This is a genomic window from Nocardia sp. NPDC052112, assembly GCF_040680135.1.
Taxonomy (GTDB): domain Bacteria; phylum Actinomycetota; class Actinomycetes; order Mycobacteriales; family Mycobacteriaceae; genus Nocardia.
This window is the reverse complement of the sequence record NZ_JBFAWD010000017.1, coordinates 57,672-114,613: the sequence shown is the minus strand read 5'-3', so window position 1 is coordinate 114,613 and position 56,942 is coordinate 57,672. Positions and strand designations below refer to the sequence as shown.

At 66.4% G+C, this 56,942-nt stretch carries 57 protein-coding genes and 4 pseudogenes (2 of these 61 cut by a window edge); 41 read left to right on the top strand and 20 right to left on the bottom strand.

The window, feature by feature from the left end; translation table 11 throughout:
- From AB0L58_RS29115 to AB0L58_RS29095, 5 genes are all read right to left on the bottom strand, one after another.
- A protein-coding gene (locus AB0L58_RS29115) for a cation-transporting P-type ATPase (protein ID WP_364391321.1) crosses the window boundary here: on the bottom strand, positions 1–983 show its 5' portion. It extends 1,585 nt beyond the left edge of the window; only the first 983 of its 2,568 coding nucleotides appear in the window; the start codon lies at positions 981–983; its stop codon lies beyond the left edge, outside the window.
- 83 nt (positions 984–1,066) lie between these two features.
- Positions 1,067–1,216 carry a hypothetical protein gene (locus AB0L58_RS29110; protein WP_364391319.1) on the bottom strand — a complete coding sequence of 50 codons (150 nt, stop codon included), beginning with the start codon at positions 1,214–1,216 and terminating at the stop codon, positions 1,067–1,069.
- Positions 1,217–1,218: 2 nt separating this feature from the next.
- Positions 1,219–1,503, bottom strand: a complete 285-nt coding sequence (locus AB0L58_RS29105) for a hypothetical protein (protein ID WP_364391317.1) — start codon at positions 1,501–1,503, stop codon at positions 1,219–1,221.
- Between the two features lie 146 nt (positions 1,504–1,649).
- Positions 1,650–1,925, bottom strand: coding sequence for a hypothetical protein (locus AB0L58_RS29100; RefSeq protein WP_364391521.1), 276 nt, complete (start codon positions 1,923–1,925; stop codon positions 1,650–1,652).
- Positions 1,926–2,071: 146 nt separating this feature from the next.
- Positions 2,072–2,554, bottom strand: coding sequence for a DoxX family protein (locus AB0L58_RS29095; protein WP_364391315.1), 483 nt, complete (start codon positions 2,552–2,554; stop codon positions 2,072–2,074).
- A 27-nt stretch (positions 2,555–2,581) separates the two neighbouring features.
- Between AB0L58_RS29095 and AB0L58_RS29090 the strand changes: the two are divergent.
- The 6 genes and pseudogenes from AB0L58_RS29090 to AB0L58_RS29065 form a co-directional block, all read left to right on the top strand.
- Positions 2,582–2,836, top strand: a pseudogene (locus AB0L58_RS29090) (hypothetical protein); the annotation flags it as partial.
- A gap of 23 nt (positions 2,837–2,859) precedes the next feature.
- Positions 2,860–3,096, top strand: a complete 237-nt coding sequence (locus AB0L58_RS29085; RefSeq protein ID WP_364391535.1) for a hypothetical protein — start codon at positions 2,860–2,862, stop codon at positions 3,094–3,096.
- A 100-nt stretch (positions 3,097–3,196) separates the two neighbouring features.
- Positions 3,197–5,602, top strand: a complete 2,406-nt coding sequence (locus AB0L58_RS29080) for a lysylphosphatidylglycerol synthase domain-containing protein (protein WP_364391313.1) — start codon at positions 3,197–3,199, stop codon at positions 5,600–5,602.
- A gap of 229 nt (positions 5,603–5,831) precedes the next feature.
- On the top strand, positions 5,832–6,386 hold the full coding sequence (locus AB0L58_RS29075; RefSeq protein ID WP_364391311.1) for a flavodoxin domain-containing protein: 555 nt from the start codon (positions 5,832–5,834) through the stop codon (positions 6,384–6,386).
- A 132-nt stretch (positions 6,387–6,518) separates the two neighbouring features.
- Positions 6,519–8,789, top strand: a complete 2,271-nt coding sequence (gene ppsA / locus AB0L58_RS29070; protein WP_364391309.1) for a phosphoenolpyruvate synthase — start codon at positions 6,519–6,521, stop codon at positions 8,787–8,789.
- A gap of 268 nt (positions 8,790–9,057) precedes the next feature.
- Positions 9,058–9,231 (top strand): hypothetical protein, encoded by a 174-nt coding sequence (locus tag AB0L58_RS29065; protein WP_364391306.1) that lies wholly within the window; start codon positions 9,058–9,060, stop codon positions 9,229–9,231.
- Between the two features lie 99 nt (positions 9,232–9,330).
- On the opposite strand, the gene AB0L58_RS29060 is transcribed toward AB0L58_RS29065, so the two are convergent.
- The 3 genes from AB0L58_RS29060 to sulP all read right to left on the bottom strand — a co-directional run bounded on the left by AB0L58_RS29060 (position 9,331) and on the right by sulP (position 12,613).
- The gene (locus AB0L58_RS29060; RefSeq protein WP_364391304.1) at positions 9,331–10,233 is read right to left on the bottom strand and encodes a universal stress protein; all 903 of its coding nucleotides are present in this window, start codon (positions 10,231–10,233) and stop codon (positions 9,331–9,333) included.
- 61 nt (positions 10,234–10,294) lie between these two features.
- A complete protein-coding gene (locus AB0L58_RS29055) occupies positions 10,295–10,822 on the bottom strand; it encodes a hypothetical protein (RefSeq protein ID WP_364391301.1) in 528 nt (175 codons plus the stop codon).
- Positions 10,823–10,900: 78 nt separating this feature from the next.
- Positions 10,901–12,613: a sulfate permease gene (gene sulP / locus AB0L58_RS29050; protein WP_364391299.1), complete on the bottom strand. Its 1,713-nt coding sequence runs from the start codon at positions 12,611–12,613 to the stop codon at positions 10,901–10,903.
- Positions 12,614–12,787: 174 nt separating this feature from the next.
- Here sulP and AB0L58_RS29045 point away from each other — a divergent pair, with 174 nt between their 5' ends.
- From AB0L58_RS29045 to AB0L58_RS29000, 10 genes are all read left to right on the top strand, one after another.
- Positions 12,788–13,315, top strand: a complete 528-nt coding sequence (locus AB0L58_RS29045; protein WP_364391296.1) for a hypothetical protein — start codon at positions 12,788–12,790, stop codon at positions 13,313–13,315.
- Positions 13,316–13,620: 305 nt separating this feature from the next.
- The gene (locus AB0L58_RS29040; protein WP_364391294.1) at positions 13,621–14,334 is read left to right on the top strand and encodes a CBS domain-containing protein; all 714 of its coding nucleotides are present in this window, start codon (positions 13,621–13,623) and stop codon (positions 14,332–14,334) included.
- A gap of 165 nt (positions 14,335–14,499) precedes the next feature.
- The gene (locus AB0L58_RS29035; protein ID WP_364391291.1) at positions 14,500–15,417 is read left to right on the top strand and encodes a universal stress protein; all 918 of its coding nucleotides are present in this window, start codon (positions 14,500–14,502) and stop codon (positions 15,415–15,417) included.
- Positions 15,418–15,450: 33 nt separating this feature from the next.
- Positions 15,451–16,422, top strand: coding sequence for a nitroreductase family protein (locus AB0L58_RS29030; RefSeq protein WP_364391289.1), 972 nt, complete (start codon positions 15,451–15,453; stop codon positions 16,420–16,422).
- Between the two features lie 33 nt (positions 16,423–16,455).
- Positions 16,456–17,346: an ABC transporter ATP-binding protein gene (locus AB0L58_RS29025; RefSeq protein WP_364391287.1), complete on the top strand. Its 891-nt coding sequence runs from the start codon at positions 16,456–16,458 to the stop codon at positions 17,344–17,346.
- A 6-nt stretch (positions 17,347–17,352) separates the two neighbouring features.
- A complete protein-coding gene (locus AB0L58_RS29020) occupies positions 17,353–18,147 on the top strand; it encodes an ABC transporter permease subunit (RefSeq protein ID WP_364391285.1) in 795 nt (264 codons plus the stop codon).
- A 243-nt stretch (positions 18,148–18,390) separates the two neighbouring features.
- Positions 18,391–19,455, top strand: a complete 1,065-nt coding sequence (locus AB0L58_RS29015; protein ID WP_364391283.1) for a hypothetical protein — start codon at positions 18,391–18,393, stop codon at positions 19,453–19,455.
- A gap of 16 nt (positions 19,456–19,471) precedes the next feature.
- Positions 19,472–19,783, top strand: coding sequence for a DUF1918 domain-containing protein (locus AB0L58_RS29010; protein WP_364391281.1), 312 nt, complete (start codon positions 19,472–19,474; stop codon positions 19,781–19,783).
- Positions 19,784–19,788: 5 nt separating this feature from the next.
- Complete coding sequence (locus AB0L58_RS29005; RefSeq protein WP_364391279.1) at positions 19,789–20,388, top strand: hypothetical protein; 600 nt, start codon at positions 19,789–19,791, stop codon at positions 20,386–20,388.
- A 248-nt stretch (positions 20,389–20,636) separates the two neighbouring features.
- Complete coding sequence (locus tag AB0L58_RS29000; protein WP_364391276.1) at positions 20,637–21,491, top strand: universal stress protein; 855 nt, start codon at positions 20,637–20,639, stop codon at positions 21,489–21,491.
- Positions 21,492–21,612: 121 nt separating this feature from the next.
- Here AB0L58_RS29000 and AB0L58_RS28995 read toward each other — a convergent pair whose 3' ends face one another.
- Positions 21,613–21,879, bottom strand: a complete 267-nt coding sequence (locus AB0L58_RS28995; RefSeq protein WP_364391273.1) for a phosphopantetheine-binding protein — start codon at positions 21,877–21,879, stop codon at positions 21,613–21,615.
- 23 nt (positions 21,880–21,902) lie between these two features.
- Positions 21,903–22,463, bottom strand: coding sequence for an AMP-binding protein (locus AB0L58_RS28990; protein ID WP_364391271.1), 561 nt, complete (start codon positions 22,461–22,463; stop codon positions 21,903–21,905).
- 238 nt (positions 22,464–22,701) lie between these two features.
- Here AB0L58_RS28990 and AB0L58_RS28985 point away from each other — a divergent pair, with 238 nt between their 5' ends.
- From AB0L58_RS28985 to AB0L58_RS28965, 5 genes are all read left to right on the top strand, one after another.
- Complete coding sequence (locus AB0L58_RS28985; RefSeq protein WP_364391269.1) at positions 22,702–23,370, top strand: DUF2267 domain-containing protein; 669 nt, start codon at positions 22,702–22,704, stop codon at positions 23,368–23,370.
- A gap of 1 nt (position 23,371) precedes the next feature.
- Complete coding sequence (locus AB0L58_RS28980) at positions 23,372–24,538, top strand: site-2 protease family protein (RefSeq protein ID WP_364391265.1); 1,167 nt, start codon at positions 23,372–23,374, stop codon at positions 24,536–24,538.
- Positions 24,539–24,583: 45 nt separating this feature from the next.
- Complete coding sequence (locus AB0L58_RS28975; RefSeq protein WP_364391263.1) at positions 24,584–26,605, top strand: erythromycin esterase family protein; 2,022 nt, start codon at positions 24,584–24,586, stop codon at positions 26,603–26,605.
- A 167-nt stretch (positions 26,606–26,772) separates the two neighbouring features.
- Positions 26,773–27,225 (top strand): hypothetical protein, encoded by a 453-nt coding sequence (locus AB0L58_RS28970; RefSeq protein ID WP_364391261.1) that lies wholly within the window; start codon positions 26,773–26,775, stop codon positions 27,223–27,225.
- A 68-nt stretch (positions 27,226–27,293) separates the two neighbouring features.
- The gene (locus AB0L58_RS28965; RefSeq protein WP_364391258.1) at positions 27,294–28,298 is read left to right on the top strand and encodes a hypothetical protein; all 1,005 of its coding nucleotides are present in this window, start codon (positions 27,294–27,296) and stop codon (positions 28,296–28,298) included.
- A 131-nt stretch (positions 28,299–28,429) separates the two neighbouring features.
- Here AB0L58_RS28965 and AB0L58_RS28960 read toward each other — a convergent pair whose 3' ends face one another.
- The gene (locus AB0L58_RS28960; protein ID WP_364391256.1) at positions 28,430–29,389 is read right to left on the bottom strand and encodes an acyl-ACP desaturase; all 960 of its coding nucleotides are present in this window, start codon (positions 29,387–29,389) and stop codon (positions 28,430–28,432) included.
- A 357-nt stretch (positions 29,390–29,746) separates the two neighbouring features.
- Here AB0L58_RS28960 and AB0L58_RS28955 point away from each other — a divergent pair, with 357 nt between their 5' ends.
- Positions 29,747–30,739 (top strand): hypothetical protein, encoded by a 993-nt coding sequence (locus tag AB0L58_RS28955; RefSeq protein WP_364391254.1) that lies wholly within the window; start codon positions 29,747–29,749, stop codon positions 30,737–30,739.
- Positions 30,740–30,966: 227 nt separating this feature from the next.
- Here the strand turns inward: AB0L58_RS28955 and AB0L58_RS28950 are convergent, their stop codons facing one another.
- Complete coding sequence (locus AB0L58_RS28950; RefSeq protein WP_364391252.1) at positions 30,967–31,932, bottom strand: NAD(P)H nitroreductase; 966 nt, start codon at positions 31,930–31,932, stop codon at positions 30,967–30,969.
- Positions 31,933–32,168: 236 nt separating this feature from the next.
- Between AB0L58_RS28950 and AB0L58_RS28945 the strand changes: the two genes are divergently transcribed.
- The 6 genes and pseudogenes from AB0L58_RS28945 to AB0L58_RS28920 all read left to right on the top strand — a co-directional run bounded on the left by AB0L58_RS28945 (position 32,169) and on the right by AB0L58_RS28920 (position 37,742).
- Positions 32,169–32,933, top strand: a complete 765-nt coding sequence (locus AB0L58_RS28945; protein ID WP_364391250.1) for an SDR family oxidoreductase — start codon at positions 32,169–32,171, stop codon at positions 32,931–32,933.
- Entirely contained in the window at positions 32,930–34,447 is a 1,518-nt protein-coding gene (locus AB0L58_RS28940; RefSeq protein ID WP_364391248.1) for an AAA family ATPase, read from the top strand. The genes AB0L58_RS28945 and AB0L58_RS28940 overlap by 4 nt, the downstream gene beginning before the upstream one ends.
- Before the next feature lie 32 nt (positions 34,448–34,479).
- A complete protein-coding gene (locus AB0L58_RS28935; protein ID WP_364391246.1) occupies positions 34,480–35,133 on the top strand; it encodes a response regulator transcription factor in 654 nt (217 codons plus the stop codon).
- Positions 35,117–35,695: pseudogene (locus AB0L58_RS28930) on the top strand (ATP-binding protein); the annotation flags it as partial. The gene AB0L58_RS28935 and the pseudogene AB0L58_RS28930, both read left to right, overlap by 17 nt.
- Before the next feature lie 218 nt (positions 35,696–35,913).
- A complete protein-coding gene (locus tag AB0L58_RS28925) occupies positions 35,914–36,831 on the top strand; it encodes a universal stress protein (protein ID WP_364391244.1) in 918 nt (305 codons plus the stop codon).
- A 38-nt stretch (positions 36,832–36,869) separates the two neighbouring features.
- Entirely contained in the window at positions 36,870–37,742 is an 873-nt protein-coding gene (locus AB0L58_RS28920) for a universal stress protein (RefSeq protein ID WP_364391242.1), read from the top strand.
- A 225-nt stretch (positions 37,743–37,967) separates the two neighbouring features.
- Here the strand turns inward: AB0L58_RS28920 and AB0L58_RS28915 are convergent, their stop codons facing one another.
- The gene (locus tag AB0L58_RS28915) at positions 37,968–39,806 is read right to left on the bottom strand and encodes a long-chain fatty acid--CoA ligase (protein WP_364391239.1); all 1,839 of its coding nucleotides are present in this window, start codon (positions 39,804–39,806) and stop codon (positions 37,968–37,970) included.
- A 706-nt stretch (positions 39,807–40,512) separates the two neighbouring features.
- Here AB0L58_RS28915 and AB0L58_RS28910 point away from each other — a divergent pair.
- From AB0L58_RS28910 to AB0L58_RS28880, 7 genes are all read left to right on the top strand, one after another.
- Complete coding sequence (locus AB0L58_RS28910; protein ID WP_364391237.1) at positions 40,513–41,937, top strand: wax ester/triacylglycerol synthase domain-containing protein; 1,425 nt, start codon at positions 40,513–40,515, stop codon at positions 41,935–41,937.
- Positions 41,938–42,164: 227 nt separating this feature from the next.
- Entirely contained in the window at positions 42,165–43,286 is a 1,122-nt protein-coding gene (locus AB0L58_RS28905; protein WP_364391235.1) for a 4Fe-4S dicluster domain-containing protein, read from the top strand.
- The gene (locus tag AB0L58_RS28900) at positions 43,273–43,785 is read left to right on the top strand and encodes a cyclic nucleotide-binding domain-containing protein (RefSeq protein ID WP_364391233.1); all 513 of its coding nucleotides are present in this window, start codon (positions 43,273–43,275) and stop codon (positions 43,783–43,785) included. The genes AB0L58_RS28905 and AB0L58_RS28900 overlap by 14 nt, the downstream gene beginning before the upstream one ends.
- Before the next feature lie 62 nt (positions 43,786–43,847).
- A complete protein-coding gene (locus AB0L58_RS28895) occupies positions 43,848–44,657 on the top strand; it encodes an FAD/NAD(P)-binding protein (protein WP_364391519.1) in 810 nt (269 codons plus the stop codon).
- Entirely contained in the window at positions 44,657–45,445 is a 789-nt protein-coding gene (locus AB0L58_RS28890) for an oxidoreductase (protein WP_364391231.1), read from the top strand. The genes AB0L58_RS28895 and AB0L58_RS28890 overlap by 1 nt, the downstream gene beginning before the upstream one ends.
- On the top strand, positions 45,429–46,721 hold the full coding sequence (locus tag AB0L58_RS28885) for a Ni/Fe hydrogenase subunit alpha (RefSeq protein WP_364391228.1): 1,293 nt from the start codon (positions 45,429–45,431) through the stop codon (positions 46,719–46,721). Before AB0L58_RS28890 ends, AB0L58_RS28885 begins: the two co-directional genes overlap by 17 nt.
- Entirely contained in the window at positions 46,718–47,191 is a 474-nt protein-coding gene (locus AB0L58_RS28880) for a hydrogenase maturation protease (protein ID WP_364391226.1), read from the top strand. Before AB0L58_RS28885 ends, AB0L58_RS28880 begins: the two co-directional genes overlap by 4 nt.
- A gap of 85 nt (positions 47,192–47,276) precedes the next feature.
- Here the strand turns inward: AB0L58_RS28880 and AB0L58_RS28875 are convergent, their stop codons facing one another.
- On the bottom strand, positions 47,277–49,652 hold the full coding sequence (locus AB0L58_RS28875; protein WP_364391516.1) for a heavy metal translocating P-type ATPase: 2,376 nt from the start codon (positions 49,650–49,652) through the stop codon (positions 47,277–47,279).
- A gap of 145 nt (positions 49,653–49,797) precedes the next feature.
- On the opposite strand from AB0L58_RS28875, the pseudogene AB0L58_RS28870 reads away from it, so the two are divergent.
- The 6 genes and pseudogenes from AB0L58_RS28870 to AB0L58_RS28845 all read left to right on the top strand — a co-directional run.
- Positions 49,798–50,118 (top strand): annotated as a pseudogene (locus AB0L58_RS28870) (archease); the annotation flags it as partial.
- Between the two features lie 4 nt (positions 50,119–50,122).
- Positions 50,123–50,488, top strand: coding sequence for an RtcB family protein (locus tag AB0L58_RS28865; RefSeq protein WP_364391224.1), 366 nt, complete (start codon positions 50,123–50,125; stop codon positions 50,486–50,488).
- Entirely contained in the window at positions 50,415–50,807 is a 393-nt protein-coding gene (locus AB0L58_RS28860) for an RtcB family protein (protein ID WP_364391222.1), read from the top strand. Before AB0L58_RS28865 ends, AB0L58_RS28860 begins: the two co-directional genes overlap by 74 nt.
- Before the next feature lie 124 nt (positions 50,808–50,931).
- A complete protein-coding gene (locus tag AB0L58_RS28855; RefSeq protein WP_364391220.1) occupies positions 50,932–51,825 on the top strand; it encodes a universal stress protein in 894 nt (297 codons plus the stop codon).
- Between the two features lie 530 nt (positions 51,826–52,355).
- Complete coding sequence (locus tag AB0L58_RS28850) at positions 52,356–52,514, top strand: hypothetical protein (protein ID WP_364391217.1); 159 nt, start codon at positions 52,356–52,358, stop codon at positions 52,512–52,514.
- Between the two features lie 307 nt (positions 52,515–52,821).
- Positions 52,822–53,823, top strand: a complete 1,002-nt coding sequence (locus AB0L58_RS28845) for a hypothetical protein (RefSeq protein ID WP_364391214.1) — start codon at positions 52,822–52,824, stop codon at positions 53,821–53,823.
- Positions 53,824–53,851: 28 nt separating this feature from the next.
- On the opposite strand, the gene AB0L58_RS28840 is transcribed toward AB0L58_RS28845, so the two are convergent.
- The 6 genes and pseudogenes from AB0L58_RS28840 to AB0L58_RS28815 all read right to left on the bottom strand — a co-directional run.
- Positions 53,852–54,085 (bottom strand): hypothetical protein, encoded by a 234-nt coding sequence (locus tag AB0L58_RS28840; RefSeq protein WP_364391212.1) that lies wholly within the window; start codon positions 54,083–54,085, stop codon positions 53,852–53,854.
- Between the two features lie 416 nt (positions 54,086–54,501).
- A complete protein-coding gene (locus AB0L58_RS28835) occupies positions 54,502–54,882 on the bottom strand; it encodes a carboxymuconolactone decarboxylase family protein (RefSeq protein ID WP_364391209.1) in 381 nt (126 codons plus the stop codon).
- 601 nt (positions 54,883–55,483) lie between these two features.
- The gene (locus AB0L58_RS28830; RefSeq protein WP_364391207.1) at positions 55,484–55,945 is read right to left on the bottom strand and encodes a DUF2267 domain-containing protein; all 462 of its coding nucleotides are present in this window, start codon (positions 55,943–55,945) and stop codon (positions 55,484–55,486) included.
- Between the two features lie 9 nt (positions 55,946–55,954).
- A pseudogene (locus AB0L58_RS28825) lies at positions 55,955–56,056 on the bottom strand (universal stress protein); the annotation flags it as partial.
- Between the two features lie 215 nt (positions 56,057–56,271).
- Positions 56,272–56,703, bottom strand: a complete 432-nt coding sequence (locus AB0L58_RS28820) for an Hsp20/alpha crystallin family protein (protein WP_364391204.1) — start codon at positions 56,701–56,703, stop codon at positions 56,272–56,274.
- A gap of 63 nt (positions 56,704–56,766) precedes the next feature.
- Positions 56,767–56,942, bottom strand: the final stretch of a protein-coding gene (locus AB0L58_RS28815; RefSeq protein WP_364391202.1) for a hexose kinase. Its footprint extends 850 nt past the window's final position; 176 of the gene's 1,026 nt are visible here — the last part of the coding sequence; its start codon lies beyond the right edge, outside the window; the stop codon is at positions 56,767–56,769.

Genomic DNA, 56,942 nt, shown 5'->3' with positions numbered 1-56,942 from the left:
CTGATCGTCGCCGCGCCGCCGGGCAGCCAGACTTCCACCACCGACATCTCGTTGCGGGTCAGCGTTCCGGTCTTGTCGGTGCAGATGAATGTGGTCGAACCCAGAGTCTCCACCGCCTCGAGGTGACGCACCAGCGCGTGCCGTTCGGCCATCCGCTGCGCCCCCATGGCAAGCGACAAGGTTACGGTCGGCAACAACCCACACGGCACAACGGCGACAGTCACACCGACCGCGAACAGGAAGCCGTCCGAGGCACGGGTGCCCAGCAGCAATGCCACCGAGAAGAACGCGATGCCCACCCCGATCGCCACCGCGGCGATGATGCGCGAGACCCGATCCAACTCGCGGCGTAACGGGGTCGCGGCCGGGCGTCGAGACTGGGTGAGTTTCGCGATTCCGGCCAGCCGGGTGCGCTCACCGGTTGCCGCCACTGTTGCCCGGGCCTCGCCTTCCACAACGAAACAGCCCGCGTAGACCCGATCCTCGACCATCGGGTGTTCCGGCACGCTTTCCCCGGTGAGCGCCGAGGTGTCCACCGCTAGCGCGTGCACTCGGTCGAGGTACAGATCCGCCGAGATCCGATCGCCCTGCGCGAGCAGGACCGCGTCGTCGACAACGAGTTGATCGGCCGGCACTTGGACCACCGATCCGTCACGCACGACAGTGACCTGACGCGGCAGCAAATTGCGCAGCCGTTCGGCGGCATGCTCGGCCCGCTGCTCCTGCGCGAACGCGAATACCGCGTTGAGCAACACCACCACGAACACCGCGATGCCCAACTGCGGCATCCCGGCCACCAGCGCCAGCCCACCAGCCACCCAGAACAGCAGCGCGAAAAAGTGCGTCATCTCGGCCGCCAGGCGCCGCCAGGCCGGAGTCCCGCGCCGCACAGGCAGCGCATTGGGGCCTTCGGCGGCCAGCCGCCGAGCGGCCTCCACAGTGGTCAAACCGCTCCGCCGGGACACCAGGTCGATCGCGCTCACGGCTGCGCCCCCGCCAGCGCTCGGCTCCACCGTGCGCACAGGCGCACCGTGTTCTCGGTTCACTCGCTGACGCTCGCTCACGGCTAGATCCTGCCGCCGCGGTGCGCTTTCCGACCGTGGTGGTCGGGATGGCGCCGCGTCCACCGGACCGCGACGAGCAGGGCCATCGAACAGATCACCGCCGCCGTAGCGACCCCGAGGATCGTCAGCGCGATCACCGCACCGGTGCTCATGCCTACGCCCGACCCCAGGGCAACGAAATACCACGTGCGGCAAGGAAATCCGCGACACCGCTGTATCTCGGCTTGCCGTCGACGAAGCGCTGGTAGTCCGCGACGGTGAACGGCGAGCGATCCTGTCCTGGCCCGGCGGGGTAGGACGCCAGGAAGGGGTCGAACAGGTCGGTCCACGCGGCGGCGTGCATCGACGTGCTGTCGGTGACCACACCGTTCATATCGAAGATCACCGCGTCGTATCGGCGCGCGTCGATCACGCGTGCGGCCTGCTCGCCTGCGTCCACAGCTCAAGCCTGGGGCGATTCATCGGCCTGATCAAGAGCCGGAAGTCATGCGGAACACGGCCGAATGCTACGAACCGACCCGCCCGACCACTTGGCCGCCTACCGTCTCGCCCGGCGGATGCCCCGATCCCGGGGGAGGCCGTTCATCACCGCCGTGACCCGGGCGGCGCGGCATGAGCGTGCAGCGTCTCGAGTCGACTCACGTATTCCTTTTCATCGATCTCGCCGCGCGCGAAGCGCTCCGCGAGCAGATGCTCGGCCGTCCGCGGCGACGGACCGGTCGACGCCGGGTGATCGGCACGGGTGATCATGCGAACCACCAGGACGAACGCGGCGATCAGCAGACCCCAGAACAACACCATCCCGACGCTCATCCAGGCGTAGCCCCACCCATTGAGGTCGTGGTCGTACCAATACATCATCTCGGGCATCTCCTCGACATCGCGAACCGGGCGGATGCTGCGCACCGCTTCGGCAGGTAGCACCACTGTGCGCCCCCACGCACGGCGTCGGCAGGGCCGATCGCCCTGTGCTGCGGGTACCAATGGCCCACGGCCCCAGGTCATGCCTACCGACGGCTTCCGGTGTCCCGACCCAGCGCGGCGTCGGCCGAGTAGGCGCCCGCACCGACGATGAGCAAGAACACGCTGCCGCACAGTTGGGCCAGGTCCACGCGGGATTCGTGCAGGAAGTCCCACCACCCGGACTTACCGGTGAATAATGCGGCCGTGCCCCAGAGGATGGGAAATTTGGTGATCAGCAGTGCCCCGATCATGTCCACTATCATCGGGATCGCCGCGAGGCGCGTGAGCAGCCCGGCCAGAATCAGTGCACCGCAGCCGATTTCGAATACTCCGTCGAGTGGGGCGACGAATCCCGCCGCCGGGATATCAGCCTTGTCGAACCGGCCGGTGCCGAGCGTCTCGGGCCGTAGGAACTTCAGAATTCCTTCGAAGAGAAAGACCGCGCCGACATACAGGCGGATCAGTACCACCGAGCCGGGCGCGGTGGTCGCGGTAATTCGGACGAGCCACTTGCCGTTGGTAGACATGCGACCTGCCTTTCCGATCAGAATTCTATGAGGGTCGCAGATACCGATGTAGAGATCGGTGCGGTGTGCGCGGGCGAACGGAACCGCAACGGTGGCCTTCGGCCCTGTCCGCCAGTGACGCCACCGTCGAACGATGAGCGGAGAAGCCGGAAAACCATTACCGCAAGGCGGCCCACCGCGACAACAGCCCGAGACATCATGCGCTCTGACATGGAACCCATTGGTATGCGCGACACCACAGACACCGCCGCGCCGCACATGATTCGATACGACGTCGGCGCGCTGCCGATCTGCAACGGTGAGAGGTGTCCGATCGGCATCGTGACCGACCGCTGCATCATCGTCAAGGTTGTTTCGGTGAAGGCGCGAATCCGAAAACGACCACCGCCGGTGAAATGGCGCAGGGCGCCGAACACGATGTCGACACCGATCTGGGCGCGCACACCCCGTTTGATGTGCTCGGCGGCGCTGCGGCCGGTCTCGCGTGGGGGGTGCCGAAGATCGTGCTGAACGGCGCGCGGAGACGGCAGCTGACAACGTGACCACGGGGTCCAACGTCCTCGTTCTCCGAGCCGAACTCCCCTGGTCGACATGCGGATACTCCTGCGACAGTGCAGGTTCACCGATGAAAGACGAGAGACGATGACGGCCGAGACACTATCCGCTGCCGCCTCGCAGGCGACGAGTGCCGACAATGAATCCCGCTATCCCAGAATCGTCGAGCGGCATATGGGCGACGCGATCCGAGTCGTGCTCGGCCTTGTGGCATTGATGGTTTCGGCTCTGATCGCCCGGCACACCGAGGTTCCCAGACTGGAAGTCGACCTGTTCCGGATGATCAACGATCTGCCCTCCTGGGTCATGCCGGTGCTGTTCGTCATCATGCAGCTGGGCACGATCGGCGCGATCGGTGTCGCGACCGCCGCGGCCCTGGTGGCGCGGGAGGTCCGGCTTGCTCGCGATATCGCTGCCGCCGGGGTGCTGTCCTATGTACTCGCCGTTCAAGTGAAGTCGCTGATCGGGCGGGCGCGTCCCGACGTCCTGCTGAACGAGCTGAACCTGCGCACACATCAGAGCGGACTCGGCTTCGTGTCCGGACACACCGCGGTCGCGGCGGCGATGGCGGCAGCCGCGGCCCCGTGGCTGCCCCGGCCGTGGCGCCGGATCGCCTGGGCTGCCACCGCGGCAGTCGCGCTGTCGCAAGTTTTCGTCGGTGCGCACTTTGTCCTCGACGTATTCGGCGGCGCGGCACTGGGCTGGACGGTTGCCTCCGCGCTGCACCTGATCTGGGGCGCGCCCGTGCACCGGGCCGAGGCTCCCGCAGTGCGCAAGGCCTTGGCCGCCGCAGGACTGCACCCGGTGGCGGTCGCGCCGTTTACCCTGGATGCCCGGGGGTCTCGGCCGTTCTTCGTCACCACCGAAGGCGAGCAGTGCCCCGATCTGTTCGTCAAAGTGATCGGCTACCACGAACACAACGCCGACGTGCTGTTCAAACTGTTCCGGCACCTGGTGTTCCGCGAGGTCGAGGACGAATCCCCGTTCGCGACACCGAAACAGGGAGTAGAGCACGAGGCGTTCATCGCCCTGCTCGCGCAGGCGGCTGGCGTGCGGACCCCGTCGATCGTCTCCGTTGGCGGTATTGCAACCGGTGATGCCTGGCTCGCCGAAACTCGCATCCGCGGCCGGAATCTGGCCCGCGCGGTGCCCGAATCCATCTCCGACGAATTACTGTGCGATATCTGGTGTCAGCTCGCATTACTGCGCTCGGCTCGCATCGCCCACCGCGATCTGCGCTTGGCGAATATTCTGCTCGACGATCGGGACAGGCCGTGGATCGTCGACTTCGGTTTCGGCGAATCCGGCGCCCCCGAGCATCGGCTCGACGCCGATGTCGCCGAGTTACTCGTCTCGATGAGTTTGAAGGTCGGTGTGCGGCGGGCGGTCGATACGGCATGCCTGGTGCTCGGCACCGCCGCACTGACCTGCGCGGCGCCCCTGTTGCAGCCGCTGGCGTTGGCAGCCGCGACCCGCAGCGCCACACGGCAGCGCCATGGCCTGCTCGACGAACTGCGCTCGGCCGTCGCCGAGGTGACCGAGACGAAGCCAGCGCAACCGGAGATGCTGCTGCGATTCCGATGGCGCACGCTCGGCTGGATCGCGGCGACGGTCGTCGCGACATATGTGCTGCTGCCGCAGGTCGGTCAGCTCGGCCAGACCATCGCCACACTCGACGAGGCACAATGGCAATGGTTCGTCGGCGCGGCGGCGATGTCGGCGGCCACCTACGCGGCGGCCGCTCTAGCCGTGATGGGGGCCGGTCCGCGTCGGCTGGCATTCGGCCGCACGATGAACGTGCAGTTGGCGACCTCGTTCGCCAACCTGCTGATGCCCTACGGCATCGGCGGCACCGCCGTGAACGAGCGCTATCTCGAGCGATCCGGGCTGTCGAGGGCAACGGCCGTCGCCGCCGTCGCCTCGCTGGTGACCACCGGCGCGGTCCTGCACCTCATCGAACTGACGGGAGCCGGGATCTGGCTCGGCAACACCCGGCTGCTGCTGGCCGACGCGCTGCCCAGCGGTTGGGGACTGCTCATCGGCTTCGTTGCCGCCATGACGGCCCTCGGTGTTGCCATCGCGGTGCTGATGCGGCGCCCGGACCTGCTCGCCGACATCCGCGACGCCGCGGGCTCGATGGCCGACATCCTGCGTCACCCACACCGGGCGGCCCTGCTGTTCGGCGGCCAAGTCGGCGTCAATATCGCTTATATCGCGGCCCTCGGCTTTTCGGTCCACGCGTTCGGCGGCAGTCCATCGGCCGCGTTGGTGGCGGCTGTCTTCCTCGGAGGGTTGGCGCTCGGCGCGGCCAGCCCGACCCCGGCCGGCCTCGGCGTCGTCGAAGCCGCCCTGGTGGCTGGACTCATGGTAGGCGGTGTACCGAGCGGACCCGCCGTCGCCGGTGTCCTCGCCTATCGGCTGATGACCTTCTGGCTGCCCGCCGGCTTGGGCTTCTTCTCGTTCAAAAGCCTGCAACGGCACCACCTCCTCTGAGGAAGTACGCCCGGTGGCCATGAGCCGACGCCGCTGGTCCCGAATCGGCGTGCGCACACCGGCTGATCTGTATTCGTCGACGCGCAGACTCGGAGCCGAGCGTGCCATCCGCACCGACGCGGTGGCGTGGAGCGCCCACCGTCGGCCATGCCCAATGGGGTCATTGGTCCCCAGTCCCCGGGCATCCCGGCTCTGACCCGCGCGTGCGGTATTGCGCCACGCTGAGGGTATGGAATCGAATACGCCTCGGATCGCGGTGATCTACGCGACCGCGGAGGGATCCACTCGCGATATCGCCGAGTTCATCGCCGCCGACTTGCGCTCTCGCGGCGCCGACGTGGAACTCAGCGATGTCGAGCACGCACCCGACCTGACCCGCTTCCGCGCGATTGTCTTCGGCAGCGCGGTGCACGATATGGACTTCCTGCCCGCCGCGGCGACCTTCGTGCACACTCACCGCGAGGCGCTGCGTAACACCGATGTCTGGATGTTCAGTGTCGGCCTCGGTCCCGCACTGCGTGGGCCGATCGGGCGGCGGGTCGGTAGCACCGTGCCGAAGAAGATCGCCGCCCTCGTCGCGTCGGTTGCCCCGTGGGACTACCGCGCGTTCGCCGGGCACTACGAGCGGGCGGGGATATCGCGCAAAGCCCGCATCATGTACCGGCTGTTGGGCGGGGGCCGCTACGGCGATCTGCGCGACTGGGGTGCGATCCGCACTTGGTCGTCGATGATCGCGCAAGCGCTCGGCCTGCCGCAGCCGCAGTCGACGACGATCGCGCCCTGAGCGGAGGTATTACCCGGCCTGCCCGGCAGTCCAACGCCGGTCATGTCGGGACTTTCGACCGCAGTGGTCGATGCCTACGTCGAGAGACGCTCAGGTCAAAGACATTTCGAGAGTTCGAAGATCGGAGTCGAGATGGGCGACTATGTCGCGGGATTCGACGAGTTGCGGCTCGCCGATGCGGACCAAGCCGGAGGGAAAGGGGCGAACCTGGGTGAGCTGGTGGCGGCCGGGCTGCCGGTGCCACCGGGGTTCGTGGTGCTGCGCTCATGCTACGAACAGGTGATCGCCGACGGGCCCGATGGCGCGGAGCTGGATCGCCTGCATGCCACGGCACTCGAATCGAGCGGCGATGCGTCACCGATGACCGAATTGTGCCGCAGCATGCGCGAACTCGTTCACAAGGCCGCCATCGACGGCGCGGCCCGCGAGGCCATCCTGACCGCGTACCACGGCCTCGGCGAACAAGTTTCGGTAGCGGTCCGCTCCTCGGCGATCGGCGAGGACAGCGCCACTTCGTCGTTCGCGGGGATGAATATCACCCGCACCAATGTGCACGGCGACGAACAGCTGCTCGCCGCCGTCATCGATTGCTGGGCTTCACTGTTCACCCCGCGCGTGGTCACCTATCGCGCCCGACGCGGCATGCACGAGCGTCCGGTCATGGCCGTGGTGGTGCAGCGCATGGTGACCACCCGACAGTCCGGCGTCGCCTTCACCGCCGACCCGGCGACCGGTCGCCGCGACCGGATGGTGATCGAAGCCGCCAGCGGTCAGGGCGAGGTCGTCGTATCCGGCGCGATCGAACCCGACACCTACCTGTTCGACGCGGCAGGCCCCATCCTGCTCAAAACCCACACGGGCCGGCAGAGTTTCGAAATCGTGGCCGGACCGGACGGGGATCGGCGGGTTCCGTTGGCCGAGACCGATGTGCCGGTATTGAGCCAGGAGCAGGCCATGACGGTCGCGCGGCTCGCGCTGGCCGTCCAGCAGCACCACGGCGGCAAACCCCAAGATGTCGAGTGGGCCTTCGACGACGACCGGCTCTGGCTGGTGCAGGCTCGCCCGATCACCACGCTCCCCGAAAGTCCGCTCCAGCAACCCATCGCCGGACCGGCGCCGCTGCGCGTCCTGGTGCGTGGTCTAGCTGCCGCGCCGGGGCAGGCGGCCGGGGCCGTGCGGGTGCTGTCCTCACCTGCGGAGGGGGGATCGCTGCGGGACGGCGAGGTGCTGGTCGCGCCGATGACCAACCCGGACTGGCTCCCGACGCTGACCCGCGCCGCGGCCGTCGTCACCGACAGCGGCGGCATGACCTGTCACGCCGCGATCGTGGCGCGCGAACTCGGCGTACCCTGTGTCGTCGGCGCACGGACGGCAACGACTACGCTAGGCAACGGCACCATCGTCACCGTCGATGGTTCGGCAGGCGAAGTCCGTGTCGGACAACCGGAATCGAGCTCGGCACGCACCGCCGCGGCCGGTCCCGCTGGTCTGCCGGAGACCACTGCCACCAAGGTCTACGTCAATATCGGACTGCCCGAAGTCGCCGAGCGCGTCGCCGCGAGCGATGTCGACGGCGTCGGCCTGTTGCGCGCGGAAACCCTCCTGACCCGGGCGCTCGGCGGTCGACACCCCCGAGACCTGATCGCCCACGGCCAGGAACATCTCTTCGTCGACCATATGGCCGAATCGGTGCTGCGCATCACCACGGCATTCCAGCCCCGCCCGGTCGTCTACCGGGCAACCGATCTGCGCAGCAACGAATTCCGAGCCCTCGAAGGCGGCGGCCGCTACGAGCCGGTCGAACACAATCCGATGATCGGTTACCGCGGCTGCTACCGCTACGTCCGCGAACCCGAGATGTTCGCACTCGAACTCGCCGCCCTCGCCCGGGTCCGCGAACGAACCCCGAACCTGCACTTGATGATTCCCTTCGTGCGCACCCGCTGGGAGCTCGAAGCGTGTCTGGAACTCATCGACAACAGCCCGCTGGGGCGCCAGCGCGGCCTACATCGCTGGGTGATGGCCGAGGTGCCCTCGGTGGTGCATTGGCTGCCCGAATATGTCGGCCTCGGCATCGACGGTGTCTCCATCGGCAGCAACGACCTGACCCAACTGATGCTCGGTGTCGACCGCGACTCCGAAACGTGCGCCGAACTCTTCGACGAATCCGATCCCGCCGTACTCGACGCCATCGCCCGGATCATCGCGACCGCCCATCGCCTCGGTATCACCTCCTCGCTGTGCGGCCAGGCACCGTCGAACCACCCCGAATTCGCCGAACACCTTGTGCGCATGGGCATCACATCGGTTTCGGTCACCCCGGACGCTGTCGCTGCGGCGCGCCGGGCGGTCGCCGCAGCCGAACGCCGCCTACTACTGGATCACGCTTTGTCCGGCAAATGACCCGGCCCCGTCGAGGATGGAGTTCTTCGCCGATGCGCATCGGGTCGCTTCCGCAGATGACCTCGGTCCGATCCGCATAGGACCAACGCCCCCTGCCCGCACGATCCCCGAGCGGGCAGGGTAATCGATGGGCTGCGGCGAAACCGCCCCGCTGCGGCCCACTCTCAACCGACACCGGAGGAAATATCGTGAGCGACAGGACATCCAGCGAGCCGTACCACAGCAAGCCCGGCGAAGCCTCGCCGACCCATACAACATCCCCGGCATCGTGCTATTCATCGCCGGAGTTGTGGGCCTGGCATCCACCCTCACCGCGGCAGGCTATGGATTCACGGGCTGGACCGCCCTCGGGGCCATTGTCACCGCGCTAGGTTTCGTCACCAGCGTCACCCTGTTCCTGCTCGAGCACGAGCGCTTGCGCCGGCTCGCCCGTCGCGACTGATCAGGCAGCGAGAACGCGATTGATCGGGCGCCGAAACGCCACTGATCGGGCAGCGAAAAGCCCGGCGTCCCTTGCGACACCGGGCTTTTGACTGCCCGATCAGTGTGAGCGAACCACGATCATCGGGACCTCCACCGAATGCAGGAGGGCATTGCTGGTCGAGCCGAGCAGCATACTCATGAATCCGCCGCGGCCGTGACTACCGACGACAACCAGCTGTGCATTCCCCGATTGGTCGAGCAGTGCACGAACAGGTCTGTCCGCCACGGTGATCCGGTGTACCGCGACATCCGGATAGCGTTCGCCGAAGCCCGCGAGGCTCTCCGATAACAGGGCCTCAGCGACATCGTGCGCGGCATCCCACCCCGGCCCGGGCAGCTCGATTCCGCTGGTATCACTCCAGGCATGCAGGGCGATCAGGTCGACCTTGCGGCGGGATGCCTCCTCGAAGGCGATCTCGACAGCGGGCAGACTATTGGCGCTCCCGTCGACGCCCACCAGCACCGGCTGGGTCGCCGACACCGCGTCGATCGCCGACATCCCATGGATCACCGCGACCGGGCAGTGCGCATGATGGGTCACGGCGGTGCTGACCGAGCCGAGCAACCCACGCTGAAACGCGCCGATGCCCCGGCTGCCGACCACCAGCATCCTGGCGTGCGCGGAGCGCTCGATCAGCGTCGCCGGAACCAGTTCGAACATCACCTCGGTAGTGATGACGAGATCCGCTCCCGGCGCGGCGGTGCGCGCCACGCGAGTGGCCTCGGTAACGATGCGCTCGCCGTCGCGACGCAGCCACTCGATATCATCCTCGGTCAGCTGCGCACCCGGGCCGTAGGCGGTGGGAATCGCCATCGAGGTGAGGATATGGAGCCGTCGGTGGTGGAGCGCGGCTTCGACGGCCGCCCAGGCCGCGGCCTGATATGAGCTCGCCGAGCCATCGACCGCCACCAGGATCAGCTGATCGAGTTCTGTTGTATGCGAAGCGGATTCGCCTGTCATGTGTATTCCTTTCGATCGGGCGACCAAGGTGGCGCCACTGCCGGTCCTATCCGACGCTCCGCTACCGATGCAGCAGCCAGCCCCCGCCGCGCAACAGCAGCCATGCACTCGACCAGAAACCGGCCAGTACCACCACACTCGCGCCGAGACCAGCCAAGGCAGCCGAGCCAGGGCGCGGCGGTGCGGAGGTCGGTGCGCCGTCGGGGCCGAGCCACACCGGCACCTGCCCGCCGAGGTCCGCGCGACGAGACACCCGCACGATCGCGGTGCCCACTCGGCCGTTCTCGTTCCACTGCACTGTCGCCTCGAGACGATTGTCCGGAGTCCGTTCCGGTAGGGTCGTGATCGTCGCGCTGACAACAGATTTCGTCGCCTGCTCAGCTCGGATACGTGCGGACTCCGAGGTGTAGGTGACGGTGCCGATCGCTCCTGCCACCGGCATGGCGGCGACCACGGCCAGCGTCACGACGATCCGCAGCAGCACCTCGAATCGTCCCAATCGGTGCATCACCCTATTCGGCGGTAGCAGCCACAGCCCGACCAGGCGAATCCACGAGTCGCGGACCGAGATGGCGGCGCTCTCGGACATCTGGGGGCACCTCTTTCGACGGCGTTACCACCGCCTTCGAGCATTCCGCGCGGGCCAGTCGATGGGCAGAGAAGAAAGTCATGCAGTGTGGGGGTCGTCCGACCCTGCATCAGGGTCCGCACGAAATGCCTCGACCGCGGTCGGCAAGGTCGGATAGAGGTGCTGGTCGCCGATCTTTTCGGTCAACCCGAAGGCATCGAGGTCGTCGCGCAGATCCTGTTTGACGCGCGCCATCGCGAACACGATGCCGCGCTTCGCCAGCTCCGATCGGAGTTGTTCGACCGCGTCGAGCGCCGTGAGGTCCACCTCCACATTGGCCTCGGCGTTGAGCACGAACCAGCGCACAGGCCGTCCACCATGCTCGGCCCACGATTCGACCGCCGCGAGTGCGCGGCGCCGGAAGTCCTCGGCATTGGCGAAACACAGCGGCGCGTCATAACGGTAGATCACCAGTCCGGGAACAGGTTTCGCCTCCGGATAGTCATCCACGTCGTGCATGCCCGCGAGCCCGGGAACAAATCCGAGGATGGCGTCGTGAGCGCGCGCGATCCGGCGCAGCAGGTCGAAGACCGACAGTGCGATCGCCACCAGCACGCCGTACAGTACGCCGAGCGCCAGTACCGCGACGACCGTGCCGAACGCCAAAATCAGTTCACTGCGCCGGAACCGGGCGATCCGCCGGAACTCGGCCCCATCGATCAAACGCAATGCCGCGTAGATGACGAGCGCACCGAGCGCCGCCGTGGGAAAGGCGGCCAGAATATCTCGCGCACCGAGCAGCACGGCGAACAAACCTCCCAGTGCCACAACGGAATACAGCTGCGTGCGTGCGCCCATGGCATCCGCGATCGTGGTTCGGCTGCCGCTACAGCTCACCGGGAAACCGTGCAGCAGTCCGGCGGTCACATTGGTCGCACCCAGCGCGGCGAGTTCGGTGTTCACCTCGACATGCGCTCCGTGGCGAGCTGCGAAGGCCCGGGCGGTGAGCGCATTGTCGGAGAAGCCGACCACGGCGATGCCGACCGCGGGCAGAATCAGCTGCGCGATATCCGCCGCCGCGACACCGGACAGTCCGGGCACGGGAATCCCGGCCGGGATCGCCCCGACGACCTCGATGCCGTACTGCCGCAACGAGAATGTCGCCACCAGCGCGGTGGCCAGTAGCACGGCGACCAGCGGTCCCGGCACGCGTGGCGCTCGCCAGGCCAGTAGCAGCAGTCCGGCGAGCACCGCCGCGGCGAGCACGCTGGTCTGCCAGTGCCACTGCTGCACTCCTGCGGCGAATGAACGTAGTTGGGCGAGAAACGACTCCCCCTCGACCGGCACACCGGTCACCCGCCCGAGCTGGCCGACGATCATCATTCCCGCGGTACCGGCCAGATATCCCACCAGAACCGGTTTGGACAGCAGGTCGGCCAGTACGCCGAGCCGGGCCGCCGCGCCGATCAGGCACAGCCCGCCGACCAGCACGGCGAGCACCGCCGCGAGCGCCGCGTAGCGGTCCGGATCGCCGAGCGCGAGCGGGGCCAGCGCGACCGCGGTCAGCAACGCGGTTGTCGACTCGGGCCCCACCGACAGCTGCCGCGAGGTAGCGAACAGGGCGTAGACAGCCAGCGACCCGATCGCCGCCCACAGTCCGACCACCGGCGGCAAGCCGGCCACGGTCGCATAAGCCATCACCTGCGGAACGAGATACGCGGCCACGGTGATACCGGCGACCACATCCGACCGTAGCCACGCCCGCTGGTAGCCATCGAATTGCCGTAGACCAGGAAGAAAACGCGCCAGCACCGTTCCAGCATTATGCGCCGAGGACCCCGACGCGACGGCCGAAAGTCCTCGCCGAACCCCCTCGGATGTCCGAAGGTCCCCCGGTAAGCGTCGGTTCGGCCCTGTTCAACGGCACTGTCCGCCCATAGCATCAATGTCATCCTCCACCCGGTTTCGTATTCGGAGGAGACACACATGCTGGCGCGGGTCATCTACGAATCGATGTTCGGCAACACCGCCGCCATTGCCGCTGCCATCGCTCAGGGACTGAGCGAGTACGCCACTGTGGAGCTACTCAACGTGGCATCCGCCGCGGAGCTACCCCAACCGGCCGCGGATCTGTTGGTGGTGGGCGGCCCGACACATTTCCTCGGACTCAGCCGACCCCGGACCCGCCGCGATGCCGCGCAACGGACCGATGCGCTGGTCCCGGTCGAGATCGGCATCCGGGAATGGCTCGACGAGGCGCTGCCGATAGCAGCGGGCACCCAGGCCGCGGCCTTCGGCACAAAGGCCGTCAAGCCATCGTGGTTGCCGGGCTCGGCCGCCCGCAGTGCCGGTAAACGATTGCGGCGCTTGGGTTATGAACTCGTCGACGAGCCGGTGGACTTCTTCGTCGACGGCGTGACCGGACCACTGGCCGCAGGTGCGCTCGAATGCGCTCGCGCTTGGGGCGAACGCCTCGCACACACCGCGGTCGACCGGATCGCGCATCAATTCTGAGGCCGACCTCGGCCGGACCGTCGACTACCGGTCGGCCCCGCAAATGTTGGCTTCGTGCTGGCCTGCACCGTTACCACCCTCATGGGCATCGCCGGATGGCCCGTACCGACAAGCCGACAGCGCGGTCCGGAGTCGCCGCTGCCCTGTTCGCCATGACCCGTGATTCCTTTCGTATTTGCGGCAGTGCGAACCCGCCGTCGCCATCGGGGCCGAAGGTCCTGGTGAATGCCCGACTTCGGCCCTGTCGCACCACACAGCACGGCGCGCACACTCAGTGCGGGGTCCGATCGTAGGGAGAACAGACCATGAGACGCCGACGAGTCGCCGATGTCATGACCCGCGACGTAGTCACTGTCCCGATGGAAGCACCGTTCCGGCAAGCGGTCCGCATCCTCGCCGAACGCGGAGTCAGTGGTGCTCCGCTGGTCGATGCGAACGGTTATGTGGTGGGCATCGTGACCGAAGGCGACCTGCTGGGCAAACAGGCCAGAGTCGGTGATGCGGCCCAGGCATCGACATGGCGGCGGCTATGGCGCAAACTAGTCGACCACGGCGCTACCCCGCAGACCGCGGCCGACTTCATGAGCACCCCGGTGATCACGGTGCAGCCCGGCGCGCGACTCACCACCGCCGCCGCGCTCCTCGCCCGCCACAACATCAAACGCGCCCCGGTAGTCGATACCGATGGTGGACTGCACGGCATCATCAGCCGCAAGGACCTGCTGTCGGTATACCTACGCACGGACGCCGAGCTGGCCGACGAGATCCGCGCCGAGGTACTCACGCGCGCGATGTGGGTGCCACCGACGGATGTCACCGTCGAGGTATCCGACGGCGTCGCGACACTGCGCGGAAAAGTGGAGCGGCAGAGCATGATCGAGGTCATCACCGCCCTCACTACCGCAGTGGACGGAGTGGTCGACGTGCGCAACCAGTTGGTCGCCGACACCGATGACACCCACATTCCACCACCGCCCCCGGAGAACGTCGGCATGCTGCATCCATTCACCAAACACTGACACCGCCACTGTTTCCCGAGCCGAGGCTCGCTCACCACTGCCGGTGTCCCAAGGCCGGTAGCGTCCTTCGGCCCTTGGATCAGGGACCATCGCCAGCAGTTGGATCCATCCCGAAATTCGTACCGTTCAGGTATCCGACTCAGCGCAGACCGAAGGACCGGCGACATGAACACGCAACAGAGCGAGAAGTCCCATCTGCTGGCCTCGGCAGCGGTTGTCGTCGGCGTCGACGGGTCCGACGGGAGTGACCTAGCGGTCCGCTGGGCCGCCGAGGTCGCCGCGCAGCGCAGCCGCCGACTGCTCATCGTGCACGGTCTCGATCTCCTCGCGACCCAATCGCTGCTCGGCGGCTACCACGTGGTCCCCACCGCAGTAGTCGAAACCATCCGTGCACGTGGGCTGGAGACCGTGACGGCCGCACGAGGGCTGGCCCACGATGTCGCACCCGAGGTGGAAATCGAGACCGAGGTGTCCGATGCGAGTCCGGCCCGGCTACTGATACACCTGTCGAAGTCCGCATACCTGGTCGCACTCGGCGCGACCGGTAATGCGGGTACCTTCGCACATCTGGGCTCCACCCTGCTCGCGGTTACCAGCCATGGCCACGGCAGCATCGTCGTGGTCCGGTCCACCGATACCGAACAAATCCGTCAGGACGGCCCCGTCGTCGTTGGAATCGACGCCAGCCCCGTCAGCGAGAGCGCTATCGCGGCCGCGTTCGCCGAAGCGTCCGACCGCAAGACCGATCTGATCGCCCTGCATTCCTGGAGCGAATGGCATTTCGGCGAATTCGCCGGACAGGCCGACTCCCACATCGATTGGCCCGGCCTGGAAACCGCCGAGGACGCGATACTCGCCGAACGACTCGCCGGATGGACCGAGAAGTATCCCGACGTCCCGGTCATCCACAAGGTGTATCAAAGCGGTCCGACCGATCGGCTGATGGAGTCGTCGAAATCCGCGCAACTGATCGTGGTCGGCAGCCGCGGCCGAGGTGGTTTCACCGGTCTGCTGCTCGGCTCCACCTCCAGCTTCCTGGTGCAGCACGCCCATTGCCCCGTCATGGTCACCCACACCGCGTAGCGGCATCAACGTCCAAAGTAGAGGAGGTACGAAATGGCCAATACGCATCCCGATTCCGACACCGTGCGGTCCGCGCTGGCGCTGGCTGCGCGGGCACCATCGATACACAACACTCAGCCATGGCAATGGCGCGTTGGCGACCGCACGGTTCACCTGTACGCCGACGACAGCCGCCACCTACCGCTGACCGACCCGGATCGGCGCGATCTCCTGCTCAGCTGTGGGGCGGTGCTGCATCACTTCCGAGTGGCGGCACGCTCTTTCGGCTGGCACACCGTCGTCCATCGCTTGCCGAATCCAGCCGAGCCGCAGCACCTCGCCTCCATCGAATTCACCATGACCACACCCACCGCCGATGTCATCGGTACGGCCAGGGCCATCAGCCGCCGCCGCACCGATCGACGGCGCTTCACCTCATGGGAGATACCACCCGGGCACATCGAACGAATCATCGAAGCAGGCACCGCCGAAGGTGCACTGGTCCATGAAATCGCGGGCGGCGCAACCCGAACCAAGCTGGTACAAGCCTTCCAAGAAGCCGCTCGCCGACATCACGACGACCCCGCATACCAAACCGAACTCGCGCTCTGGAGCGGGCGACATATCGCGTCAGAAGGCGTGCCCGCCCGCAGTTCCGTCGCTGCCGTCGATCCCCTGACACGCGAGTTCCACAACCCGACACTGACCGAGGCGGTATTGCACGACCTCGAGGACAGCGGCGGTCTGCTGCTCGTGCACACCGCCTCCGACGATCCGCTGTCCCGGTTGCGCGCTGGGGAGGCCACCAGTGCGGTGCTGCTGGCCGCCACCGGTTTCGGATTGGCCACCTGTCCACTGACCGAACCGCTGGAACTGCCGGATATCCGCGCACTGGTGCGCTCTGATGTCTTGTCCGACAGCGGTTTCCCTCAGCTGATCGTTCGAATCGGCTGGGCCGCGACCAGCGCCGCCGAGGTGCCGTTCACTCCGCGTCGCCCATTGGACGAGGTGGTGCGCGCGCTGTAGGCGATTGCATCCGGAAAGAAACAGGCGGCGGCTTTGGTACCGATCATCCGAACCGTCGGGTTGACCAAGCGCTACGGCGACAAGTCCGCCCTGACGGACCTGAGTCTCGAGGTTCCGGCCGGGGTTGTCTTCGGCTACCTGGGACCCAACGGCGCGGGCAAAACAACCACCATTCGAATCCTCACGGGTCTACTGCGCCCGACCCGAGGGACGGCCGCGATCGGTGGTGCGGACACCGTGCGAAACCGAGCTGCGGCCCAACGCCGAATCGGTTATCTCCCAGGCGAATTCGTCGCGTATCCCGACCTGACCGCTGAGCAGTACCTGAGCTATCTCGCGCATCTGCGCGGCGGCGTCCAGGAAAAGGTGCGCGATCGACTTGTCGAACGCCTCGGGCTGGACCTTTCGGAACGCATCGGTGCGATGTCACACGGCAATCGGCAGAAGGTCGGGATCGTGCAGGCGTTCATGGCCGAACCCGAACTGCTCATCCTCGACGAACCGACCGCGGGCCTGGATCCGCTGGTACAGCGTGAATTCCATACGATGCTGCGCGAGGTCAGGGCCGAAGGTCGCACGGTCTTCCTGTCCTCGCATGTGCTCTCGGAGGTTCAGGAGGTGGCCGATACCGTCGGTATCCTGCGTCAAGGCCGACTGGTCGAGGTGCGCTCGATCGCCGAACTCACCGCGCGGCCGCTGCGTCGTCTGAATCTCGTATTCGCGCACATGCCACCGGATTTAGACGCGTTGCGCCGTATCGCCGGGGTGCGGGCTGTGCATGCCAACACCAAAGCCGTGCATGTCGAGCTCGAAGGTTCGACCGCGGAACTGCTGCGGGTGGTCGCACCGTATGACGTCACCGACATCATCAGTCGCGAACCGGATCTCGAAGAGGTCTTCCTCGCCTACTACGGACAAGGTTGAAACACCATGCTGCGCACAGTGTTCACGAAGTGCCTGCGCGATCAGCGGCGCGGGCTGCTCGGCTGGAGTATCGGCATCGTGGCGCTGGTGCTGCTGGTATCGGCCATCTGGCCGTCATTTTCGAGTATGTCCGGGGTGCAGGAGTTTCTGCGGAACTATCCGGAACCGTTGCGCAAATTGTTCAACCTCGACCAGTTCGTCACCGGAACCGGCTTTCTGAATGCCGAACTGTTCAGCATGCTGCTGCCGATCTTGTTCCTGGTGTTCGCCATCGGTCGCGGCGCCGGCGGCATCGCCGGTGAGGAGGCGAACGGGACGCTGGAAGTTCTTCTGGTGAACGGTGTTTCGCCGATCCGGATGGCACTGGAGCAGGCGGCCGTCGTGATCGCCTCGGTGGTAGTGCTCGGCACAGCGCTCTTCGGTTCGATCATGGTGGGGTCGGCTGTTTTCGGGCTCGGGATTTCGATCGGCGCCGCCGGGACGGGGACGCTGTCGATGGTGCTGCTCGGCATCGAGTTCGGTTTGATCGCCGCGGCGGTCGGCGCTGCGACCGGTCGGCGGGTCCTGGCACTCGGTGCCGCGACGGTTCTCGCGGTCGCCGCCTATGTGCTGTACGTGGCGAGCAAGCTGGTCGCGGCGGTCCTCCCGTGGGGGCCGTGGTCACCATTCCATCAGGCGATCGAGAGTGGCCCACTCGGCGCGGGCCTGCCGCTGGCGTATCTGTGGCTCGCACTCGTCGGGATCGGGTGTCTGCTGGTCGCGTTGCCGGTCTTCGATCGGCGCGATATCGCCAGCGCGTGACTCCGCTCCGCATCAGTGGTTCACTATGCTGATCCACAGGTCCGTCACTGGTTGCCGATGCGGCAAAGGACACCACGGAGCCTTGGACCAAAAACCTCCGTCGGTGATTACTCGAAGCCCCAAACACCTGGCCGAGTCGCTGCTTTCATCGGGATCGTCGGCTGATTCTTGGGGGCGAAGGACTACCGGACCAATGCCATTCGGACCTGCCGCCGAACTGTGCGATGGCGTGACGATTGACGCATGACAATCAGCACGACTCGATATCAGGCACCGGGGTTCGGCGCATCGGTGATGTTGTCGGCACTGCACTCCCCGCTCGCCCACGGCCTGCGCCGCAACCGGTGCGAACTGCGCTATCAGGCGCGCCTGTCGGGTCGTCATATCGCACTACCGGTGTCCTATGCTCGTATGGACGATAGCGTGGTCGTCCGTGTCGGTCGCGCTGAAACAAAAACATGGTGGCGCAATTTCCACACACCCCGGCCGCTGTCGGTGTGGCTCGATGGCCGGTGGTATTGCGGAACGGGGCATGTGGCACAACCAGATTCGCTGGAACGCGAAGAAGCGGCAGCGATCTATCAAGCTGCTTTTCCCCGTGCGGAGGTGCCGACCCCAGATCCCGTCATTGTGATCGAGTTGGCTTCCGCCCCCGAGCCGATGGTTGGCGTCCAGACGCACCACATACAACAACGGGGACTGTGGCAACGTTGGTTCACCAACGTGACGCTCGGTGAATTGCTCGGCTTCGCCGCGCCCGCGGTGACCGGTGCATTGGTGCGGGACGCGACGCCGGTCGCCGCCGCTGTGGCGTTGCTGATCGCGGGCGTGGCCGAGGGCAGTGTGCTGGGTTGGTTCCAGGCCGGGGTGTTGCGGTCGGTCCTATCCGGGATGCGTTCGAGCGGCTGGATCCGTGCCACCTCGCTCGGGGCCTTGATCGCTTGGGCGGTCGGTGTGGTCCCGGTGCTGGCCGCAGACGGACTCGATACGTGGTCACCCTGGGTGCTGGCACCAGCGGCGGCGGCGGGCGTAATGATCCTGCTCCTATCGATCGGCATCACCCAGTGGTATGTGCTGCGCCGTCAGGTGACCGGTGCGGGTCGCTGGATTTGGGCGACCGCTCTGGCCTGGCTGGCCGGACTGCTCGCGTTCACCGGGTTCACCAGCCCGCTATGGCAGCCCGGACAACCCACGGCACTCGTGCTGGTCATCGGCATCGTCGGCGGCCTACTGATGGCCGCGGTCATGGCCGCCGTCACCGGCGTGTTCCTCGTCCACATCCTGCGCACCCAGCGCACCGCACCCTGAGCTACGGAGGTCCGTCATGCACGCACAACCAGGAGACTGGCTGATCGTCGAGGGCGGTGCCAATGGCGGCCCGACTCGGCACGGTCTCATCGAGGAGGTGCATTCGCACGATGGCTCGCCGCCCTACCTGGTGCATTGGTCCGATACCGGACATCGCGCACTGACCTTTCCCGGTCCCGACTCATATGTGCTGAGCGGTGCGCAGCTGCGCCAGCGGGAGAAGAGCGCGGCGGCGCACTTTGCCGCACTGCGGCATGAGCTGTCGGATCCGGGTCCCGCGGCGGAATCGCCTTCAGAGCCGGACCCTACGCCACGGCGGACGAGGTGATCGACATGTCGCAATACCCCGCCTTGCCGACCCGATGGTGGCAGCGCCGACCGTGGCGCAGCACTCCGCTGATGCGTGGATCGGATCGGATCGAGGCACTGGTGTGGCTGTTCGCGATCATTGTCATGCTCATCGCGGTACCGGTCGCGGGTGCTGCGGGCACCGCGGGCTATACCGCCGCCGCGAGCCGAATCCAGGTCGAGAACGCGACAAAAGTCGCGGTGCCCGCGACGATCACGGCGAAGCCGGAGCGAATCGTGACGGTCGACGCCTACGGGACTACCACCGAACGGTTCGAAGCGACGGTGCGCTGGGATCAGAGCGGCCGATCCGGGACGAAAACCACCGAGGTGTCCGACAACTCCGCGCTGGGCGATGAGGTGCGGGTGTGGCTCGATGGCGATGGCAAAGCGACCACCCCACCGGAGCGTTCGGCTGTCGCCGCTAGCAGAGGAGTCGGTATCGGCATGACGGTGCTCGTCACGATCTGGAGTGGCGCAATGCTTGTGGGTTACGGTGTCAGCCTGTTACTGCGGGCCCGCAGCTACGCGGCCCTGGACCGCGAATGGCGCGGAATGAGCCGCCCGGTCGGACAGGACTCGTAGCGCGAGGGACCGGCAGTACGCGACATCCACCTCTGGGTGCGAACCTCGGCGATGAGCGGTCGTGTTGGCGTCAAGTTTGCCGCGCGAATGCCCGGGTGACCCAGAATCTGGCGGGCAGCCGTCCTTCGGTTGACCGAGGACCTTGATCATCAGGCACCAATGCCCCTATCGCGCGGGCCGCGCGGCGACGACGGTGGGGTGTGGCAGATAGCCCGTTGTGGCGCGACTCTCGGCAAGGAGTGCGATCGATGAGTACCAGGGCCGACCGCAATACGATCGTTGTCGGCGTGGACGATTCGCCGACAGCGCTGAACGCGGCGCGCTGGGCGGCCTATCTGGCCGGTGCGCTGCACGCGCCGCTGTTGATCGCCTGTGCATTGCCGCACGCGGCCACCTCCGCACAGCAGTTGGCCGACCGTATCCATTCGCCACACTTGTCCGATGCCGCCCGCGCCACACTGGAACGCACCCGCCAACTCGTCCTGACCTGCGATCCGGATCTGACCGTAAGCGTGATACGTCCTCGAGGCCCGCCCGCCGAAGCGCTCGTGGCATTGAGCCCGCACGCTCGCATCGTTGTCGTCGGTGCACGGACCGCTTACGGGCAGCGGCTGGTCGGGCCGACCACGATGCATGTCGCTCAGCACGCACATTGCCCGGTCGGGGTGTGGCGTGGCGCGAATGGCAGGCCCATTCCCCGTGGCAAGCCGGTGGCGGTCGGCGTCGATGGGACCGAGCTCAGCATCCCGGCCATCGCGCACGGCTTCGAAATCGCCGCGGCGCTCGAGGTGCCACTGACTGCCGTGCACTGCTGGCCGTCACGCATCGAAGCGGTGGGCCACCATCTCGACCGCGCCGGGACGGAGCGCACCCTGCTGGCCGAGGCATTGGCGGGCTGGCGCACGGAGTATCCGGATGTCGAGGTCATCGAAATGCCGGTCCCCGGCCTGGCCCGCACGGTGCTGAACGAGATAGCCCAGGATGCGCAACTCCTCGTCGTCGGCAGCCACGGCCACCCGACCGCGACGGCCATGCTGTTCGGATCGACCAGCCGTGACCTGCTCCATCACACCACCTGCCCGGTCCTGGTGTGCCGATCGTAAAGATGTTGTCGGGTACCGCGCCGGCCTGAGGATTGTTGGGCGAAAGGACCGAAAGACCTGGCCAGCATGCCGATAGGACCGGATTCACGCGCGCCGGCACCGGTGGGGCGGCTGTCACATGTCACCGAGACGTCCCTACGGCGGTGGTGAGAAATTCCACGCACGAGTCGATCGATACCAACTGGGGGTAGTCGGCCTCATCGATCCGCACTCCGGTTGCTCGCGTGAGCTTTTCGACGAAGGTGAGGAAGTCGAGGGAGTCGAGGTCGAGTGCGGCGCGCAGGGGTTCGGCGCGCGCAAGTGCCGCGAGTTCGGCGTCGGAAGCGAATCCGCGCAGGGCGGTTCGGACGACGGTATCTGCATCATCCCGAGACAGGGTGCGGGACATGGTCGTTCACGACCTTTCGTTGTTCACAGCTGCTCCGGATGTTGGAGCAGTTCGGCAATGGTGTTCAGGAAGCGCGCGCCGACTGCGCCATCGCTGGCCCGGTGGTCGGCCGCCGGGGTGGTCGTCACCTGTGGTCGCACGCCGAGCAATCCGCCGACCACACATCCCGCCTTCAACGCGCCCAGCACCGCGATATACAGCTCGGGCGTACGACCGAGCAGGACGCAGACCCGCTCACCGCGACGTATCCCTATTCCACGCAGCACGTTCGCGAATCGATTGGTCGCCACGGCAAGCTCGGCGTAGGTCAGCACGACCTCACCGCCCGCAGCGGGCAACCACCGCAACGCGGGTGTGTCTCTCGCCGGACCCACGGCGTGCCGGTCGACCGCCTCATAGGCGATGTTCAACCCACCGTCCGGCAACCCGGCGAGCTCGGATCGCGCCTGCTCCCATGAGAATTCGAGACACGCTCGGTCATAGTCGATGAGATTGGCCCGCACCTGTTCGGCCTGCGGCTTGTCGATCGGCGACCAGCCGAACGTTGCGCCTGTCGAGGTGCCGACCGGGACCGTATCTGTCATATCGCCATCGTCTCCACCCCAAACGCCACATGGCGGAGTCCCCTGACCCGGACCTGCTGCGAAACGTCCACCACGTAAGGGACCTTCGGCCCTCCCCACCCGACTGCGGCTGTCCGGGGACGTCGATGGCGAAAGCAGGACCATCGGCTCACCCGACAGCGCCCTTCGGCCCTAGGTCGGTGGCCACACGCAGCGCAGGCTGGGGCCCATAACACCCCGCAGTACCAGGAGGCCGACGATGCCGCACCGTGACGATCCGCTCGGGCCTGCGGTGCAGACTGCGCACGACTGGCTGCGCGACATCGCCGACTGTCTCGATACCGACGACCGGGCCTTCGCCTATCGGGTGCTGCGCGCCTGGCTGCACACCGTGTGCGACCGCATCAACGTCAGCAGTTCGGCACATCTGGCCGCGCAACTGCCCGAGATCCTGCGCGGGGCCTACTACGAGGGCTGGGTACCCAGCCATGTGCCGGTCCGGCACGGTATCGCCGAATTCACCAGGCAGTTCGCCCGCGAAGCCGGTATCGGTGTGGAGGAGGTCGGCCCGGTCGCGGGTGCGGTCACGGCGGCGCTGTCGGAGCTGTTCTCCCCCGGGCAGTTGAACCGGATATTCGCGGTACTGCCGATGCATCTGTACGGCGTGCTATGCGGTGCGCGGACCGAGGCCGTCGACGAGTCACTGATCGAATGGCAACCAGCTGCCGAGGAACACGCGGTCGGTCCGACCGCCGAGCTCGAGGAGCATATCCGAGCGCTCGGCGACGCCGTCGCGGTGCTGGCGCGCGGCCTCGAGCGATTGCCCGCCGACACCCCCGATAACGACCGGACGACCCAGGCCGCCCAGCGGGCACACCGCATTCTGCTCGCCGAAGGTCTCGTCGGCGCCGAACCGCGGGAGCGCTGACATGCTTCGTACGACGATCCCGCTGGGGCGGGTCGCGGGCATTCGAGTCGGCGCACACTGGTCGGCGCTGGTCACCCTGGGCTTGTTCACCTATCTACTCGGCCGCTCGCTGACCGATATCCACGGCAACTCGGTGGCGGTTTGGCTTGTCGCCGTGACCGGCGCGATCGGACTGTTCGCCTCCCTCCTGAGCCATGAACTCGCGCACTCGATCATCGCCCGCCGCAGCGGCACCCGGGTCGAAGCGGTCGTGTTGTGGCTACTCGGCGGCGTATCCGAACTCGGCGACGAACCGAAGAATCCGCGCTCGGATCTGCGCATCGCGATGGCCGGACCGCTCACCAGCTTCGTGCTCGGTGCCGCGTTTCTCGGCGTTGCCGCGCTGGTCGGCGCGCTGGTCAGCGGGCCGGTGCCGGCGATGCTCGGCTGGCTGGCCGCGATGAATCTCATTTTGGCCGTGTTCAATCTGTTGCCGGGCGCGCCGCTGGACGGTGGCCGGGTGTTGCGTGCGCTGGTCTGGCGGCACACCGGAGATCGGTTGCGCGCCAGCACCATTGCCGCGTACAGCGGCCAGATCCTCGGGACGGGTCTGTTGATTCTCGGCGGTGCCGAGCTACTACTCGTGGGCGATGGTGGTGGGCTGTGGCTGATGCTGCTCGGCTGGTTCCTGTATTCGGCCGCCAATAGAGAACTGGCCGCCGCCGGACTGCGACATCGGCTCGGCGACACGCGGATTCGCGATGTCATGACCGAACATCCGCTGTCGGTTCCCGTCGACTGGTCCGTCGCCGACCTGCTGCGCTCCCACATCGTCCATACCGATCACCGGGTGTTCCCGGTGATCGACCAGGCGGGTCGGCCGATCGGGGAACTCGCCTGGTCCGATCTCACGGCACTGCCCGCAGCGGCACGCGAGACCACCGCTGTACAAAGAGTCGCCCGCCCACTGCCGCCGACGGCTCGGGTATCCGGCGAGGAACCGCTCGCCATCGTGGCGTCCCAGGTGGTACTGCGACCGGACTTCGACGTCATCGCGGTGATCGATCCACACGGTCGACTGATCGGCGTGGTGACCGCGACGGATCTGACGCTGGCCGTGCAGCGCAGCGCCCTCGGTCTGCCCACTCACCGGCCCGAACGGTATCCGCCACCGAATACCGCACTATGACAACATAATTGGGTCCCCGCTGGGCCCGCCGATGGGAGGCTTGCGATGCGCGATACGCGAGTGCAGCAGGAACCACCTCGACCGATCTTTCGGGATCGGCACGAGGCGGGCCGGGTGCTGGCCGGTCTGCTCGAACACTATCGCGGCGATCCGGATGTCCTGGTCCTCGGGCTGCCGCGCGGCGGGGTCCCGGTCGCGTGGGAGGTCGCCGCGGCACTGGGCGCACCAATGGACGCCTTGGTCGTGCGCAAACTGGGCGCACCGGGGCATCCGGAGTTCGCGATCGGCGCGCTGTCCACCGGCGGCCGGATCGTGCTCAACGACGACATGGTGCGCGGGCTGCGGCTGACCGCTGATCAGGTCCGTGGCATCGCCCGCGACGAAGCCGAGGAGATGGTCCGGCGAGAGGCGGTCTATCGCGCCGACCGAGGCCCCATCGAGGTGGCCGGGCGGACGGTGATCCTGGTGGACGATGGATTGGCCACCGGCGCAAGCATGTTCGCGGCCATCGAGGCGGTTCGGTCCGGCGAGCCGAAGCGGATCGTCGTCGCGGTCCCTGCCGCGCCGGAGTCGACCTGCCGGGAACTGGGCGCGTCGGTCGACGAAATGGTCTGCGCGACAATGCCTACTCCGTTCCGCGCGGTCGGTGAGTGGTTCTGGGACTTCACCCAGGTCACTGACGAGCAGGTGCGCACCCTGATGAGCATCTCGACCACCGGTGCGGCCGTCCCGCGCATCGACGCCGCCGCGATCATCCGGGCCGCGGCCCTCGACGCGGCCGAAGGCATACCACCCACACACGCGCTCGAGGAGCTGATCGGCGACGCCAGGTTCGTGCTGATCGGCGAAAGTTCGCACGGCACACGGGAGTTCTATCGAGCGCGCGCGGCGATCACTCGGTGGCTGATCGAGGAGAAGGGTTTCATCGCCGTCGCCGCCGAAGCGGATTGGCCCGATGCCTACCGGGTGAACAGGTACGTACACGGGCGCGGCTCGGACGCCACCGCCGAGGAGGCGCTGCGCGGCTTCGAGCGCTTCCCGGCCTGGATGTGGCGCAATACCGAGGTCCGCGAATTCGTCATCTGGCTGCGCGCATACAACGCCGAGCGGCAGTGCCGCGACCAGCCGCAGGCCGGGTTCTACGGTCTGGACCTCTATAGCCTGCATCGCTCGATGCAGGAGGTCGTGGACTACCTCGACCGCGTCGATCCACAGGCGGCCCAGCGCGCCAAGATTCGCTACGCCTGCTTCGACCACATCGCCGGCGACGACGCCCAGACATACGGATTCGCCGCCGCCTTCGGCGCGGGCAGATCCTGTGAAGCCCAAGTGATCCGGCAACTGCTGGAATTACAGCGCGTAGCGATAGCCCGCGGCGAACTCGAACCCTTCGCCGCCGACGAACTGTTCGACGCGTTGCGCAACGCCTGGTCGGTACGCGATGCCGAGGCCTACTACCGGGCCATGTTCGGCGACCGGGTGTCCTCGTGGAATCTGCGGGACGAGCATATGGCCGACACCCTCGACGCGCTCGCCACCCATCTGAGCCGCGACGGTTCCCCCGACCGAATCGTGGTGTGGGCGCACAACTCTCATGTCGGCGATGCGCGCGCCACCGAAATGGGCGGCGAAGGCCAACTCACCTTGGGGCAGCTGGTGCGCGAACGCCACGGCGACACCTGTCGCCTCATCGGCTTCAGCACCTGCACAGGCACGGTCACCGCAGCAGAGGACTGGGGTGGACCTGCCCGCCGCGAAACCGTCCGTCCGGCATTGCCGTCGAGCGTGGAGGAACTGCTGCACGACACCGGCAACCGGGAATTCATGCTGCGTATGGACCTGCTCGGCGAGGCAGCGGACCTATTGCGCCAGCCCCGGTTACAGCGCGCTATCGGCGTGGTCTATCACCCCAGCACCGAACGCCAGAGCCACTACCTCCACACCCGCCCCGCCGACCAGTTCGACGCACTCATCCACATCGACCGCACCACCGCACTGGAACCGTTGGAACCGACCAGCGAGTGGATCGCTGGCACCACGCCAGAGACCTATCCGTCCGGTCTATGACCAATCACCGTTCGCACACACCATGATCGCGCGGTCGCCGCTGCGACCACGCGCGGTTATCGGACCCGAGCCGACGGCCACCCGGTCTACGCAACCCGGATATCGTCGCCACCAGGACGATTACGATCGAGACGGCTCCCGACCGAATCTGGCCGTGGCTCGTCCAGATGGGCCCGGGGCGAGGCGGCGCCTACACTTACGACTGGATCGAGTACCTGCTCGGGCTTGATATGCATAGCGCTGACGCCATCCTGCCGGAGTTCCAAAGCCTCACCGTCGGAGACACTTTCACGCTCGGTGACAGCAGACCGCGCATGCGGGTGGCCATCCTCGAGCCCGATCGGGCGCTGGTATTCGCCTCGACGGACGGGAATTGGGTCTGGGCGTTCGGGCTCTATCCGAGCGCCGGGAGCACTCGACTGGTGAGCCGCAACCGCATCGCACTGCCCGGTACCGCAGCACCCGCACGGGTATTCAACCGGCTACTCATGGAGCCGCGGAGCTGGGTCATGGAGCGCAAGATGTTGCTCGGTATCAAACAGCGCGCCCAGCGCGACCCGGCCGAAAGTAAAGGCCCAGTGGTCGCGATGTCGGAGGCATCGGCCCGAGTCGGCGGGTGACCATGGGCCTTCGAGAACAGGCGCAAGGTCCATATCGAGCGCCAAATCGCCCGTCGACACTCGAAGGTATGACCGATACCAGCCCTTCCCCCGTACAGTCCGTGCCAGACCATCCGACGGTGCTCGCGGCCATGCGTTTGGCCGGTCGTGCGCCGTCGGTGCACAACACCCAGCCGTGGCGCTGGGTGTTCGACGGTGTCGGGCTGCATCTGTACCGCGACGACGATCGGCTGCTGACCTCGACCGACCCGCTGGGCAGGCAACTCGTGATCAGCTGTGGCGCGATGCTGCACCACGTGCGCACCGCCTTCGCCGCAAAAGGATGGCATACCGATACCACGCGGCTACCGGATCCCGACCGCTCCGACTACCTGGCGGTGATCGAGTTCCGGCCATGGCCGGAACCCCCGGTCGGCGTGCGGGCCCGGGCCAGCGCCATCGATCGGCGACGCACTGACCGGCTGCCGCTGCACGCACCGACCGGGTTGTCGCAGCTGCTGCACACCGGGCGGATGCTGGTGACACCCCACGATCTCGTACTCGATCTCCTCGACGAGAGCGCGCGCCCGAAGCTCGCGACGGCCTCCGAGCACGCCGCTGCGGTCCGCCGCTACGATCTGGAGTACCAGACCGAATTGCATTGGTGGACGGGGCATTCCGGTGACCCGGAGGGCATCCCGCGTGAGGCACTGGTCTCCGATGCCGAATTCGCCCGCGTCGGCGTGGGTCGCATCTTCCCGTCCGCGCCGCATTCGGCCCGCCGTGGCACGCTCGAAGATCACGCGTGTCTGCTGGTGCTCAGCTCGCAGCGCGATTCGGTCACCGCGTGGCTGCACACAGGCGAAGCGCTCTCCGCCCTACTGCTGGAGTGCACGGCGGCCGGATTCGCGACCTGCGCGCTGACCCACATTACCGAAATGCCCTCGAGCCGGAAGTTGATCGCGGGGATGCTTCCCCATCCCGGCATACCGCAGGTGGTCATCCGGGTCGGTTCCGTACCCGACGACGAACTGGAAGCCGCGCCGACGCCGCGCCGACCGCTTGTCGACATCCTGACGACGCGGTACGAATGAGCCGGCTACACCAGCGATAGCCAATAGCCCCGAAAGCGCCGGTGACCGAGGCCAGCCAGCCGACCAGGCCGCCGATGAGCCGCAGCCACGCCGAGACCCGCTGGACCGGATCGACGGCGGTGGCCGGTCGATCAGGCTCGAGCACGTTCGCGCGCCAGAGCGCGGTCGCGTTGTTCCTCGAAGCGCGGGATCTGCACCTGTGCCATATCCTCCAGGAACGCCGCCAGCCGTTCCCGCACCTGCTCCCCACGCGCGCTGAAATCGGTGCGGCCGAACAGATTCCACTGCCGTATCACCGGCTGCAGTACCTCTTCCAGATGCTGGCGCAGGTCATAGACACCGTGTTTGGCCATGAGCACGCCGTTGCGGCGAAACTTCGGCATCCCGGCCCCGGGCATCCGGAAGTTCTCCACGATAGTGGCGATGGCCTCGATCGCCTGATCCGGCACCAGATCCAGTGCCGCGCCGCACATGGTGCGATAGAAAATCATGTGCAGGTTCTCGTCGGCGGCGATGCGCTGCAACATCTTGTCGGCGATCGCGTCATTGCACACTCGGCCGGTGTTGCGGTGGGTGACTCGGGTGGCCAACTCCTGAAAGCTCACGTAGGCAACCGAATGCAGGAATCCGGCCCCCGTGTCCACATCGGCGTCGCTGACTCCTGAGGAGAAGCCGTTGGTCATATGCACCATCCGGACCTCTTCCAGCGCGACCGGATCGACGCCTCGGGTCACCACTAGATAGTCGCGAATCACGGTGCTGTGACGCATTTCCTCGGCGGTCCACCGGCCCACCCAGGTGCCCCAAGCGCCGTCGCGGGAGAAGTTCTCCGATATTTCGCGGTGATAGGAAGGCAGATTGTCCTCGGTGAGCAGATTCGTGATCATCGCAGCCTTGGCGACCTCGCTGAGCGAGGATTGTTCGGGCTCCCAATCGATTCCGTCGAGTGCGGCGAAGTTGCGGCCCGCATCCCATGGCACGTAGTCGTGCGGATGCCAGTCCTTGGACATCGACAGGTGCCGGTGCACACACTCCTCGGCCATCGGCTCCAGTTCGGCGAGTATCTCCCGTTGGGCCAGCTCACGCGTCAATGGTGTTGCCTACCTTTCCTTCTCGATCCGAGTCTGTCGGCTCCCCATGCCACCACCGCGCCCCGGTACCGCCCAGGGGCGAAAGTCCCCGGCAACCCGGGTCCGAATGCCCTTATCTCGAAGCCGCCAGAAGGTTCACAATTTCGCGCTATCAGCTCTGGAGTTCGACCCAGACAACAGGCGTCTTGCGAACCGCAGCGCAAACACAGGGTCCGCAATCCTCGGCCAGCTTGCGGTACTGCCCGACCCGCTGGCAGGCACGACTGGACGCGGCCGCACGGCGGTAGTGACGATGGACCCTCGATCCGGTGCGCATTGCCCGTCGCGACCGCTGTTGTCGGGGTCGAGACTCGAAGCATGAACACAAGCGATCGTCCGAACACGCCCGATCTGCGGACCGTGCGGATGGCGTTGATGCTCGCCTGCCGGGCCCCATCGGTGCACAACACCCAGCCGTGGCGCTGGGTGTTCGACGGTACGCAACTGCGGTTACACAGCGACACCGACCGGCTGTTGCACTCGGCGGACCCGCTTGGCCGACAACTGGTGATCAGCTGCGGTGCAGTGCTCGATCACGCGCGTCTCGCCTTCGTGTGGATGGGCTGGTTCACCGATATCACCCGGTTTCCGGATCCTGATCTGCCCGGGCACCTCGCCACGCTCGAGTTCCGGCCGTGGCCCGGCGCCCTGAATACGACGGCTGCCCGGATCCGCGCCATCCATCAGCGCCGCACCGATCGGCTGCCGATGCTGGCACCGCCCGGCTGGCTCGACGTGCTCGCCGCGGTGCGCGACTTGGCCCGCCCACATCATGTGTCGGTCGACGAAATCGCCGAGCGCAACCGGCCCCGGCTGGCCGCTGCCACCGAGCACGCCACCGCCTTGCGCCGCTACGACATGCCGTATCAAACCGAATTACATTGGTGGACTGGACATTCAGATGCCAAAGCGGGTGTGCCCGCTGCCGCACTGGTCTCGGATTCCGAGGCGGCCAGGGTCGATATCGGACGCAGCTTCCCGGCTGCGCCGTATTCGGTTCGCCGGACCGATCTCGAAGACGAGGCCCGGCTGGTGGTGCTCAGCACCCTCGACGAGACCGCCGCCCAATGGCTGCATACCGGCGAGGCGCTCTCCGAGGTGCTCCTCGAATGCACGGCACGTGGTCTGGCCACCTGTGCGCTCACCCACATCACCGAACTCGCCGCCAGCCGATCAGTGATCACCGACCTCATCCCCCACCCGGACGTGCCCCAGGTCGTGATCCGCATCGGCACCGCACCCGAAGACACCGACTACACGCCGACGCCACGGCGCCCGCTCGACGAGGTACTCGAGATCGCAACGGCCTGAGCGCCACCCCGATGGGAAGCCGGTCGATGTGGTCGAAGTCAACGAGCGTCGGACACCGACGATATGCGGCAGCGCGTTGCCGTCGATCAATGTCGGAAACAGTCAGGACCGAGGGCGACGTACGCGCCACGATGCGGATGAAACTCGAGGTCCGAATGTCCAAAATGACAGGGCGGCTGCGGGCCGCTCTATCGATCATCTCGTCACCTCGGTGGCGTCGAAAGGATCTAATCCAATACGTCCTCGACCGCCCGCCGCGGTGTGACGGGCAGCCCATCGGTACTCGTCGGCGCCCAGCCGATTCTGATAACGGCCTGCGGATAGCCGTAGTCGTCGAGGACGCCGAGACGGACCAGATTCCGCAGCGCCGGGATCTCGAGCGGTTCGGTCAGCAGGCAGGTGGCCAACCCGACGTTCGTCGCGGTCAGTAGTACCGCACTCAACGCCTCGCCCGCGCACAGCCTCGACAGCTGATCGTCGGCCGTGGTCCCGAGCACGAGCACCTCGGCGAAGTCGGGCTCATACGCTTCATCGGTCAGTTGGGGGCTGGCGAACACCCGGGCTGGCAGCTCGTCCTCGGTCCGGGATCGCGGAGTGTTCCTGGGACGTACACCATCCGACGTCGCGTGCCTGCCGCTCCATTCGGCCAGCTCGAATCGATAGCCCGGATCCCCCGCGTGCCGCTCAGCCGCGGCCCGCATCACTTCGACCACACAGTCCCGCGACCGGTCCGTCGCCTGTCGCAGGATCGCCCCCAGTGTCGCGGCGCGCTCGGTAACCAATCCCAGGTATCCCGGCGGCACCGGCCAGGCACTGAAGTACCTGCGATCGGTCCGTCTGCGAGTAATGGCGTCACTCAGTTCGATTTCGTGGGAAATCGGCCGATGCCGCACCAGCTCGATCGATGCCAGGTGGTTCGGTTCCGCCGGATTCGGCAGCCGGTGCACCACCGCCGACCAGCCGAGCGCCGCGAACGCGACCCGCAGATGATGCAGCGCGGCACCACAGCTCAAGACGAGATCGCGGTGGTCGGGGTCGGTCGAGGGCAACGCCCGGGTCGGATCCAGATACAGGTGGACGCTGCGGTTTCCGATCCGCCATCGCCACGGTTGGGTATTGCGCACCGACGGCGCCCGCACCGCGAGCGCCAGCGCCGCTCGCACGGTGTGATCATCGGGCAGGCCGCGGTCCATTGTTGTCGTCCCTTCATTCCGCCTCGACTGACGGTCGCACCACCACGGCTCCCGGGTAAGAGCAGGACGACCCCTCCCTGCGGGACTTCCGACGCCGCTTTGCCCGATCCACAGGACAGACCAGAAGTCCCGCCACATCAATGACCTTTGGCCATCACGCCACGGCGTCTAGTGCGAAATCCTGAGTGCATCAGCGAGAACCGATACATGCGTCAGCAAAGACCGAGGTGGGCATCATGCTCGAATTTCATGGCCGAAGCGCCGTCGTCACCGGCGGCGCGCGTGGCATCGGCGCGGCGATTGCGCAAACGCTGGTCAAATCCGGCCTTCGCGTGGTCGTGGCCGATCTCCTCGACATCGAGGGCACAGCGACGGCCGAATCCCTTGGCCCGACAGCGATATTCCGGCACCTCGATGTCACCGACGAGCATGGTTGGCGCCAGGTACTCGACGACGCCGAAGCGGACTTCGGACCACTGGCCGTTGTGGTGAACAATGCGGGCATCCTCGACTTCGGCGGTATCGAGTCCGAATCGCCCGCGATGTTCCGCCACGTCGTGGATGTGAATCTGTTCGGCGCCTGGCTGGGTATGCATCTGGCGGCACCGCGGCTGCGCGCCAATGGCGGAGGTGTCATCGTCAACATTTCCTCGACCGCGGGTCTGATGGGCTATTCCGGGATCGCCGGTTACGTGGCCAGCAAATGGGGCCTGCGCGGGTTGACCAAGGCCGCCGCACTCGAATTCGGTGACGCCGGGGTAAGGGTCTGCTCGGTGCATCCCGGACCGATCCACACCCCTATGACGGCCAGCTTCGATACGAGTATTGTTGCGGCCCAGCCGCTTCCACGTTTCGGCGATCCAGAGGAGGTCGCGGCGATGGTCGGCTTCATCGTCAACGAGGCCACCTTCTCGACCGGATCGGAATTCATCATCGACGGTGGCGCTACCGCAGGCATGACACTCGTCGAGCCTGCCGAAACGCACGGAACATGGCAGTGACCGCGCCCGCGCAGCTGCGCGAAACCCACACCGGTGTCGTGGTGCTGTGTGGGGACCGGGCGTACAAGACGAAGAAACCGATCGCGACCGACTTCCTGGACTTCAGCACAACCGAACTGCGCGAGCGCGCCTGCGCGCGGGAAGTCGAGCTGAACCGGCGCCTGGCAGCGGATGTGTATCTCGGCGTCGCGCATCTTTCCGATCCGACGGGCGGCCCCGCCGAACCGGTGATCGTCATGCGCCGCATGCCCGAGGACCGGCGACTGTCCAACATTCTCACCAACCCGAATGCGCGCGCATCGGAGCTGTCCGCGCTGGTCCACGTGCTGACCCTGTTCCATCGCACGGCACGGCGCGGCCCGGAGATCGACCGCGCCGGAACACCGGAGGAACTACGTGCCCGCTGGCGCGTGCTCTTGCACAGCCTGAGCGGCCAGTCCGCCGATGTCGTCGAACCAGCACGACTCGCGCGGATCGATGAACTCGCGATCCGCTACATCGACGGCCGAAACCCGTTGCTGGCGAACAGGATCGCCGATGGCCACATTGTCGACGGGCACGGCGATCTACTCGCCGAGGATATCTTCGATCTCACCGACGGCTTTCGGGTACTGGATTGTCTGGATTTCGACGATCGACTGCGCTATCTCGACTGCCTCGACGACATCGCCTTCCTGGCCATGGATCTGGAATTCCTCGGCCATCGCGAGCTGGGTGATCGACTGCTCGACGAATATCTCCGCGCTTCCGCGGACCCGGCGCCCAGGTCGCTGCGGGATCACTATGTCGCCTATCGCGCGCTGGTCCGCGCGAAGGTCGACGTCATCCGCTTCGGCCAGGGCGAGACGGCTGCACGCGAGTATGCGCACCGGCACCTGCAAATCGCGGTGCGCCACCTCGAGCAGGCGGCGGTACGACTGGTGCTCGTCGGCGGGCTGCCCGGCACCGGGAAATCCACCATGGCCGACAACCTTTCGCTGGCCACCGGTGCGGTCGTCATCTCCAGCGACCATATGCGCAAGCAACTACTGGCCACACGCGAACTGACCGGTTCGATCGGCACCTATGGTGTCGGTGCCTACGCACCAGCGGGCAAGGCACGCGTATATTCCGAGATACTGACCGAGGCCCGTGCGTTGCTGGGATCCGGTGCGTCGGTGATCCTCGACGCCAGCTGGATCGATGCGACCGAACGACAGCGCGCAGCGGCGCTCGCCCAAGAAGCTCACGCCGAGCTGGTCCAGCTGCGATGTGTCTGCCCACGCACCGTCGCGAGCGGCCGGATCCGCCAGCGCGCGGCCTGCGAATCCGATGCGACACCGGATATCTCCGACGCCATGGCGGCCGCGGCATCATCGTGGACCGACGCGGTAGCGCTCGACACCGCCGCGCCGGTGGATCACACGATGGCCGCGGCGGTGCGTGCCTGGCAACGGATCGAGCCCGAGCCAGTGCGGGATTTCGTCACCGAACCGGGGCCTGTCGCCGATACGTCGCGCCTGATCCCTCAGTAGTCTGAACTGATGCTGGAGGAAGGTCTTCGCTGATGGTCAGCGTGTTCTTGGTCGATGATCATCAGATCGTGCGTCGTGGTGTGAAGGATCTGATCGATACCGAGTCTGATCTCGAGGTCGTCGGTGAGGCGGGCACGGTGTCGCAGGCCTTGGCGCGAATTCCCGCGCTACGCCCGGACGTCGTGGTTCTGGATGTGCGGCTGCCCGACGGCAATGGCATCGAGCTGTGCCGTGAACTGCTGGATCAGCATCCCGAGCTGCGGTGTCTGATACTCACCTCGTTCACCGACGAGCAGGCCATGCTCGATGCCATCCTGGCCGGGGCCAGCGGCTACGTGGTCAAGGACATCGACACGATCGAGCTGATCGAGGCGATTCGCGAAGTCGGCGCGGGCAAGTCGCTGCTCGACAATCGCGCGGCCGCGGCCCTCATGGCGAAATTGCGCGAGGAGGCCGAGGCGAAGACCGGGCCACTGGCCAGTCTCAGCGAACAAGAACGGACCCTGCTCGGTCTGCTCGGTGAGGGGCTGACGAACCGGCAGATCGCCGGCCGGATGTTCCTCGCGGAGAAAACCGTGAAGAACTACGTCTCGCGGCTGCTGACCAAACTCGGGGTCGAACGCCGCACCCAGGCTGCGGTGCTGGCCTCCAAACTCAACGCGCCCACTCAATCGGATCGCGCGTGACCTGCACGACCATGTCATCCAGCGCTTGTTCGCAGTCGGCCTCTCGCTGCAGAGCACCGCCCAGCGCGCCCGCGTCCCCGAGGTGAAATCCCGGCTCACCGACACCATCCAGGACATCCAAGCGATCGTCCAAGACATCCGGCACTCGATCTTCGATCTGCACAGCACCACCACCGCGGATGCCCCGACGCTGCGCAAACGCCTGCATACCATCATCGCGGACATGATCGGAGAAAGCGGGCTGCGCACCACGATTCGACTCGCCGGACCGGTCTCGGTGCTGGCACCGCCACTATCCGAAGACATCGAAGCAGTACTGCGCGAAGCAGTCAGCAACGCGGTGCGACACGCGCATGTCACCACGGTATCGGTCCATCTCCGGGTAGGCGACGACGTCACCATCGAAGTAACCGACGACGGCATCGGCATCCCCGACGACATCACCCGGATGAGCGGATTGGCGAATCTGGCCACGCGCGCCGAACAGGCAGGCGGCAGCTTCAGCATTGCCAAGGGCACCGACGGCGGCACCGTACTGCGCTGGTCCGCGCCCTTGCCCTGAGTTCTACCGACACGACACGCACGCTCAGTCCCAGAGGCGGCACGCGCTGCCGGGGTAGCACACATCTGTCAGCACGTAGGGCCCGCGCATGCCGAATCAACGACAGCGGGAGCGGTCTTTGTGCCCTGCGGTTCGGGACCAACGCCAGGCGTGCCGGACCGCCGCCGATTCCTAATCTTCGAGTAGCTGATTTTTCGGAATCCGAAGGGACACCGCCCATGACCACCCGGCACCACGATGATCCACACCGGCTGGCGTCGGCCGAAATAGTGGTCGGCATCGACGGCTCCGAAGCCGCCGACCTCGCCGTCCGATGGGCCGCCGAGACCGCCTCCCAGCGGGGCCGTCGGCTGCGCATCGTGCACGGCCTCGACCTCGCCGCAGTGGGAGCCGTCTACGGGATCTACGACGTGATCACACCCCCGGTGATCGATGCGATCCGCCACGCAGGCGCGGATATGGTGCGCACCGCGCGCCGACTGGCCCACGACGTCGACCCAGACCTCACCGTGGAAGCCGAACTGTCCGAAGCGAATCCGGCGCACCTGTTGATCGAGCTGTCCGAAACCGCGCATCTGGTCGTGATCGGCGCGGCGGGTGTCGGCGGCCCCCTGAGCCATCTCGGGTCGACGCTGCTCGCCGTCGCCAGCCACGGTCACGGCGCGATCGTGGTGGTCCGTGATACCGGCACCGAGCAGCAGACCCGATGGGTCGGCCCGGTCGTGGTCGGTGTCGACGGCGGGCCGATCAGCTCGGCCGCCGTCGGGGCCGCGTTCGCCGAAGCCAGCGAACGCAATGCGCGACTCGTCGCCGTCTACGCCTGGAGCGACCTGTATTACGACCGCTTCGCCGGACTCTCCAACGCCATCCCCGATCGCGACGCCGAAACCGCTGGACAGGCAATCCTGGCCGAGCAACTCGCGGGCTGGCAGGAGAAATATCCGAACGTTCAGGTCACTCACAAGGTCTACCTGTCGGGCCCGCGCCAGGCCCTGGTGGAGTGGTCGCGATCGGCGCAACTACTCGTTGTCGGCAGCCGGGGGCGCGGTGGATTCCGCGGGCTGCTGCTCGGCTCGACCAGCAACGCACTCGTGCAGACCGCGCATTGCCCGGTCATGGTCGTCCACCCGCAGTAGCCACCAACCCAGCCACCCAGAAAGGCTAACGAATTCACATGTCCGCCAACGCCATCAATCCCCCCGTGCTCGTCGGTATCGACGGCTCCGACGCCGCCGCCGAGGCCGTGCGCTGGGCCGCCGTCGACGCCGTCAACCACCGCGCACCCTTACATATCGTGTACGGCATCGGCGCCCCGATGGACTTCGGGCCCGGAATCGCCTTCAACCGAATCGATTACGACGCCTACCGAGCCACCGGCACGTCGGCCGTTGCCGCCGCACGCGAATTCGCCACGGCCGCAGCCGCACCCGTCGGTGACCTCGACATCGACACCTTCGTTGTCGAGGCGCCGCCGATCCCGGTGCTGCTCGACCGCTCCAAGGATGCGCGCATGCTGGTTGTCGGCACCCGCGGTCTCGGTGCCTTCCGCCGCGGCCTGCTCGGCTCGGTGAGCACGGCCGTGGCCAGGCACGCACACTGCCCGGTCGCCGTCATCCCCGAACCCGAGAACTACACACCGGATCGGGTGCTCGGCCCCGTACTGGTCGGCGTCGACGGCTCCCCCGCCAGCGTCCGCGCCATCGGAATCGCCTTCGACGAGGCCGTCAATCGCAATGTCGCAGTGCGAGCAGTACTCACCTGGTCCGAATTCAACCGCTACATCTCCCGCGCCGACATGCAGGAAGAAGCCGAAGAACTGCTGTCCGAGAGCCTGGCCGGTTACGCAGAGAAATACCCCGGCCTCGAGGTGCAGCACGTGGTCGCCGAGGACCGCCCGGCCCGACGCCTACTCGCCGAATCCGCGGACACCCAACTCGTCGTCGTCGGCAGCCACGGCCGCGGCGGCTTCGCGGGCATGACCCTCGGCTCGGTCAGCCAAGCCGTCCTCCACGCCACCGACTGCCCCCTCATCATCGCCCGCCCCTGAACCGTCCGCCCTCAGGCACACAATTGCATCGGATGGTTGCCATCGGGATCCGGCCGTCGTGTCCCCCTCGGTCCGGTTACTGATGGCAGCCCGGAGGCAACTCGGCCTATCCGGCGACCCCATCGGAGTTGACCGACGTGGAGTGGGTCTCGCATGATCCGGTCACTCCAGTGGAGTTGGCGTGCCCCCGACCGGACGTATGAGAAGCGACGTCATGGTTCGACCTCAGTCGTAGAGGGCGTCGATACGGTCTGAGAGATTGTCGACGACTATCTTGCGGCGCAGCTTCATGCTCGGTGTGAGATCACCTGCCTCGATGGATAGTTCGCGGTCGATGATGCCGAATCGCTTGATCTGCTCCCAGCGATTGAGTTGGGTGTTCAGGCCTTCGATGTAGCCGGCGATCACGTCGTGGGTCTTCTCGTCGCGCGCGATTTCGGCGAGTGGCATGTTGGCGAGACCGTGCTTGTCGGCCCACTCGGTGATGGCCTGGGCATCTAGACCGACCAAAGCGACGCAATAGGGCCGTGTCTCTCCGTAGACGATGAATTCTCCGGCATACGGACAGAGTCCCTTGAACGTCGCGGCAATCGCGGACGGCGCGACGTACTTGCCTTGCGAGGTCTTGAACAAGTCTTTCTTGCGATCGGTGATGTGCAGGAAGCCGTCGGCGTCGATCTCGCCGATGTCGCCGGTGCGGAACCAGCCCTCCGCGTCGAAAGCCTCGGCGGTGGCGTCGGGGCGGTCGTGGTAGCCGCTCATCACACCCGGGCTTCTGAGCAGGATCTCGCCGTCCTCGGCGATCTTGACCTCGGTGCCGGGGAACGGTTTGCCGACGGTGCCGAACCGGTAAGCACCTGGGCGGTTGATGAACGAGGCGGCGGCGGTCTCGGTCAGGCCGTAGCCCTCGAGTACAACGATGCCTATCGCGTCGAACCACTGCGCGACTTCGCGGTCCAAGGGGGCCGCTGCTGAAACGAAGTACCGCAGCCGACCGCCGAAGCGTTCACGAATGGTGGACAGCACCAGCCTGTCGGCAACTTTGTGCTGCAATGAAACGAGCGGCGATGGCTTCTCGCCGGCCTGTGTGGCACGAGAGACTTTCAGGCCCACCCCGATCGCCCAGTCGAAGATCTTCTTCTTGATCCCGCCTTCTTCGGCCACCATGTTCTCGATACGCGCATGCGCCTTCTCGAAAATGCGCGGGGCGGCCCCCACGATGGTGGGGTGCAGTATCGCAAGGTTCTCCACGATCTTGTCCACCCGGCCGTCGATTGCCGTGGGAAAGCCGATCAGCGGTGACAGCGCCAACATCACCTTGCCGAACGCATGGGACAGCGGCAGCCACAAGAAGTTCAGGTCGTCCGGGCCGAGCACGTTCAGGGCATCGATCGCGGCGGCGCTGTAGGTCCATGCGGAGTGCGGTAGCCGAACCCCCTTCGGGGTGCCGGTTGTCCCGGAGGTGTACATGATGCTGCCCAGGTGCTCGGGCCGGATCCCACGGATGCGATCGACCACCGCGTCGGGAGATCCGGCAAGCAACTTCCGTCCGCGCTCCTCGAGGTCGCCGAGGGTGATCACCCAGTTTCCGTCGCCCTCGCCGTCGAAGACCACGACCTGTTGTACGTCGGGCAGTTCGGCGCGGTGCTCGATCAGTTTGTCGACCTGGGACTGGTTCTCGGCAATAACGACACGGCTGCCGGAGTTGGCGATGATGAACGTGACGCCGACGGCGTTGGTGGTGGGGTAGACGGTGGTGGTGGCCGCGCCGGCGCACATCACGGCGAAATCGGCGAGCACCCATTCATACCGTGTGGACGATACGAGCGCGATCCGGTCCTGAGCCTCGATTCCCAGCGCTATCAACCCGGCGGCGAGAACGTCGACTCGGTCACCGACCTGCTGCCAGGACACGCTGGTCCAGCCCTGGCCGTCAGGGAATCGGAACGCCTCCGCGGCTGGAGTCGCGGCTACCCGGTCGACCAGCATCTGGGCGACCGACGGTGCCCGCTTCTCGATCTTGCTGAGGTCGGGAGGTTCCTCGGATGCTCGGAGGAACGTCATAATTCGATCCTACGAGTCGCCGGGGCCGATCGGGCGAGAAACATGCGCGCGAGGACAGCACGGCACGATTGCTGGAACCAGTCGGGCATGGCCGCACCCAATACGCCGATTACGACGACAAGGACCGCCGCACAAAACAGCTCCCTGTCGGCGTCTTCGACGTGGTCTGTGCCGTTTTCATGAGTCACCTCGATCTTCGACCGACTGCCCGGGATAAGTGCTTCTGCAGAGCGGTAACGGAGTATCAACGCCTGTGCCGCGAGCGAGGATTCGCGTGGTGGCCGAGACGCGCGGCCAAACAGCGTAGGCCCCGCAGCGGCGGTGACTTCAGATCTGCCGCCGGTCTGAGAAGAGGACAAAGGGCCTCGCCATTAGGGTCCTCGTAATCGGTCGCCTTCGGCCGGGACCGAGCAGACTAAGTGATATGCATGCCGTCGTTGCGGTCTGCGAGACCCGAACGCGGGCCGTTCGTCGTGCGACCTGGTGTCCGCTGGTCGCCCCGGGATTCGCCGCATATCGCGTTCAGCATCGAGTTGCCGGAACTGACGTGCGCCGCCATGCCCGGTCATCGTGTGCGGCGCTCGGCGGTCCGGAAGACAGGTCCGCGCGACACCCTCCTCGGCGGAACGGAGCGGGACCGTGGAGGTCTGCGGAAGCAGAAGCGAAGCGGTACGACATATAACGACAAAGACGAAGGCAGCAGGCAATGGGCTACCGCGAATCCCATATGTCGCAATCGGACCTGTTCTCCTGGAACATGGAGCGTGATCCGATCCTGCGATCGACCATTGTCTCGGTTCTCCTCCTCGATACCGATCCGGACTGGGATCGACTGGTGGAGACGATCGATCGCGGCACCCGCTTGGTGCCGAGGTTGCGGCATCGACTGGTCGCCTCGCCGTTCGGTCTCGCTCCACCCAAGTGGACGCTCGATCCGGGCTTCGACCTGTCCTGGCACCTGCGACGGGTTGGGCTGCCGAAACCGGCGACCATGTCCGCGGTACTCGAATTCGCGCGCACCGAGGCGATGACCGCCTTCGATCCGGCTCGTCCACTGTGGCGCTCGACGTTGCTCAGTGGTTTGCCGGGTGGGGGATGCGCGCTGGTGATGACAGTGCACCACAGCCTCACCGATGGGATCGGCGGCATTCAGATCGCCGCAGCGCTACTCGATTTCGATCGTGCGGGCACCGATCGCGGCCATCCACCAGAGCCGCCGCACGACGATGACGGCGCACTACGCGATATCGTGGCGTGGAACTGGTCGCTCGGCTCGGATCTGCTTCGCGGCGGCATCCGGGCGACACCCCGAACCGCATGGCGAGCTATCACTCATCCCGTGCGGTCGGTCCGCGACAGCGCCGCGCTCGCGACCTCGCTGGTCCGTCTGGCCAAACCCGTTGCCACGACCCTGTCGCCAGTGATGATCGAACGCAGTCTCGGTCGCCGACTCGCGGTGCTGGATGCACCCGTCGAGCAAATGCGTTGCGCCGCGCACGCTGTCGGCTGCACGATGAACGATGCCTTCCTGACCGCAGTGCTCATCGGACTGCGCAGGTATCACGACCGGCACGGGGCGAAGGCCGACCAACTGCGGGTGACCATGCCGATCAGTCTTCGAACGGCCGATGATCCACTCGGCGGCAACCGGATCACGCTCGCTCGTTTCGCGTTGCCGGTCGATCTCGCCGAGACCGAAGACTTGATGCGCGCCGTGGACGCCGTGGTCGGTGGTTGGCGCCGCGAACCGGCCATACCGCTGTCCAGTGCTGTTGCGGCGGTGTTCAACCGGATGCCGGTCGGAGCGGTCACCGAGATGGTCAAGCATGTCGACTTTGTCGCCTCCAACGTCCCGGGTTCCCCGGTGCCGCTCTATATCGCCGGGTCGCGCATCGAGGCTATGTACGCTTTCGGCCCTACGATCGGCACGGCCGTCAACGTGACAATGACCTCGCACGACGGAACCTGCTACATCGCGATCAACGCGGACACCGCCGCGATCCCCGACCTCGCGACCCTGACCGAATGCCTCGCAGCGGGCTTCGCTACCGTGCTCCGCCTCGCCGGCGAGTTCGCACCGCAAACCGCCGCCGGCGCCACATCCGAATCATCTCGACCGACGCCGGTCTGATCGGTTCCCAAGCAGTCAGAACACGAGGCGTATCGGAGCAAGAGTGTTCTGGGTACCGACGAAACACCCTGGCAGTTGGTCGCCTTCGACACTGGCCGGACTCGAGCGCAGCGGCCCACTGGCCCGGTGCATCGGGGCCGCGAGTGATGACCTTCGGCCCTCGTTACACCGGCAACCCCCCATAAGACTCGAAATCGTACGGATACTGCGATCGGCAAGGGGGCCTCATGAAGCCTGGTGACACCGTGGTGATCGACCGCGCGGGCCTGGACCGCCTCATAGAAGTCCTGCACGAGGCGGAGTATCGGGTCATCGGTCCACAGGAGCGCGATGGCGCGATCGTGCTGGACGACCTTGCGTACGGAGCCCAATTGCCCGCCGGGTGGAGCGTGGACACCGAACCCGGACGGTACCGGCTGCGGCGCCGCGATGATGCGGCGGTGTTCGCGCACTCGGCCGGGCCCGGCTCGTGGAAGCAGTTCCTGCATCCGCCGCACCGCAAGGTGTGGGAGATGGGCCCCGACCTGAACGAGCAACGTGCCGAGGACTCCGCGCAACGGTTTGCGTTTGTCGGCGTCCGTGGGTGTGATCTCGCCGCGATCGCGATCCTTGGCCGTGTACTCGGCGGCGGGACATATCCCGACACTGGATACACCGGTCGTCGCGCGGGCCTGTTCGTGGTCGCGGTGAACTGCACCGAACCGGGAGGCGTGTGCTTCTGCGTCTCGATGGGCACCGGGCCCGGCGTTTCCAAAGGATATGACCTCGCGCTCACCGAAACGATCGACGACGCCGGGCATCGCTTCCTGGTCGACATCGGCAGCGACACCGGTGCGGATGTGCTGGCGCGCCTCACCACGCGTCCCGCCGAAACCACCGACGTCACCACCGCCCGGACCGCGGTCGACGCTGCTGCCGGACGGATGGGTAGGTCGATGCCGGACGTCGACCTCCCTACAGTCCTTCGCGAATCCCACGAGTCACCGCAGTGGCAGGACGTGGCATCTCGGTGCCTCACCTGTGGCAACTGCACGATGGTGTGCCCAACCTGTTTCTGTACCTCCACCGAGGACGTCACCGATTTGACCGGCGACCACGCCGAACGCTGGGACCGCTGGGTGTCCTGCTTCGAACTGGATTTCTCCTACCAGCACGGTGGCAGCGTCCGACGATCCGGCGAGAGCCGGTACCGGCAGTGGCTCACCCACAAGCTCGGCACCTGGCACGACCAGTTCGACAGCTCCGGCTGCGTCGGCTGCGGACGCTGTATCGCCTGGTGCCCGGCCGAGATCGACATCACCGCCGAAATGGCGGCGCTCGCTGAAGGAGGCGCCAGTGATCGCAGTTGACGAACTGTCGCGGTTCGCCCAGCTGACGTCACTGACCGAAGCGGAGCTCGCCGCACTCGCCGACGCCGGTTGCGACATCAGCTACCCCGCCGGGTGGCAGCTGATCACCGAGGGGCAAACGGCCGACCGGTGCTGGCTGATCCGCGAGGGCACAGTCAGCCTCGACGCGCACGTCCCGGGCCGCGGTGATATCGCTGTCCAAACCCTGGGCAACGGAGACCTGCTGGGCTGGTCGTGGCTGATGCCGCCGTACCGCTGGCATTTCGGTGCACACACGGTCGAACCGGTACGCGCGATCGAATTCGATTCGGCTCGACTGACCGAACTCGCCGAGCTGGACCCGGTATTCGGCCGCGCCCTGAACCGCATGCTGCTAGAGGCTGTGCTGGAACGCCTGCAGGCCACCCGGGCCCGGCTGCTCGATCTGTACCGTGGTCCCGGCGATACTGCCTCACCCGGGCCCCTGACCGGTACCGCCGAGAGCGGAAGCAGCCGATGAGCCAGCGCGGTGCCGCGACGAGCACCACCATCGCGCCGGACAAACCAGCACCGGGTGACACCATGCTCCCCTACCGGGTCGTCGGCCGTACCCCACAGAACCGTGACACCGTGACTCTCGTGCTCGAACCGGTTCATCAGGCAGCGCAACGGTTTCGGGCCGGGCAGTACATGATGCTCTACCGCTTCGGCGTCGGCGAGATCGCCATATCGATCAGCGGCAGCCCGGTGGCCGACGACGACGTCCTCGAACATACGATCCGCGCCGTCGGCGCGGTCAGCCGCGCGCTACACGACACCATGGTCGGTGGGTTGATCGGCGTGCGCGGGCCGTTCGGCAGTGGCTGGGACCCTGAATCCGCAATCGGGCGTGATCTTGTGATCGTCGGCGGCGGCGTCGGACTGGCGCCGCTGCGGCCGGTCGTACTCACGGCGCTCGCGGCGCGCGCGGACTACCGGCGGGTGGTACTGATCACCGGTGCCCGAACCTCGACCGATATCCTGTTCCGAAACGACCAAAAGCGGTGGGCCGCAACCGGTGATATCGAGTTGCAGCAGACTGTCGATCATCCGGCGGCGGGATGGACCGGCCCGGTCGGCTTCGTCACCGAACCATTGACCAGACTCACGCTGGATCCCGATCGGACAACGGCGTTCTTGTGCGGTCCGGAACCGATGATGCGATTTTGCGCGCAAACATTGCTGCGCAAGGGAATTGCCGCGCCCGACATCCGGATCGCGCTCGAACGCAATATGCAGTGCGGCGTCGCTCGCTGCGGTCACTGTCAACTCGGACCGCTGCTGCTGTGCCGCGACGGCCCGGTCGTCGACTACGCGACAGCCCAACCTCTGCTATCGATTCGGGAGCTGTGATGAACACTTCCCAGACGAAAACCCCGACGTTGGCGGTGTGGAAGTTCACCTCCTGCGACGGCTGTCAGCTCACCCTGCTCGACTGCGAGGACGAGCTGCTGAGCTTGGCCGGACGCCTCCGCATCGCGCATTTCACGGAGGCGACCAGCACAGTCGAACCTGGACCTTACGACGTGTCGCTGGTCGAGGGATCGGTTACCACGCCGGAGGAACAGCGCCGCATCATCGAGATCCGGTCACAGTCACGGATTCTCGTCACCATCGGTGCGTGTGCGACTCACGGCGGCATCCAGGCGCTGCGCAACTTCGCCGATGTCACCGAGTTCACCTCCGTGGTCTATGCCAGCCCGCAATACATTTCGACGCTGGCCACCTCGACGCCGATCTCGGCGCACGTGCCGGTGGATTTCGAGCTGCGCGGCTGCCCCATCGACCGTCGCCAGTTGTTGGACACGCTGTGCGCCGTCCTCGCCGGGCGTGCCCCTGACCTGCCGAACACCAGCGTCTGTACCGAGTGCAAGCGCCGTGGTACCACGTGTGTGACTGTCGCACACGGCATTCCGTGTCTTGGCCCGGTCACTCAGGCCGGGTGCGGGGCGCTCTGCCCGGCCTATCATCGCGGCTGCTACGGCTGCTTCGGCCCGATGGCGACTCCGAATATCCGTGCGCTGCTGCCGATTCTGAGTGTCAACGGCATGTCCACCGACGATGTCGATCGAGTGTTTCACACTGTCGCGGCGGCCGCCCCGGCCTTCGCGGACAGGAGGTCGGATGAGTCATCGCAGTAGGCAGTTGCGGGTCAGTTCGCTTGCGCGGGTGGAGGGCGAAGGTGCACTGCGCATTACCGTTTCCGACGGTTCCGTCGAGCGGGCCGAGCTGAACATCTACGAGCCGCCCCGCTTCTTCGAGGCGTTTCTACGCGGTCGCGCCTACACCGAACCCCCCGACATCACCGCGCGCATCTGCGGTATCTGCCCAGTTGCCTACCAGACCAGCGCCTGCAACGCACTCGAGCAGCTGTGCGGCGCCGAGCTCGACCCGCCTCTGGCACGGCTGCGCCGCCTGTTGTACTGCGGAGAGTGGATCTCCAGCCATTCGCTACACATCTACCTGCTGCATCTACCCGATTTCCTCGGCTATCCCGACGCCGTTGCCCTCGCCGCCGATCATCGTGAGCTCGTCGAACAGGGCTTGGCCATGAAAAAGGCAGGCAACGCTTTGCTCGAACTGATCGGCGGACGGTCCATCCACCCGATCAACGTGCGAGTCGGCGGCTTCTACTCCGCCCCGTCCCCTTCCGATTTCGCGCCACTGGCCGAACAGCTACGCCGTGCACTGGATTACGCCGTGCACACCGCACGTCGGGCTGGTGGCCTCGAATTTCCGGACGCCGAGCTCGACCACGAACTGCTCGCCGTCTCCGACCCGCACCAGTACGCGATCGAGTCCGGAGATATCCACAGCAGCACCGGACTCGCCTTCTCTGCTAACGAATTCCCCGACCACGTCGCCGAAAGCCAGGTTCCGCACTCGACCGCCCTGCACGCCACCCTCGACGGCCACCGCTACCTCACCGGACCGCTGGCCCGGTACACACTCAACTCCACCCGATTGTCGCCGATGGCCCGTCAGGTCGCCGTAGAGATCGGACTGGGCGGTGAATGCCGCAATCCGTTCCGCAGCATCCTGGTTCGCGCCGTCGAGGTCGTCTATGCCGTCGAGGAGGCACTCCGGCTGATCGAACACTACGAAACACCGACGCGCGCAGCCGTTCCCGTCACTCCGCGGGCGGGCACCGGTTACGGCGTGAGTGAAGCACCACGGGGTCTGCTGTATCACCGCTACGACGTCGACGCCGACGGCATCATCCGCTCCGCCGACATCGTTCCGCCCACCTCGCAGAACCAGGCCGCCATCGAAGACGACCTGCGTCGCGTCGTCACAGACCATCTCGACCTCGACGACGCGGCACTCACCGCACTGTGCGAACGCACCATCCGCAACTACGACCCATGCATCTCATGCTCGGCACACTTCCTCACACTCGACGTACTGCGCCGATGACCAGGCCACAAGCTGTCGTTATCGGCGTCGGGAACGAGTTCCGCAGCGACGACGGCATCGGCCCTGCCGTGGCCCGAGACATCGAAGCACTCGACCTGCCCGGTGTCCTCGTCACCGTGCGCGACGGCGAACCGACCGGACTGCTCGACGCATGGGACGGCGCCGAACTCGCCGTCGTCGTAGACGCCGTCGAATGCGAACCATCCACCCCGGGCCGCGTCTGGCGCACCACGGTCGACGCCCTGCGTGAACTCACCACCACAACCAGCTCCCACGCCCTCGGCATCCCCGACGCGGTGCCACTCGGCCGAGCACTCCACCGCCTCCCCCACGAGCTCGTCGTCATCGCCGTAGAAGCAGCAACCCTCGACCTCGGCCTCGGGCTGTCCGCCCCAGTCACGGCAGCGCGTCCGCAAGTGGTTCAGGCGACCCTGACCGAGCTGGCCCGCGCCGGGATTGCCACCGGATAGTCCCAACCCCGGGATGCCCGGCGCACTGCATCAGCAGCAAGGTGCGCCGGGACGGTTCAGTTCGCTCGCCGTGTCCGCGCGTCGGTCATGGTCGCAGGGTTGACTTGACGCCGGATTCTGTTGGTAGCGAGACGTATTCGGCTTCGTCGTCGGCGAGCGTGAAATAGTTCTCCTCTTCCTGTCGAAAGTGCAGCTGCAGCAGGGTGTAGAGCCCATACAGGCAGGCCAGCAGATCATCGATCTGGTCGGAGCCAATGCGGCCCGTGGTACGCGCCAAACGGAGGTGGTTGCCGATTCGCATGGTGAGCCGATGGATCTCGGCATGCGTGCGACTCATGGTGGCGGTGGCCTCGACGCTGCCGAGTGGCGTCGCCAGAGCCGGATACAGTTCGGTCTCCTCGGCCTCTTCGTGAGGCAGCAGCTCATCGACGAGAAACCTGTACGCGGTCTCGACCGCGGACAACGCGGTCTCGTCGCCGCTGCGCTCGGCGAGGCGATCGGCGGCGGCGCGCAGCAATCCGAGTGCGTCGCGCAGCGCATCATGTTCGCCGGCGAAGCGGCGCAGCATAGCCTCGGTGTCAGGGGCGAGTTCGGTGCGAAGTGCAGGGTTGCCACGCAGGGCGCGTAGTGCGTTGAGGATCACCGCTACATCGATTCCTTCCTGCAGCAATGCACCGGCGGCGGGTGGCAGCCAGCCGACGGCAGCGACGATCATGGCCAGCAGCGACATGCTCATGCCGACGACGGCGCTCTGCACGGCGATGCGGCGCGACCAACGGGCGGTGTCCATGGCATCGGCGAGCCGGTCGAGACGATCGGTCGTGAGCACGATGTCGGCCGCTTCCGACGAGGCGGTCGATCCGCGCGCCCCCATCGCGACGCCGACGGTGGCGGCGGCCAGCGCCGGGGCGTCGTTGACACCGTCACCGACCATCACCGTCACCGCGTGTTCACGTTCACGGCGCACGGCATCGACCTTGTCGGCGGGGCTTTGCTCGGCATACACCTCGTCCAGTCCGAGTACGGTGGCGACTTCGCGCGCCGGTTCGGGCCGGTCGCCGGTGAGCATGACCAGTCGGTTCAGACCGGCCTCACGTAGTCGCCGAATGGTGCGGGGTGCGTGTCGGCGCAACGGGTCCCGCAGCAGGATCGCTGCTGCGAGGTCGCCATCGACGACGATCCAGGCGATCGCGGCCGAATCCAGGCTTGCCCGATTGACGACGGCGCGGGCCCAGTCGGCACCGGTGCACGAGTCGGGCAGCTTGCCGACGTCGACCCTGCGGCCATCCACGGTGCCGGACACCCCGCGTCCAGGCTGCTCGGCCACTTCGGTGGGTGCCGACAAGTCGATTTCGCGCGCGAGCGCTTCGGTGACGATCGCTTCGGCCAGAACGTGCGGCGAAACCTGGTCCACTGACGCGGCCAGTCGCATCATCTCCGTGGTCTCACGGCCCGGTGCGGCTACTACTTCGACGACTTGCGGACGGCCCGCAGTGAGAGTGCCGGTCTTGTCCATCACCAAAGTGGTTGCGTGCCCGAGGCTTTCCAACGCACCACCGCCACGCACGACGACCCCCATGCGCGACGCCTGCGACAGTCCCGAGACGATCGCCACGGGGGCGGCCAACAGCAGCGGGCACGGTGTCGCGACCACCAGGACAGCGACCGCCCGGACTGGCGACCCGCTGATTGCGTAGGCGGCACCGGCCACCACCAGTGCGAGCGGCAGGAACCACGCCGCGTACCGATCGGCAAGCCGCACCACCGGCGCGTTTTCGGCGCCGGCCTGCTCGGCCAGCCGCACAATCCCGGCATAGGTACTTTCGGCCGCTGTCGCGCTCGCACGCATCTCGAACGCATCGCCGACATTGACGACACCGCTGCGCACCGGCTCACCGCTCCCACGCTCCACCTGCAGCGGTTCGCCGGTGAGCACCGACTCGTCGAGCGCCGCAACCGTATTCAGGATCCGCCCGTCGACCGGCACTGTCTCGCCCGTAGCGACCACAAGGACGTCATCGACGACGACCTGGCCGAGCGGAATCACCGTCACCTCATCGCCGACACGACGGCGAGCCGACCGGGGCGCATGCTCCAACAGGGCGCGCAGATCCCGTGAAGCACGGCGTTCGGCGGCTGCGTCGAGGGCTCGTCCACCGGCCAGCATGACCGCAATCAGCGCCCCGGCGAGATACTCACCGACCCACAGCGTTCCCGCCAACGACAACACCGCGATCAAGTCGACACCGGTCCGGCCCTTCACAAGCGCGGCGATCATCCAGAACAGTGCGGGAACGAACGCCGCCACTGTCGCCGCGATCCACAACCCGTCGGCAGCACCACGCAAACCGAACACCCACAGGACCGCGCCGACTGCCAGCGCTGCCACGGTGACCACCACCAGCGCCGGTTCCAGCCAACCGCTCAGCCGTGCCACCCACGGCCGAGCCTGCCTGGTCATTTCACTCATCGCATGCTCCTCCCGGCCGGGTTGACACCGATCCGATCCCACTGCACCGCAGCGTGCATGATCGACGGCAGAGGCCGGGGTCCCTTTTGCCGATGTCCTAGGCCACCGCTGGGTCGATCGCCGCGGGTCCAGGCTTGTGGCGCATGCCGGCATTCCAGCACTGCCAAGGTCTTCCGCGTCGGCGGAGCGTGGATCACGGTGGGTCCGGAATGATCAGCGTGTTGGCCTACACGCTCAGGCTGGGACCACATTCCTCGTCTCGTTCCACACAGCCGACCTGCGTATCGAGGCCTGGGCACCCAGCCGCGAGCGATGTCTGGTCGAAGCGGTCGCCGCCCTCGTGGACAGTTTCCTCGGTCGCCCGCTCCCACAGCCGGTCACCGGTATCGAATGGGACCTGCCCGCCGACCGCGAGGAGAACATGGTGGTTCGGCTCCTGGAGGAGGTCATGTACCACATCGATGTATTCGCCCGCATCCCGGTCAGCTCCGAGGTCACCGTCGGTTCCCGACCGTCAGCTCGCCTGCGCCCGGGTACATTCCCCGGAGGGCCGCGATTACCTGGCCGCCATGGCCGCCGCCACCAACTACGCCCGCGCGAACCGTCAACTACTCACCGAGACTGTCCGGCGCATCGTCGAAACCCACACCGGGGTCGGCCTCGACCTCGTATACGACGTCTCGCACAACCTCGCCACACTCGAAACCCACAGCGTCGACGGGCGCCCGACACAGCTGTGCGTACACCGCAAGGGTGCAACTCGCGCCGTGCCACCCGGACACGAGGACCTGCCCTACGACTGGTCGACGTCGGCCAGCCGACACTGATCCCCGGCACCATGGGTACCGCGTCCTACGTTCCTACGTTCTCACGGGCGTCCCGGGCGGTCCCGCATTTCATTCCACCTGTCACGGCGCGGGCCGTGTCCAGAGCCGACACGCCGCCGCGCGCACCATCAGCGGCCGCGCCCTACGCACTGAACTCGAACACCACGGCATCGCGGTCCGCGGCACATCCTGGAAGGGTCTCGCCGAGGAAGCACCGCAGGCATACAAGGACATCACCGCTGTCGTTACTGCCAGCGAAGGGGCCGGACTGTGCCGCAGGATAGCCCGGCTCGAACCGCTCGGCGTTGTCAAAGGGTGAGGAACCCGCCCGCCGAACCGAGGACGAAAGTCCTCGGCGGCGGTGCCACGCGACTCGATGCCCCGGGCTCGCCGACTGACACTGTTGGGGGCAACCCCATCAAATCGGTCGAAGCGGAGACGAGATGATCACTCCCGCCAATCATCAGTCGATTGTCGTCGGCATCGACGGCACCGCGGGCGCGCTCGGCGCCGCCCGCTGGGCCGCTGAGCTGGCCGCGCACCAGCGGGTTCCGCTGGTACTGCTCAGTGTTGTTCCCGCCCTCGACTACCGTCTCACCGCGGGCGCCTGGACGGAGTCCGAACTACTGCCGCAGCTGCGCACCGCGGCCGAGCGCAAGATCGAAGAGGCCGCCGCGGCGATGCGCCACGGCCAGCCCGAGCTGGATATCCGCCGGTTTGTCGTATACGGCATTCCCGCACGCAAACTCATCGAAATCAGCGCCTCGGCGAAGCTGATCGTCATGGGCTCGACGGCCAGCCGACTCGGCACCCTACTGCTCGGCTCCACCGTGCTATCGGTGGCGAACAACGCGGAGTGCCCGGTCGCGGTCTGGCGGCACGACGGTGACCACCCGTGGCCCGATCGGCGACCGCTGCTGGTCGGCGTCGACGGCAGTCCGGACAGCGAGTCGGCCATCGGCCACGCATTCGAACTGGCTGCGGCGCTCGGCGTCGGCATTATTGCCGTGCATGCCTGGACCGAGCCGGACCTGCTGGAATGGACCGTCGTCCCCGATAGCTGGCCGATGCTCGCCGCACAGGAGCGGGAGTTGCTCGCCGAGCGCCTCGCCGGTTGGGGAGAGAAGTTTCCGGAGGTCGAGGTCACTCGGGTGGTCCAGAAGGGCGCGACGGCCGAGGTGCTGCTCGAGCACGCAGCCGACGCACAGTTGGTGCTGACCGGTAGCCACGGCCACAACCGGCTGGTTGGCATGCTGGCCGGTTCGACGAGCCAGAACCTGCTCCACCACGCGCCGTGCCCGGTCGTCATCTGCCGCGCCCCCGAACGTCGCGGATGACCAGCGAGACACCGCCTATGTATTGTGCTTGGGGCGTAGGGCATCTGGGCGAGAACGTGGATCGCGGAGGGCGCAAGATCCGATGATCCTGCGCGGATCCTCGGGCGGGCGTTCGGCGAGTACCGCCTCCCCTGCCGTGGGGTCGCCCAACCGCGTAGCTGCGCCATCGTTCGAGCACGGCCCCACCGAACGCCCGGCACTCAGCAGTGCTCTTCGGTCCTCGATTGGGGACCTTCTGCCCATTCGGATCCGACCCCTTCAGAGATGCTCGAGAAAGCTATTGGACTCGGCTCGGAGACCACCGCATGATCACCTCGACCGAAACCCTGCACCGTCCGCCCGCTCGGCCCTGCCGATGCCGCCACCGTTGTGGATCTGCACGGTGCGATGCCCGATAAGGACAGCCTCTTCCGAATTCTCGTGCCGCGTCCAACCATTACCCAATGTCGCGCCCTCGCCATACGCGATCCCGCGCACTGTGCGTTCGGCTCTTTCGCCGGCGACCGGGTCGTCGGCATGGGCACTTCATCGTGCTCGGCACGACCAGGACGGCCGAGCTCACCATAACCGTCGGTGCCGATCAGGATGACGCATTCAGCTCCGAACTCCTGCACCGCCTGGCGCGACTCGCGCGTGAACGCGGCATCGAACGATTCGTCGCCGAATTGATTCCGCGAATATCAGGCTGATGCGGTTGGTCGCCGACGCGGGCTTTACGGTGACGGTCTACCGCCAGAACGGTATCGCGCGTGTCGGCATCCAACCCTGACGGTTCGCTGTCGGTACGCGGACACAACTCGGATCGACCGTACCGTGCTGCCCGCGTCCGCAGCACTGGGTTCACGCGTCGACGACGGCCACGGACTCCCCACATTTCCCTCAGCGCCAAGTCCTGCCCGCTGGACGACACCACTCGCGCAACAGTGACCATAGACCCGTGAGTACGTGTACAAAGGCCGTACTCCCCGGACGCGTCGGCCGACGAGACTCACCGATATGACCGCTATTGATGCCTCGCCAAGCGAGGTGCCGGATCACCCGACGATGATGGCAGCGATGCGGCTCGCCGCGCACGCACCCTCGGTGCACAACACCCAGCCGTGGCGCTGGATATTCGACGGCGTCCGGCTGCATCTCTACAGCGACACCGACCGGCAACTGTCCGCCGCCGACCCACGCGGACGCCAACTGGTGATCAGCTGCGGCGCCATGTTGCACCATGTGAGCACTGTCTTCGCCACGTACAACTGGCACACCGATGTCGTGCGCTTGCCCGACCCCGAGCAGCCACAACACCTTGCCGCGATCGAATTCCGTCCGTGGCCCGACCCACCCGCCGAAATACGCGCCCGGACCGACGCCATCCACCACCGACATACCGACCGGCTGCCGATGCTCCAACCGGACGGCTGGGCCGATATCGTGCCCGCGCTGCGAAACCTGGTGTCGGCGTGCGATATCCAGCTCGATGTGCTCGATGAGAGCGCCCGGCCACAACTGGCGAGGGCCTCGGAGTATTCCGCGGGTCTGCATCGCTACGACATGGCATACCAGACCGAATTGCGCTGGTGGACCGGGCATTCCCCGCTGTCCGAGGGTGTTCCGCGCTTTGCCATGATCTCCGATGCCGAGGCCGCGCGGGTCGGGGTCGCGCGCACATTTCCGCCCGTCGCGCACTCGATGCGCCGGGCCGACCTCCGAGACCGCGCCCAGGTGGTGGTGCTCAGCACACCCGGTGAGACCGTGCCGGAATGGCTGCATACCGGAGAAGCGCTCTCGGCGGTCCTTTTGGAATGCACCGTATTCGGCCTGACAACGTGCTCGCTCACCCACATCACCGAGACCACCGCGGGCCGAAAAGTTCTGGCAGGTCTGATCGCTCACCCAGGCGTGCCGCAGGTCCTCATCCGCATCGGCACCGCACCGGACGAGCCGGAAGCACCGCCTACCCCGCGACGGCCACTGCTCGACATGTTCACGGTTCGCCGACCTGATTGACCGCGAGCCAGGCCTCCGCCGCGGGCGATCAGGTCAACTGGATCGTGCGCCGATGCGCATCAATGGCATGCCGCAGCTCGGTTCGTGACAGTTCGTGCATACCGCACTCGCAGTAGGCGGGAACCAGGTCATCACTGAATCGATCGCCGCGCAAGGTATCGGTGTAGCGAGTTCCGTGCCGATTCGCGTGATGCGCCTCGTCGATGTAATCGCGCTGCCCATGGGCGTGTGGGCCGACCGACGACTCGTACACCTCGCCCAAAGCCGTATCGAAAACCGTTGCGACATGGTGACTGCGGCCGCAGCGAACCTGCAGCAGAGTGTGGTCGTCTCGGTCCGAGCCGAGGTCGTCTACGGCCTTCCCGGCAACGAGCTGACGTTCGGTACAGAGGACGTGGGGCCGCGAATGGGCTGCCCTGCGCCAGTGCCGAGCGCGCGAGACCGACAAATGGGATCGTCGTCGGGACCTTCACGGACAAAAGGCACTCCCGTCACGGACGGTACGCACGGTGTTTCGGGATAACGACAACCGCTGCCTGGGCTTCCGCGAGATAGGTGGGGGGGAGCGGGACGCCGGCGCCGACCATGATGATCTCGAATTCTGCCGCTGTGCTTACTGATTCAGACGCAGCGACATGCGGAACGCAGGCCGACCTCAACGGTCGTTCGGTATCCACGTCAGCTGAGATCGGTCCGCATCATGCTGTCGCCGCCGCGGTCGGCGTAGAACTCGGTGACCGCAGCGTACGCCCGCGCGCCGTAGACGGTCGCGGGGCCACCGTTCATCAGGAAGGTCACCCCTATCGCCTCGGCGGCTTCCGCCGGGGTTGCACCGTGCTGGACCGCGGCATGGGCGTGTGCGGCGATGCACCCATCGCATTCCGTGCTCACCGCGATCGCCAAGGCGATCAACTCCTTGGTCTTCGCGTCCAAGGCTCCCGCGGCGAGCGCGGCATCGTGCAACTGCTTGTAACCCGCATAGACATCCGGAATCGCACGCCGCAGCATGCGGGTCGGAGCTCGCAACTCGTCGCGGACCGTCGTACCGTAGCTGGCCATGCTCAATTCCTCCGGCTTGTTCTGACAAGTCCACGATCCGCTGGCCGACCGGTCGACGATGCGGTCTTTTGTCCCGTTGGGGCATGGCTTTGGTCATGGCGCGGACACTCGAACCGGTGGATGGGTCGGCGCGAATTCGCGGTATCGGAGAGCGCTTCGGTGAGATCAGGAAGGACTTTCGCCCCTTTCCGGGACAGCTGACATGTTCGAGCGTTGCATGGTCCGCAGAATCCGCTCGCCCCGACAGGGTCTTCCGACACCTACCGAATCGACCTTCGTCATGCGATAGGCAAAAAGATCGTGTGGGTGTGACTTTTTCGGTCACCGCGAGCGTGCTCTTGGAGGAGTACCGACCAGGGCCCGGCCGGAACCGACCGAGAGGACGCCAGGCGATCGGCCTGCGGTCGTTCGGCTCTTCGGCAGTGAGACGCCGAATGCGACGTCGGGCCATGAGCGGTAAGTATCCAGATTCCGACACCGTGCTGGCGCTGGCCGTACGCGCACTATCAATACACAACACCCAACTGCGGATTCGAGCGGATCGCCCCCGACTACCCTGTGTTCCGCATCGAATCCAAGCTGGTGCACCGCTGTCGGCGGCTCACATCTTGTCGGCCGTGTCCTCATCGAACGGGCCGGCATCGACGCCGAACAGCACATTGCGCAGATCGACCGGGAATACCGCGGCAACCCGATCCAACTGGCCCGGTGAACAGAGACCGCGCAGCGCGTCGGTCACCAGCCAGGCCAAACCGGCGGCCTCGTCCTCGGTGACGCCCGCTTCCATGGCGAATTGCGCCAGGAACTCCGAGACGCGTTGCGAGACCGGAACTTTGGCGGGTACCCAGCCCTCGAAGAATACCCCGCGCAGCAACTCGGGCAGCTGCGCGCTCAGTTGCGCGGCGCTGGCCACCTCGAGCCGGTCGCGCACGGCGTGCAGCCAGGCGCGTGTCACCCGGTAGGCGAAGGCGCGGTCCTCGGTTGCCAGGTCGTCGGTGATACGACGCAACCACACGTGCGCGGTGTCCATGGCATGGACGAAGGGATCATCGGAGTGCGACATCGTCACCGCCTACTCGGGATGCACGTCCATGGCTGGGCACCGTGCGTGCTGGACCAGGAAATTGCCGGTGGAACCGAACAGCAGGCCGTGGAAGCCGCCCCGGCCACGGCTGTGGCTGAGGCAAGCCGGTGCGGATCGGCGTCGAGTGGACCCTCAGAGCCGGGGTCCCATCGATTGTTCGTGTCGAACATGGGATTTCGCGCCTCCCTGGAGCCAGGGCACGGGCCTGCTGGTTGTGGCGCTGTTGTCGAATCGCGCATGCGTGTTGGCCGAGCCACGGTGGATTCAGGGCGGTCACACCGGCAACCGCTCCGAATCCGTTGTCGCTAGGAGGATTCGATCGCGATGTGCTTTTCCGCGGGAGCCGCGGCCTCGGCGACAGGCACCGATACGGTGAGGATCCCCTTGTCGTACGACGCGGCGATATTGTCCTCCTTGGCACCCGCGGGCAGGGCGACCGAACGCACGAACGAGCCGTAACTGAACTCCGAACGTCCCTTGGTCTCCTGCCGTTCGCTGCGCTCGGCCTTGATGGTGAGCACGCCGTCACGAACCGTGATATCGACGTCCTTATCCGGATCCAGGCCCGGCATTTCGGCACGCACCAGATATTTGTCGCCGGACATCTCGTCCTCGACACGCAGCAGGCGACCCTCCACGAACGGACGGATATTCTCGACGGTCGGGAAACCCGACAGCCATTCGGTCAGGTCGGGAAACAGCGAGTGACTACGGCGATGGGTCGGAAGCAGACTCATGATTGACTCCATTTTCGTTGGGACACTGATACTTTCGATTCGACCACCGTCCCGTTCGCCGGACTAGGGGCCCCGGTCCCCACCGGATCGGGCCGTTTGTCGTTGCCGCAGGGGCGCAAAGTCCGATGACGCGCCGATTCCGCGCACCACCGTCTGGGTGCGGACCTCGCCGACGAGCGCGTCGACGGTCGAACGCTGGAAGACCTCGGTGCCCGGCAGCAACACCGTCGCGGCCGCGG

Excerpts from the sequence above, each read along its gene's own strand:
- AB0L58_RS29110 (WP_364391319.1), bottom strand. The coding sequence starts at position 1,216 with ATGAGCACCGGTGCGGTGATCGCGCTGACGATCCTCGGGGTCGCTACG.
- AB0L58_RS29100 (WP_364391521.1), bottom strand. The coding sequence starts at position 1,925 with ATGATGTATTGGTACGACCACGACCTCAATGGGTGGGGCTACGCCTGG.
- AB0L58_RS29095 (WP_364391315.1), bottom strand. The coding sequence starts at position 2,554 with ATGTCTACCAACGGCAAGTGGCTCGTCCGAATTACCGCGACCACCGCG.
- AB0L58_RS29080 (WP_364391313.1), top strand. The coding sequence starts at position 3,197 with ATGACGGCCGAGACACTATCCGCTGCCGCCTCGCAGGCGACGAGTGCC.
- AB0L58_RS29075 (WP_364391311.1), top strand. The coding sequence starts at position 5,832 with ATGGAATCGAATACGCCTCGGATCGCGGTGATCTACGCGACCGCGGAG.
- ppsA (WP_364391309.1), top strand. The coding sequence starts at position 6,519 with ATGGGCGACTATGTCGCGGGATTCGACGAGTTGCGGCTCGCCGATGCG.
- AB0L58_RS29060 (WP_364391304.1), bottom strand. The coding sequence starts at position 10,233 with ATGACAGGCGAATCCGCTTCGCATACAACAGAACTCGATCAGCTGATC.
- AB0L58_RS29055 (WP_364391301.1), bottom strand. The coding sequence starts at position 10,822 with ATGTCCGAGAGCGCCGCCATCTCGGTCCGCGACTCGTGGATTCGCCTG.
- AB0L58_RS29045 (WP_364391296.1), top strand. The coding sequence starts at position 12,788 with ATGCTGGCGCGGGTCATCTACGAATCGATGTTCGGCAACACCGCCGCC.
- AB0L58_RS29040 (WP_364391294.1), top strand. The coding sequence starts at position 13,621 with ATGAGACGCCGACGAGTCGCCGATGTCATGACCCGCGACGTAGTCACT.
- AB0L58_RS29035 (WP_364391291.1), top strand. The coding sequence starts at position 14,500 with ATGAACACGCAACAGAGCGAGAAGTCCCATCTGCTGGCCTCGGCAGCG.
- AB0L58_RS29030 (WP_364391289.1), top strand. The coding sequence starts at position 15,451 with ATGGCCAATACGCATCCCGATTCCGACACCGTGCGGTCCGCGCTGGCG.
- AB0L58_RS29020 (WP_364391285.1), top strand. The coding sequence starts at position 17,353 with ATGCTGCGCACAGTGTTCACGAAGTGCCTGCGCGATCAGCGGCGCGGG.
- AB0L58_RS29015 (WP_364391283.1), top strand. The coding sequence starts at position 18,391 with ATGACAATCAGCACGACTCGATATCAGGCACCGGGGTTCGGCGCATCG.
- AB0L58_RS29010 (WP_364391281.1), top strand. The coding sequence starts at position 19,472 with ATGCACGCACAACCAGGAGACTGGCTGATCGTCGAGGGCGGTGCCAAT.
- AB0L58_RS29005 (WP_364391279.1), top strand. The coding sequence starts at position 19,789 with ATGTCGCAATACCCCGCCTTGCCGACCCGATGGTGGCAGCGCCGACCG.
- AB0L58_RS29000 (WP_364391276.1), top strand. The coding sequence starts at position 20,637 with ATGAGTACCAGGGCCGACCGCAATACGATCGTTGTCGGCGTGGACGAT.
- AB0L58_RS28995 (WP_364391273.1), bottom strand. The coding sequence starts at position 21,879 with ATGTCCCGCACCCTGTCTCGGGATGATGCAGATACCGTCGTCCGAACC.
- AB0L58_RS28990 (WP_364391271.1), bottom strand. The coding sequence starts at position 22,463 with ATGACAGATACGGTCCCGGTCGGCACCTCGACAGGCGCAACGTTCGGC.
- AB0L58_RS28985 (WP_364391269.1), top strand. The coding sequence starts at position 22,702 with ATGCCGCACCGTGACGATCCGCTCGGGCCTGCGGTGCAGACTGCGCAC.
- AB0L58_RS28980 (WP_364391265.1), top strand. The coding sequence starts at position 23,372 with ATGCTTCGTACGACGATCCCGCTGGGGCGGGTCGCGGGCATTCGAGTC.
- AB0L58_RS28975 (WP_364391263.1), top strand. The coding sequence starts at position 24,584 with ATGCGCGATACGCGAGTGCAGCAGGAACCACCTCGACCGATCTTTCGG.
- AB0L58_RS28970 (WP_364391261.1), top strand. The coding sequence starts at position 26,773 with ATGGGCCCGGGGCGAGGCGGCGCCTACACTTACGACTGGATCGAGTAC.
- AB0L58_RS28965 (WP_364391258.1), top strand. The coding sequence starts at position 27,294 with ATGACCGATACCAGCCCTTCCCCCGTACAGTCCGTGCCAGACCATCCG.
- AB0L58_RS28955 (WP_364391254.1), top strand. The coding sequence starts at position 29,747 with ATGAACACAAGCGATCGTCCGAACACGCCCGATCTGCGGACCGTGCGG.
- AB0L58_RS28950 (WP_364391252.1), bottom strand. The coding sequence starts at position 31,932 with ATGGACCGCGGCCTGCCCGATGATCACACCGTGCGAGCGGCGCTGGCG.
- AB0L58_RS28945 (WP_364391250.1), top strand. The coding sequence starts at position 32,169 with ATGCTCGAATTTCATGGCCGAAGCGCCGTCGTCACCGGCGGCGCGCGT.
- AB0L58_RS28935 (WP_364391246.1), top strand. The coding sequence starts at position 34,480 with ATGGTCAGCGTGTTCTTGGTCGATGATCATCAGATCGTGCGTCGTGGT.
- AB0L58_RS28925 (WP_364391244.1), top strand. The coding sequence starts at position 35,914 with ATGACCACCCGGCACCACGATGATCCACACCGGCTGGCGTCGGCCGAA.
- AB0L58_RS28920 (WP_364391242.1), top strand. The coding sequence starts at position 36,870 with ATGTCCGCCAACGCCATCAATCCCCCCGTGCTCGTCGGTATCGACGGC.
- AB0L58_RS28915 (WP_364391239.1), bottom strand. The coding sequence starts at position 39,806 with ATGACGTTCCTCCGAGCATCCGAGGAACCTCCCGACCTCAGCAAGATC.
- AB0L58_RS28910 (WP_364391237.1), top strand. The coding sequence starts at position 40,513 with ATGGGCTACCGCGAATCCCATATGTCGCAATCGGACCTGTTCTCCTGG.
- AB0L58_RS28905 (WP_364391235.1), top strand. The coding sequence starts at position 42,165 with ATGAAGCCTGGTGACACCGTGGTGATCGACCGCGCGGGCCTGGACCGC.
- AB0L58_RS28895 (WP_364391519.1), top strand. The coding sequence starts at position 43,848 with ATGCTCCCCTACCGGGTCGTCGGCCGTACCCCACAGAACCGTGACACC.
- AB0L58_RS28890 (WP_364391231.1), top strand. The coding sequence starts at position 44,657 with ATGAACACTTCCCAGACGAAAACCCCGACGTTGGCGGTGTGGAAGTTC.
- AB0L58_RS28885 (WP_364391228.1), top strand. The coding sequence starts at position 45,429 with ATGAGTCATCGCAGTAGGCAGTTGCGGGTCAGTTCGCTTGCGCGGGTG.
- AB0L58_RS28880 (WP_364391226.1), top strand. The coding sequence starts at position 46,718 with ATGACCAGGCCACAAGCTGTCGTTATCGGCGTCGGGAACGAGTTCCGC.
- AB0L58_RS28875 (WP_364391516.1), bottom strand. The coding sequence starts at position 49,652 with ATGACCAGGCAGGCTCGGCCGTGGGTGGCACGGCTGAGCGGTTGGCTG.
- AB0L58_RS28865 (WP_364391224.1), top strand. The coding sequence starts at position 50,123 with ATGTATTCGCCCGCATCCCGGTCAGCTCCGAGGTCACCGTCGGTTCCC.
- AB0L58_RS28855 (WP_364391220.1), top strand. The coding sequence starts at position 50,932 with ATGATCACTCCCGCCAATCATCAGTCGATTGTCGTCGGCATCGACGGC.
- AB0L58_RS28845 (WP_364391214.1), top strand. The coding sequence starts at position 52,822 with ATGACCGCTATTGATGCCTCGCCAAGCGAGGTGCCGGATCACCCGACG.
- AB0L58_RS28835 (WP_364391209.1), bottom strand. The coding sequence starts at position 54,882 with ATGGCCAGCTACGGTACGACGGTCCGCGACGAGTTGCGAGCTCCGACC.
- AB0L58_RS28830 (WP_364391207.1), bottom strand. The coding sequence starts at position 55,945 with ATGTCGCACTCCGATGATCCCTTCGTCCATGCCATGGACACCGCGCAC.
- AB0L58_RS28820 (WP_364391204.1), bottom strand. The coding sequence starts at position 56,703 with ATGAGTCTGCTTCCGACCCATCGCCGTAGTCACTCGCTGTTTCCCGAC.